Origin of the sequence: Shewanella sp. (genome assembly GCF_041630135.1) — a bacterium.
Classification (GTDB): domain Bacteria; phylum Pseudomonadota; class Gammaproteobacteria; order Enterobacterales; family Shewanellaceae; genus Shewanella.
On sequence record NZ_JBFKLW010000023.1, the window covers coordinates 1 to 55,609 of the forward strand.

The window sequence follows — 55,609 nt, forward strand, 5'->3', positions numbered from 1 at the left end:
AAGATAAATTGGGCGGAACTCATGATGCTGGCTTTTCAATTGCACCATCACTTCACGCATGGCGAAGTTTTGCAATTGCTCGAGCAACAATCGATACAACCAGTCGATCCCAAGCTCAGACACAGTGCCAGACTCGGGTTGTTTTTTCGCAGGGGTAATGGCATCCAGATCTATGGCTATCTGCACGCCGTCGAACAAGACATGTTCAACAAAGGCCTCACGACTTATCAGGGTCTGCCAGAAATCGAGCTTTACTTCCGTACGTTTGATGATCAGGGTAAAGGGAAGCCCTTCCTGCGGCGGTAACACCAGGTTGCTGACCATCAATGCCGGACCAAAAGCCTGCCATTCAGCGGCCAGTTGGGTCACCTGTACCTTGAGGCCATAATTATCCCAAAGGTAAGCAGTGACCTTGTCTTTGGCTTGATCCAGCTGTGGCAAAAGACTGCGGATAAGGCTTACTGCCAGCGCAAACAGCACCAGCAACATTGCCAAAGTCAATCCACAAACCCGGCCTACATTGGCCGGACGCCAGAATCCCGCCACTAGACCATTACCACATCGAACTTATTCTGGGCATACAGAGGCTCCATTTGCACCCGGATACGCTTACCAATATAGACTTCCAGTTCCGCCACATGGTGACTTTCGTCGCCACTCAAACCGGCATGCACCGCCGGGGCGCAATAAACCAGAAAGCCATCTGATTCGTAGGCTTTATTCAGGCGGATAATTTCGCGGAAGATTTCGTAAGAGACAGTTTCAACCGTTTTCATGGAGCCACTGCCACGACAGGCAGGGCATTCACCGCACAATACATGCTCCAGACTTTCGCGGGTGCGCTTGCGGGTCATTTCAACCAGACCCAGCCCCGAAAAGCCGCTGACATTGGTTTTAACCCTGTCGTTGGCCAGCGCTGAGTTCAGACTGGTCAACACCCGTGCTCTGTGGTCTTCGCTGAGCATATCGATAAAGTCGATGATGATGATGCCACCGAGGTTTCTAAGCCGCAGCTGACGGGCTATCGCCTGGGTGGCTTCGAGGTTGGTGTTGAAAATAGTTTCTTCCAGATTGCGGTGGCCAACAAAGGCACCGGTGTTAATGTCCACCGTGGTCATGGCTTCAGTCTGGTCGATGATAAGATAACCACCGGACTTAAGCTCAACTTTGCGGCCCAGCGCCCGTTGGATTTCGTTTTCCACATCGTAGAGGTCGAAGATAGGTACCGTGCCGCTGTACAGCTCAATTTTCTCTTCGAATTCAGGCATAAACTCCTGAGCAAACTGTTTAAGCTCTTCAAAAGTGCTGCGGGAATCCACCTGAATACGGTCAAGATCGGTGCCGACAAAGTCACGCACAATACGCACCGGCAAGGCCAAATCCTGATACAACAGGGTACAGCCCTTACGCTTGCGACGCTCGGTAACCTTGGCCCACACCCGGCGCAGGAAAGAGGCGTCCTGACGCAACTCATCTTCACCAGCGCCTTCAGCCGCTGTGCGAATAATGAAGCCACCATCTTCATCAACAAAAGGCTGAGTCACGTCTTTCAGACGAGTGCGTTCTTCCTCAGATTCAATGCGCTGAGACACGCCCACATGGCTTGAACCGGGCATAAATACCAGATAACGGGATGGCAAGGTGATGTCTGTGGTCAGACGGGCCCCCTTGGTGCCGAGGGGGTCTTTAACCACCTGCACCATGATATCCTGCCCCTGACGCACAAGCTCTGCGATGTCGCGCACCACGAAGTTGCCTTTTTCCACATCGGCCACACACTCTGTATGAGGCATGATATCGGAAGCGTGCAAAAAGGCCGCTTTATCGAGCCCTATGTCAACAAAGGCGGCCTGCATACCCGGCAACACCCGGCTGATCCGGCCTTTGTAAATATTGCCCACCAAACCGCGTTTCATGCGTCTTTCGATGTGCACTTCCTGCAATACACCGTGCTCAACCAAGGCCACCCTAGCTTCATTGGGCGTGACATTAATCAGCAGTTCAGAGCCGATTTTGCGGGGATTTTTCTGACTGGAATAACTTGGGCTGCTCACGGTTTCCCCCTCAGGGAGAGTCAGTTAAACGAATGTCGACGGCGCCGCCTTAAATCAGGGAAAACGCGGCCAGCAGCCGACGGGTCTCAACCAGGGGAAGTCCCACCACGGCGCTGTAGCTGCCGTTGATGGCTTTAACGAAAATACCGCCAAGCCCCTGAATACCATAAGCTCCGGCCTTGTCCATGGGCTCACCGCTGGCCACATAGGCCATAATATCGGCTTCGCCAAGACAAGCGAACTCCACCTTGGTGGTGACAGTGTCGCACAGAGTGCGCTTGCCGTCTGTGAGGGCAACGGCGGTCATGACTTCATGGTGTCGACCCGATAGCGCGGCTAACATGCCACAGGCATCGGCTTTATCAACAGGCTTACCAAGCAGCTGGCCATCGAGCACCACTATGGTGTCTGAACCCAGCACCACAGGGGAGTCAAATTCGGTACACATAGCCAGACCGGCCCTGGCTTTTTCGACCGCAAGCCGGGCGACATAGTTCGCGGGCAGTTCATCTGCCAGTGGGGTTTCATCAATATCGGGGTTAACCCGCTCAAAAGCAAAACCGGGCACACCCAGTCCGGCCTGAGCAAGCAACTCACGGCGACGAGGGGATTGGGAAGCCAAAACCAAACACATTGGACTTTATCTCACTTTGTAATGGCGACGCAGGCGGCGCAGGAACCAAAACACCCACGGCCAGAGAATCAAACTTGATAGCATTGGCCAGAACATGGCGTTGCTGTAACTTGCCTTGGTCAGCACATATTGCAACCAAAACACCACCAGATGAAATACCCCAACCAACACGGCAATCAGTAACGATTGCTGCAAAATCGTAAAGTTGCGCATCCGCTGAAAGTGCATGGCAACGACGTAGATAACCAGCGAGAATCCCAACGCCCGTATACCCAGGGTGGCACCGAGTAACACATCCAATACCACGCCCAACACCCAGGCGGTAAGAATGTTGTATCTGTGTGGCAACGCCATTGTCCAATATATCAGCACCAACAAAAGCCAATCAGGACGCCAGTCATCAACCACTGCAGGCAGTGGCATGATCTGAAACAACACACCTACAAACAGTGTCAGCCACACCACAATGCGGCCATTGGGAGCCTGCAAACTCATTGAACAGTCTCCTCTGGTGATTGGCTTTCGGCTTCTGCTGGCTGGGTGGTCTCTTGGGCAGGTTCACTGGGTGAGTTCCTGTTCATATCCGGCCAAATCAACAGCAAATAGCGGATTCTGTCGAGTGCCGCCAGCGGCTGCGCCATCACCCTGGCATAGGCTTGGGCATCATCACGGGATACTTCTGTCACCCTGGCAACCGGATAACCTTCCGGAAAACGTCTCCCCAACCCTGAAGTCACCAGCAGGTCGCCCACTTTCACATCCGTGCTCTTGGCGACGTGCCTTAACTCGACCTCATCCAACTCACCTGTACCATTGACTATCATACGTACGTCATTACGGGTGATACGCACTGGAATGGCATGGCTGGAATCGGACATCAGCAGTACCCGCGAGGTAATGGCGCTGACCTCAGTAACCTGACCAACAACGCCCTGAGAGTCCAACACAGGTTGCCCCACATAGACCCCGTTTTGGCTGCCTCGGTTAATCACAATATGTTGATGAAAGGGATCGCTGGCCACCTGCATCACTTCAGCAACCATCTTGCGGGCGTCCATGTGCAGCGGTGAGCCCAGCAAGGCTCGCAGACGTTCATTTTCCTGACGCAAATGTTCAAAACGTTGCAGGCGCTCACTCATCAACACTTGCTGACGCAGCATTTCGGCATTTTGGCGCTGGAGCATGTTTCGGGTAGCCAAGGTTTCAGCGACGCTGTCGAGCATGTCGCCGGGCACGTTGGCCAGATATTGCATAGGGCTGAGCAGGGTTGCCATGGATTGACGCACCGGTGCCAGGCGATCATTGGCCACAATAAGAAGCACCGACAAAGCAATTGCCAGTGTCAGTCGAAATTGATTGGAGACGCCACGAACAAAAATAGGCTTCATAAAATAAAGGAGGCGGTAGTCTCACCGCCTCTTTCGTCCCCGGAAATCAGTTTTCTTCGGAGAAGAGATCGCCACCGTGCATGTCGATCATCTCCAGCGCTTTACCACCACCGCGGGCAACGCAGGTCAGCGGATCTTCGGCCACCATCACCGGTATGCCGGTTTCCTGCATCAGCAGACGGTCCAGGTCACGCAGGAGCGCGCCACCACCAGTGAGCACCATGCCACGCTCGGAAATATCAGAGGCAAGCTCTGGTGGAGACTGCTCCAGCGCCACCATCACGGCGCTGACAATACCCGACAGCGGCTCTTGCAGGGCTTCGAGAATTTCGTTGCTGTTAAGGGTGAAGCTTCTTGGCACACCTTCGGCCAGATTACGGCCACGCACTTCAATTTCCAGCACTTCATCGCCTGGATAGGCAGTACCTATGGTGTGCTTGATGCGCTCGGCAGTGGCTTCACCAATCAGGCTGCCGTAATTACGGCGTACATAATTGATGATGGCGTCGTCAAACTTGTCGCCACCGATACGCACAGAAGAAGAATAAACCACGCCGTTCAGAGAGATAATAGCCACTTCAGTAGTACCGCCACCAATATCCACTACCATGGAACCTGTGGCTTCAGATACCGGCAAACCGGCACCAATGGCTGCCGCCATTGGCTCTTCAATCAGATACACTTCGCGGGCACCGGCGCCCATGGCTGATTCACGGATGGCTCGACGTTCAACCTGAGTGGCTCCCACAGGCACGCACACCAGCACACGTGGGCTGGGGCGGAAAAAACTGTTGTTGTGAACCTGCTTGATGAAGTGCTGCAGCATCTTCTCGGTCACATAAAAATCGGCAATTACACCATCTTTCATGGGGCGGATTGCCTGAATATTACCAGGTGTACGTCCGAGCATCAGCTTGGCTTCGGTACCCACAGCAGCGACGGACTTTTGCCCTGAGCTGTTGCGTTCGTTACGAATTGCCACCACCGAAGGTTCATTCAGTACGATACCTTCTTCGCGAACATAAATAAGGGTGTTGGCGGTACCCAGGTCGATCGAGAGATCATTGGAAAAAATGCCACGCAGCTTCTTGAACATGTAACCAGCCTGTTTTTCTGAGGAGCCAGGGAAAAGAAAAATCAGCTAACTTTATCAATGCCACCCTGATTCCACAAGACCGCCGAGGTTAACAAAGGCTAATGAAGTGATTTTTTTTGAACAGGAAGTAAGGCGGTGAAAAATGCGCCAGTTTTTGATGATTATTAACGCAGTTTTACCGCCTTGAAATACATTGATTGTAAGTTGAATGTCAAAACCGGTGAAGAAGCATGCATAACCAGTAGCCAGTTTGGTGTCCCTGGACACCAAACTCACCTTAATGCACTTCGCGCCAGAAAATAACCCGATCATCTCCCCTGAAGCGTCCAAAATAGGCGCTGGATCTGGGATCAAACAAGCCATTGGGTGAGCTGTTGTCCCAATTCCAATACCATTTCAGCCAATCGGGCGTGTTCAAAGGTGCGCTAACCTGGCCACGATACAAGGGGCTGCCCAGCGCCTGCCAGTATAAATCAAGCATACCGGCGCTGAACCGGGCGGGTGTTGCACTGCGCACTATGCTTTGTCCCGCGCTCAGATCCGGCTCGAAAACATAGCCCAGCGCAGAATCATCCATCTGCGGTGCTGGCAAAGCCGGATTAACCAGGGTGCAACTGTCATCGACCGACAAACCCCAGCCGCTGCCCTGCCAAATCTGGGTTCTGGCAGTCATTCGCAGGATTTCATTTTCCGGGCCGTAGGTGTTTTCCAGCACCAGACGGCCATGACGCATCTTGATGGTACCAAGGCGCTGGCCACTGCAGCTATTGGTCAGACTGCAGTCGCCAGCGGTATCCGGCTTCATATCCCGTGGCGAAATCTGAGTATTGTTGCTGTCGTTATCATCCACCCTGAGGCCGATATCCAACAATTCGAAGGGGCCGTCGGCATCCGGCGCTGCTGTGCGGGCAAATTGGAACTGATTGTCAATATCGAAGCCCATGACCCCCGCTTCCCATGCGCCGCCCAGCGCAGACAATCGCCCTGAAAGATCATGACCATCATCATAATGCTCGCCCAGCAGAACCGCGGTTCCCTTGGCAAAACTCCCCTGATAGTTCTGTGTCACCACAGCGCCAAGGTTGTGCGCCTCGATTGTCATGGCAAGCGGTGTTGGCTGATCCATATAGCTGAACCCGCCACAACCCGGGATCAGGGACACATCTTTTACGGCAAAGGTGGCAGGCACAAAACGCCCCAAAGGTGCTGACCAGGCTATGGGTATGGTGAAAGCCGTACTGCCCAAATAACTGCCGACAGCCCCGGTGCCGAAACGGAAAACACCCACCTCGCTGACACTCTGAGTAACCTGATTGGCCCCCGACTGCGGCTGATGGTTATATTGCGTTCTGCCCACATTACCCTGCACACCGGGAACAGGCGCAACCAATTGATGAATAAGCGGTAAGTCAGGCATGGCAAAGTTGGGGGTTGTCTGGGTATTGTCACAATAATCGCTGTCATTATCGGACATCCAGGCGTGGGCGCTGATATTCAGGTTGAACGCCTCACCGGCTTTTTTATATACATTGCAGCTGGCATCTCCGGCTGTGCAAACCGCAGTATCATCCTGCGGCTTGATGCATAACCCCGCCGGAAAACTGACAAAACTATCACTGCCATCGAGCTGCAGGTTACCTTCACTGGCATTACCAAGATATCTGGCATTCAATGCCACCCGCCCGGCATCCGGATAATTCAGGTTAAGGCTCGCACTGCCAGTGGCGTCAAAGTTCAGGGTTACCGCAGCAGCTGTGCTGAGCGAGGTGCCAATATCCCCGGAGTTGACACTGATTCGAGGCGCTCCAGTCACACTGGCTGGGTTGAGAAAGTCACTCCAGAACAGCACATTTTTGGCGGTACTTTGAAAAGTGGGCACACACTTCTGGGATTGCAGGTCTGTTCTGACGGCACTGATGGATACAGTAACAGGCTTGCCAGCCAGCTTGTCTGGCACATCAAATAGCAAACCGCTGTCAGCAAAAGACAGCGTACAGGCTGCAGCGGACGCTGCACCACTGCCGCGCTGGCACTGGGTTGGATTAGCAACAGCCACACTCGCCGAGGCAACACCTATGGTAATCGGTGAGGCGGCAAGGGTATGCCATAGATTTTTGATTGCCACGCCATTGGATAAACTGACCAGATTCCCCCCTTCCCAACCATTCACAGCATTGTTCGCAAACAATTCAGCTACGATGGAGGAAGTTTCCACTGTGCTGCATGACGCATCCTTACAGGCATAAACTGCCACCGGCTCAGCTTTGCAAGTGAGTGGGGAGTCACTGTACCTCAGTAAAAAATGATCAATGCCAGTCGTACCGCCAGGCTCACACATGCCACCAAAATCAGCGTCGCCCAGCACTCCCAAATCAATTATCGGCGTGAAATTGCCCCCGGAGGGCACACTCCCCTGCACTGCAACAGCACCAATGACAGTGGCATTACCACTCATCACTATGCTGCCTTCAACGTAAAGAATGCCGTTAAAGGTATTATGCCCGTTGATATAAAGATTACCGCGCACATACACAATCAAGTCGGCAGCATTGCCACCAATATTGATATCGGAATTTTTAAGGGTCAGAGAATCAAAATAGAGGCGGGTGCTGGCGCCATGGGTGCTGATATAACTGCCTTTATCAAAGCTGCCACTGGCGAAGTTGAAATCGCCGGGGCTAAAGGCGTCGCCCCGGTTACAAAAACTGTTTTTCCCTCTGGTGTTGCAGATAAAATTGCCTGATTTCGACGGTAAATCCGCAGGCGGCTGCATCCCCGGGTTATTCGGCCCCGTGGGTGGTTTGGTAAAAACATCACTGCACTGGGGCACGGCGCTGGCAAGTGGCAACCACAACAGCAATGTAAACAGCAGTGCAATTCTATTCCACATCACGGGCAGTGACCTCCACGGCTCGGCTTACACGCAAATCTCCACTTTGGCACACCGCATTGCTGACTATCCGGTATTGGATTTCGCCATCAACAGCATAGGCATTGCAACTCAGGGTGACTGCACAGCCATGAAAACCCACCACCGCCGGTGGCGTCCAGTTTGCTGAGGCGTTACAGCTGGCAGCACCGCCACCGAGCGGGAAAAGTTGCGCCATTGCCACATCGGCACCGCTGTTTGCTGCCGCAAGCGCCCGCGTGCCCCACACTTCCAGGGTCAGAGCCTCATCACCATCACTGCTGATGCGGATAAGCGCCGCCGCCAGCAGAAACATCACGGTAATAACAAAGATACCAACGATAAGTACGCTGCCCTTTTGCCGGCGATGGGCAGCCAAGCCTGAGCGATTAGGGAACATTGATAGTCTGCACCTGATGTTGATATTCAAAGGTTTGGCCATTAACCGCAAAGCCCATATCCATCTGCACCACGGCATTATTGATAAGAGTGGAGCCATGCAATGCCAAAGGCGCCGCTGATGTGAGGTTTTGCGCCATCAGTGCCGCACGGCCATTCCCTCTCATTACCGCCAAGTCTGGCTGCACTGCATTAAAGCCATAATTGTCATAACGCCACAGACCGATGCCACCACCAACCACTTGCACCACACAGTAACTCACAGGTTGGTTAGCAAAATACATCCGTTGCCTGGGCGACGCCTCTGCAAAACGCACCGCATTGGCAAATTCAAGTTCGATACTGTTTGCTGATGCTGTGACCTTCTGCAGTACAAAACGTTTGCCCAAATTGCCTGGAAAACTGCCGTATACATCGGTTTCTGTCAGCGGGTATACAAACGCCCACTGCCCCTCGGCTACGGCGCTGGCTGGGGCATCACGGAATACGGTTGCCGTTTTTGCTGCAGGCCCCGGCGCTAACCCAAGTGTCAGATAACTGCTGCTGGCGGCAATGGGTACCAGTTCAAGGCACTGCCAGCTTTCACTGCCGGCACTGCCACTTCCAAGCCTGAGGCTCCCTGGCAAAGCGCTGCGGATATCACGGGTCATGCGCTCGATGGCATAGCGGCTCTCACCAGTCGCCTGCTCCACCGCTGATGATTCAACAAAAATCCGGGTGCCGAAAATAATAAAGCTGCTGACGCCCACCGCCAGCACCCCAAGCACCAGGATCACAGTGACCATTTCCACCAGGGTAAAACCCCGTTTTTGACCTATTAGCCTGCGCATCAATAGTTACTCCTCAGCGCATGGTAAGTGATCACTTCGCCAGCCGGAGTAGTGACATTAATGGCAATAAGCTTGTCCACTGCACTGTTGGCGCTGGTTACCTCCACGGACAAACCATAGCCCGGATATCTGTCGCGGTAAGTTTCACTCGAGTTGAGTATTAAAGAGTCCTGAACCAAACCGTGGTAATCATCCACATCGTCAAAATCGTTACGCCCCTCCCCCGCTTCCGGGCCCATAACACTGCTGCAGGCTGGGGCGCCTGTGCTGCCACAGGCTGGAACACCACCATTGATATTGCTGTTGTCATCGTAGCGTTTACCCCAAATTTCATTGAGGATGGCATGGGCAAGCTCAGCACTTCGTACCCGCTGCAACGTCAGCCCGGCCCTGTCGGCCTGAGGAAACAGCATGCTGGAAATCATCACCAGCGCAATGGCCAGCACCAGCATACCCACCACCAGCTCTATCAGGGTAAAGCCTTTGGCTTGCTTGCACTGAACCACGGATGCGTTAAAGGGCATGGATATAACCCTCTGATTCCACTGCCAGCGTCAGGGTTTCATCGGCAATGACCGCGATACAGGCGCCATTACAGCCGGTGGCGGGAAGACGGCCAAGGGCATCAAAATCCAGCTGAAAACTGCCCGCACCCGCCATGCGTAAACGACTGCCCCCCTGAAAGGGTTGCCAGCTCAGCGTTAATGAGGCTGCGCCGCTGCAAAGGTTGCCAACTCTCGCAGGAAAGCGCAGTTGGCGGTAGCCGTTGGCAGGGTCCACTTCGATGCGGATACAGATATCGGTGTTATTCATTGCCAGCAGCTGCGCCTTACGCAGTTCAGCCATAAATTCATTCCTGAGACTGTAGGCGCTGTAGGAGGATGAAGGTATAAGTCGCGGAATAGCCACCACCGCCAGCACTCCTATCAGAATGATGGTGGTTACCAGCTCGACCAGGGTAAATCCCCCAGTGCGGCTGTGCATTGCATGAAACTTGAATCGCTGGCTGTGCATCCCGTGTCCACCGGCCTGGTGTCAGTCCTTCAAGTTTCCAACAACTTGGGCCACAAGGCAAATACACTGCGCCCAAGTATTTGCCGTTAAAGTAAAAAGGCCCGCTAAGCGGGCCTTTTTATCAATACTGTCAGCAACCAGTGGTAGTTACCGTAATGGTTGGCGTTCCACCTTGCGCCGCTTGAACGTATTCAAGCTTGCACGCTGCTGCTGGGGAGGCAACATCTGCCGGAGCACCGCGCTGCCAAATGGTTGCACCGTTTGCAGGCGTTCCAGCCAAGAATACCCACTCACCTGTACCAGCGGCTGTCGGTGAACTGCCAGCATCTAAATCAATGTCCATACCAGCTTCAAAGGCTGCCAAGGTTGGTGCCATATAACCATAAACAACTGCGACATCCGCAGTCCCCCCAATGTCGATATTCGCAGTTGCCTTGCGTTCATCGCCAGCCAGCGCAGCTTTAGAATACACCAGACTGTTTGCACCTTGTATGGCGCCCTTCAGGCCTTGGAGTGCTGATTCTCTTGCATCCGACTGCAGGTTGATAAACTTAGGTGCTGCCGTCACGGCCAGAATACCGAGGATGATGATTACCACCACCAACTCAATCAGGGTAAAGCCTTGTTGCTTTCTCATTAAATTCGCCTATTAACAATCGGTTACTGTCAAAACGTACGTAGGCAGAGTAGTGGAGGTGGCCGGTGTATAATTTAACCGGCACGAATCAGTACCTTTTTTACCTTTTGGCACAATGATAAAAGACGCATCACTTTCATGAATAACACCAAAATCACCAGTCGCAGCGGTTGCTGTACCGGTAATGGCTTCAAACGTCATGTCCATCGCTTTTTCAAGATTTGTTTTGACCGTAGCCGAATCGGTAGCACTATCCAAATACCCATAATCTGTCGTTACTGTAACGCCAGTATCAATAGTGACTGTGTCGCCAACCGTTTTATTCTTGCCAGCAATCGCGGCTTTGGAGTAAATCAGGGTATTGGCCCCCTGAAGTGCAGCCTTTACACCCTCTACCGTGGATTTGCGGGCATCCGATTGCAGGTTGATAAACTTAGGTGCTGCCGTCACTGCCAGAATACCTAAAATGATGATTACCACCACCAACTCAATCAGGGTAAAACCTTGTTGTTTTTTCATGAGAATCTACCTTCTTTTATAACTGAAACCTGATAGTCAGGGGTTGGTAAAGCTGAGCACCTTACCGGTACCCGGATTGTAAGTAATGCCTGAAGCCCCCGGGGTGGAAAGATCCGGTGCAGGATTGGCTATACCTGTGTTGGGGTCAAGCGCCAACGAAGAAACCTGATGATAAACACAGAGATCCAAACCGTTAACCGTTTGACCGGAGAGATCATTACTGCTGCCACCGGCACCGCCAATCACTCTGGTGGTATATCTCTGCTTACGGGCATCTTCTGTGTAAAGTACGTTACGCGGTGTACTTTGCAAAATCAGGTTGAAGACCTGCTGACAACTGCTATCAGTCATGTCCGTGGCCGAAAAATTGCTGTCGCCGGTGGGGTAACCAAAGCGCTTGTCGAGGCCAATCTGGGTACCATCCAGCAGCACATAACTATTGTTGCGACCATCGATTTCCCACTGGGCACGCACAAAACTTACCGCTGTGACCAGGCCACCTGCGACCGCATCAACACTGGCAGCTTCCGCTTCATCGGTGATATTAAGAAATCTCGGAATGGCTGTTGCCGCCAATAGTCCGAGGATCACAATCACAATCACCAGCTCTATCAGAGAGAAACCCTGCTGTTTAGCCTTCATAGATGCCCCCAAGAGTACATTTCTCCATTGTAGCAGCAAAAATCATCTTGAAAAGTCCCATATATTACAGTTAATTAGTCTGCGGTGACCGAGGTCACCTTTCCTGTGTGCGGGTCATAACTCAATCCACTGCCCGCATCGCCGAAATAGTCACAGGTGCTTTTTTTGTCATTGAAAAACACCACCACAGGCTTTAATCCCTCATAGCCCAACAATTGCTGCCACAAACGCAAACAGCCGTCATCTGTTGCAGCAGGTGGTTGAGGCCAACCTGTGTTACTCATGGTGACCAGCTCTGCCTGAGCCGGACTGTGTCGGCCAAGCATTTCCCACTCCAGCTTCAACACCTCACCACGGCCCTGTCCCAGCCACTTTGACCTCGCCATGGACACTATATTCAGCCAGCGAGTTTGCTCCAGCGCCATACGATTGGATGCAATGGAATCGAGGCTGCCGAAATAACGAAAGCCAACAATGGCAAGCAGTAGCATCAGCACTATCACAGCCAGAAGCAATCGGTATGTCCCTATCAGATCACTTTCTACATCACGCTGGGATGGCATTATCCCCCCTTGACCACATTGAGCATGTCCCACATGGGAAGGTAAATCCCCAGCGCCAGCACCAATACGATAGCCGCAACTATACCAATCAAAATCGGCTCCAACTTGGCTGTGAGATTTTTCAGGTCGTAGTCTACTTCGCCTTCATAAAAATCCGCCGCATCATTGAGCAATTGTTCAAGCTGGCCGGTTTCTTCACCTACTGCAACCATTTGCAGTACCAGTGGGGTAAAAAGCTTACTCTGGTTCGACACCCTCAGCATGGATTCACCGGATTCAATCCCCCGACGCATGGCAACAATCTTGTCATGCATATAGGCATTGTCCACCGCATCAGCCACCAGACTCAGCGCCTGGGTCATGGGGACGCCGGCGCCCATCATCATGGCGAAACTGCGACAATATCGGGACAGGGTTGAGCGCTCAAGAATCGAGCCTACTGCCGGCAAGTGCAGTTTCCATTTATCCCACTGCTGCTCACCTTTTTCGGTTCGGTGCCAATAATTAACGCCACCAATCACTGCCACCAACATCAACGCCAGTAACCACCAGTAGTTGACGAAAAAGTTGGACGTGCCAATCAGCAGTTTGGTTGCCCAGGGTAATTCAGCGCCAAACTTGGAGAACATGTCCGCAAATTTGGGGATAACCATGATGTTGAGGATCACCATGGCAAGACCGATGGCTATCAACACAAACACCGGATAGCGCATAGCTGACTTGATGCGACGACGGGTTTCCTGCTCCCGCTCAAGATACCCCGACAATTGAAGGAACACATCTTCCAGCTTGCCGGTGTTTTCCCCCACATGCACCATAGACACAAACAGCGCATCAAATACGTCAGGATGATGGTTCATTGCCGAGGACAATGGCCGCCCCGCAGTCAACTGTACCGAAATATCATCCAGGGCGTCCTTCATTTGTTGCGAATGGGTGGTTTCGCTCAGCCCGGCGATTGCCCTAAGGATCGGGATGCCGGAACGTGTCAGCGAGTACATCTGCCGTGTAAAAATTTGCAACTCTTCAAGGCTGACTTTGCGGCGAAACAGCGAGCTGAAATCCAGGGTGGCTGCGTCTTCTTTGGCTTGCACCAGTTCCAGTGGGATCACGGCCCTTTGCATCAACTGATCGGCAGCCGCATTTTCAGAGGCTGCATCCAGCTTACCGCTGACTTGTTGCCCCTGCGCATTACGCCCCCGGTACTGATACACAGGCATATTCAAACGTCTCCGGTTTCAAATTTCGCCACCTCTTCAGAAAGTGGCAAAGGCGTATCCGACATGTCTTCCACCAGCTTGGCCACCTCCTCGATAGTGGTCATACCCTTTTGCAGATAGTGCAGAGCCGAAACCGTTAGCGGGGTAAAGTTGGGACTGGCATGGGCTGCACGGGCAAAATCCTGCGGATTACCGGTACGCATGGCATCCACCATGGCGTCATCCAGTTCAAGCAGCTCAAAAATACCTATCCGGCCGCGATAACCGGTACCATTGCAGCTTTGGCAACCTGTACCAACACGGAAGCGGGCCGAGGTAAAATCATTGCCCTTACCGATGGTATTAAGCCAGGCACGCTCCTGCGGCACAGGCTGATAATCGACGGCGCAATTCTGACATACACGTCGAACAAGGCGCTGGGCAATGATCACCCTCAGCGCACTGGCAACCAAATAACTGGCCGCCCCCATATCGAGCAAACGCAGCGCAGAGGTTACCGCATCATTGGTGTGCAGTGTAGACAGCACAAAGTGACCGGTCAGCGCCCCCCTGAGGCCGATTTCCACCGTCTCGTGGTCGCGCATCTCACCCACCATGATGATATCGGGATCCTGACGCAAAGTGGTGCGAAGCACATTGGAAAAGTTCAAACCAATCTTATGGTTAACCTGCACCTGATTAATGCGCGGCAGCTGATATTCCACCGGGTCTTCCACCGTAATGATCTTTCTGTCGGCGGTATTAAGCTCACTCAAAATACCGTAAAGCGTGGTGGTTTTACCGCTACCCGTTGGCCCGGTAACCAGCAACATGCCATGGGGGCGTTTAATTTGTTTGCGAACCCGCTCAAGGATGTTCTGCGGCATCCCGGTTTCGTTGAGCGTCAGCAAACCGGCTGACTGATCCAAAAGACGCATCACCACCGACTCGCCGTGATAAATAGGCATGGTAGAAATACGCACATCTATCTTGTGGCCCTTGAGTTCCATATGAAAACGACCATCTTGGGGCAGACGTTTTTCAGAAATATCAAGTCCTGCCATCAGTTTAAGACGCAGTACCAGCGCAGCGGCAATGGTGACTTCATTAAGCACGGTTTCCTGCAAATGGCCATCGACCCGCTGGCGAATACGCAGCGATTTGTCACCGGGCTCTATATGAATATCCGAGGCTCGCATTTGTACTGCATCTTCAAAAATCGACTGCAACAATTTAACCACTGTGGTCTCGTTGTCACTGTCTCCGGCGGTTAACGCTGCAAGGTCGAAGGCTTCATCGGCCGCATATTCTTCTTCCAGCTGGCCGGCCATCTGTGCTATCTGTCCGGTACGTCTATACAGGTTATCGAACGCCTGCATTAACTGCGCTTCCGGTGCAACCGCCAACTCAATGCGCTTGGGCGCCAGCAATACTTCCAGATTATCCAGCGCCTGCAAATCAGCCGGGTCACTCATGGCAACCACCACGGCATCACCGTTGTCTTCAAGTACCAGAGCTCTGTAGCGGCGGGCCTGAACTTCAGGCAACAGATTTACAACCTCCGGCGGCACCGGGCGGCGACTGATGTCGATAAAGGGAATATTCAGCTGCTGAGACAGGAACTGCAGCAACTGGTCTTCACTGATATACCCCAAATCGATAAGTGTGCGCCCCAACTTGCGACCGGTTTTCTTTTGCTCCCCCAACGCTGTGATCAGCTGCTCTTCACCAATGATCTGCTCGGATACCAAGAGATCACCCAGACGCATCTTGAGTTTAGGTTTCATTGGTGCTCTCCCAACTGCATTAATCTGCTCTCCACAAAACGGCGGGCGTCTGCCGACAGCTCCTGCCCCCTGAGTGCCCGGCGATAATGTTCGCCAGCCTCAATAAAACGCCCCTGAGTATCCAGGGCATAGGCCAAACCCAAGCGCCAGGTCGAGCGCTCACTGTCACTTATAAGCAACTGCCGGTATGCCTGCTCAGCCAGTGGGTAATCTTGCGACTCTCTGGCAATATCTGCCTGCAACAGCCATTTATCGGCTGCCAGGGGTGAACCATCAGGAATATCACTGAGCAGGGTTAGCGATTGCTGCCGGTCGCCCTGCTCACGCCAGAGTTTTGCCAACAGCAAAGAAAATGAATATTCGTCGGGGAAACGGCTTTTGCCGGTTTCAAGCACCAGGATGGCGTCACTCATCCGGCCCTGACCATAACGCAGTGCCGCCAATTGCCTGCGAGCCTGATGACGTGCCGGTTCCAGCGACAAAGCTTCACCATAGTGTTCAGCCGCCTCTGTGAGCTTACCGGCATGCTCTGCATTCGCTGCCTTAATCATTGCCCGTTCAGCGCGCTCGGCGATAGACAGCCGCACTTCGGTCACAGCCATGTGACTCTGAGGCTTCGATTCTACAGTGGGCGATGAGCTTCTTACCGGCGATGACACTGCTGGCTCTTTGGTGGCGGCTCCTGTCAGTTGAGAGGTTTGCTCCGGTGCTGAATTGTTCACCGGATTTTGATTGTTACCTGCCGCGGGCACTGCAGAAACAGTGGAAGATACCTCTGGCAGAGGCGACTCCGGAGCCGCATCAGTCTCTATCTGCGGTGCGCTGGGCTTGTTAAGATTCTCATCCCCCGTGCCAAGGGAAATTGCTGCCGCCTCCGACACATTTGCCGGCGGAACACCAATCTGAGCCTGAGGGGCTGCGCCGGTTCCTGTGGGCTGCGCCTGCTGGAACTGCATGGCAATATAAGCAGCTGTGGCAATGAACACCAGCAACAGCAGCATCAGCCATACCAGCACAGAAGACCTCTGTCGCCCGGGCTGAACCGCAACAGCACGTGGCAGTTGCTGCACGCCATGCCCCTGCTGACGCTTATCCAAATCCTTAAGCATTTGATTGATAACGCTCACAACCCACCTCCGCGCCACCAAACACCCAGCGCCACCATACAGGCTACACTCGCCAGGGTTACAAAAGGCAGCCAGTAGGGCAACACAGAGCGGCTGGCATCTTCGGTGTCGGCAATGGCAGCCTTGACCTGGCGTCGACCTATGCGGGACATTCCTTCGCCATAGCCGAGCATCATAGCCTTGTGAGCAAGAATATTGATCAGTCGGGGGATCCCACGGGAAGCCCTTGCAAGGGTGGCAACCGAACCGCTGTCAAACAAGGACTCTCCAGAGTAACCTGCGACTCTGAGCCGGTGCGACAGATAAGCCTGGATTTCCTGTTTATCCAGCGGCCGCAACCTGTAGCTGAACGTGATGCGCTGGCGCAACTGACGCAAATGCGGCTCAGCAAGACGCTCATCCAGCTCAGGCTGACCAAAAAGCACTACCTGCAACAGCTTGCGGCTTTCGGTTTCAAGATTGGTAAACAGTCGCAAGGTCTCAAGACTGGCATCGGGCAATGCCTGAGCTTCGTCCAACACCAGCACCACACTGTGGCCATGAGCAGACAGCGCCAGTAGCTGCTGCTGGATAAGGCAGGTCAGTTGCTGCTGGTCGATATTGGCGGAATATTTAAGTCCCAACTCCAGCGCCAGTGCCCAACGCAGCTCATCCGGCGACAGGCAAGGGTTGGGTAAATAAGCACAACGCAGTGGTGCGGGCAATTCATTGATAAGCTTGCGTAAAATAAGGGTTTTACCCGTACCGACTTCACCGGTAACCTTGATAAAACCTTCACCTGTCTGCAATGCAGTTTGCAACACTTGCAGCGCCTCCACATGGGGCGCCAGCGCAAAAAAGAATCCGGTATTGGGCGTCAGCGCAAAGGGTGCCTCCGCCAAACCGAAGTGCTGCAGATACACGTTAGTTTTCCTCTGGATACCAGCGGTCCAGCAATTGCTTGGAGCGCTGCAGTTCCTTCTGCCAGGTACCGCTGACCACCACAGTAGGTTTGAGCAGGATCACCAGTTCTGTCTTGCGGGTCGCCTTACTGCGATTGGTAAATGCCTCACCCAACAACGGAATATCGCCCAGCAAAGGCACCTTGGACACCAGCTCAAGGTTTTCAGTCTTCATCAGGCCGCCAATCACCACTACATCACCGGAACTGGCTTTAATCACTGTGTCTGACTCACGAATTTCACTCTGGGCCAACGGCAGCTCAAGGTTGCTGTCACTGATCCTGATTTGCTTGGTTTGCTCTTTAACTTCAATCACCGAAGGGTGGACGTGCAGTAACACATTACCTTCAGCGTCAATCTGCGGTGTTACGTCCAGTGCAATCCCCGAGAAAAACGGCGTCAGTTCGACTTCAGGACTGGTGACCGGGGTAGTGCCAGCTACTGTTGTAGACGACACTTCTGTCACGAAGTATTCATCCTTACCTACTTTAATCACCGCCTTTTGATTGTTGGAGGCGGTAACGCGAGGGCTGGAAAGCACATCCACATCCCCTTGGGTATCAAGCAGGGTTATCATGGCACTGAAGTCAGAACCAGCGACTGACAAGGATGTCACACCGCCAAGTACGCCGGTAATCTGATCGGCAAAGTTGCCGCCGCTGGTCGAAAAGTTAAGTTTGGTATTACCGTCAGCCAAAGCACTGCCAGCAATTTCATTCCACTGGATCCCCTGCTGATAACCGTCTGACAACGTCACCTCAAGCACCTTGGCTTCCAGAATTACCTGCCTTTGCAGATGTGTTTCGGCGGTATTTAAAAACTCACGAACCTGACGCAATTCATTTGGCAAAGCTCTGACTGTGACCAATCCGGCCTGAGGAGTAACCACCACATTACGGCCACTGGCAGTTCCACCAATCAGCGTTTCCAGCGTTTCTTTCAACTCACCCCAAAAGTCGGTTTTGGTACGGGACTGGATGAAAGTGCCATTGGTGTTATTGCCATTATTGCCGTTGTTTGTGCCACCGTTATTGTTACCGTTATTGCCGATACCGCTGTTATTACCGTTGTTGTTGCCGTTATTACTGCCATTATTGGTGTTATTGTCCGAAATACGGCCTGACGTCACCGACGTCAGCGAGATCCCCATGCGCTCCATGTACAGATAGTTAAGCGGGAAAGTCTCGGTACGCATACCTGAGGGAAATACCCGCAAAACCTTACCTTCATGACTCACTTCGTATCCATAAAGGTCTTCAACTACCTGCAAAGCTTCGCTCAGGGTGACACCTTTAAGGGACAGCGAAATATTGCCCTGCACATCCGGATGTACTGCCATGCTGAATGGGGTGCCTTTCACCAGACTGGGGAAAAACACCCTTGCATCCACGTTGTTGGCGGCCACATCAAAGCGACGTTCAGGCGGCTGAACAGGCGCAAAAACCTGACTGCGACTATCGAGCTCCCGCGACACTGAGTCAGGCATTTTGGCAGGTGGCACAGTGGCATCAGCTTTAGCCGCGACCACCTCATTCAGGGCACCCTTTGACTCAACAGGCACGGGTCTGCCTGTGGTCTGGCAAGCCATCAGACACAATGCCAATACAGGAGTAAGGTACTTGAAACCGGAATTCACCATATCATTTATCTCTCTGTAATTGTCTGAAACAACTTGAGTGTTTTGCCATCCGACAGCCGGATAGAATCATTGCCGATGGCCACAATGCGAGCACTGCCAATGCTGTCTCCAATCGATAGAAGCTTGTCGCCCACCACGGCGTAATTGCCATTGGGGGATGTGATAATACTTTTTAACTGACTGCCGCCTCTGGCTGCAGCCGGCGCACTGTAATTTCCCGGTTGAGTAGGGTCCTTAAGCCCCTGCCCCGCCAACACTGGACCGACAAAAACACATAGCAGGCTAATGATTCGCCACACGGATAAAGTCCTCATTGATGCTTAAGGTATGCAACAACAGCTGCACTTCAGCCCGGGGATAAGCCTTGACCTGATAGTCAAGACGCTTCCAATAAAGTTGCTGCTCCATGCTCTCGACAGTCTGCACAAACCTGAGCACCGCAAAAAAATCCCCTTCCAGAGTCAAGGACATGCCATGGGAATAGAGATTCAATGTGGTTTGCTCCCCCAGGTCGAGCAGAGGTACAGGAGCAATGGACTCAAAAGAGGTCAGCTTAAGCCCCTGAGCCCCATCCAGCATTGTTGATAACACCGATGGCATCCTGTCTGCTGGCACCATGTCTACCATTTCATCACTCAATGCCTTATCAACTTTGGCATGTTCGGCCAACAACAGCTGCTTGCGCTGCAAATGGTCTCTGTTCGGGTCCTGTGCCAGCTGCTCGCGGTACATGCTGATTTGCTGACCGGACAGTTTGTTAGTCTGTGTGACATCCGCCAGCCGTTGCCTGGTAACGCCGGCCTCTTTCCATAAACTTTCAAGCGGGGTGGACAGCAATAAAAATAACCCCAGCAAACTTGCACCGAAAATAATGCCCCGTTCGCGGGAAGTCAGGGATTCATAGCGTGAGCCCAAAGCAGCAATCCGGCTCATGGGTTAACCTCCCTGAGTGCACCACTGGTAAGGACAAAGCCCAGCGGCCTATCCGGCTCCCGAGCCATGGTCATGGTGGCAAACTGTTTCCCTTTAAGGGTCTGCGTGGCATTCAGTCGCTCCACCCACAAAGGAATGCTTCTGGGATTGCTGGCATAGCCTTCGAAGCGCAACTCACCGTCAGCGACCAGGATCCGGCCAAGCCACACATTGCCATCGGCACTGCGCGCCAAATCGGTCAGCAAGGCGCCATAGCCATCACGGGTAAAGCGCTGCTGCTTGGCAATTTCACCCAACAGCAAGCGTTTGAGTTCCAAGCCGTCCTGCAGCTCTGTCACTTCCGCAACCAAGGCTGCATCAGGTTTATGACTGGCAATGCGCTGCTCCAGCTGCTGCTTCTCTGTATTGAGCTGTTGCTCCATGCTGCGGGCATCAGCCAATTCACTCAGTGCAGCCTGCAGCTGCCAATACACCAGTCCCATGCCAGACAGTATCAGTACCAACACCAGTGACACCGCCAGCTTTAATCTGGCAAAGCTTAACCTCAATCGGGCTGGTAATAAGGATTCATCGTAAAGGTTGATGTGGGTTCTGCTCATACGCGCTCCCCCATAAATTCACGGCAGGCCAGTTGGGCAAAAACATGACCAACGGGCAATGAGGATATTGCCGAAACAGGCTGGTTAAAATTCGCCCCGAGCAGACGAGCCAATGCAGCCACGGCACCTTCGGTAAGCACCTCGATACTGGCTACCGGAGGCTGCCGCAATTGACTTTCGAAGTAATCCATGGAGCGCTGCAGTTCAAGACTTAAGTTATCCGCAGCACCAAAAGCCAAATCCTGTTCATCAATCCGGTTTAGTTCTGCGAAACCACGCACCCGACGTTGCATCCACAGTTCACCACCTTTGACAACAGTCAGCAGCAATTCATTGCCAGGCACATGACTGACCACCATACGAGCCTGAGATTCTGCTTCAAATAAGCGCGCAGTCACCAGCTCTTCAATACCAATGCCCGCAACTTCACATTTTGCTTCGTCTACTGCGTGAACCAACTCTTCCAGAGCGCGGCGTGAAACACTGACCACTGTAATTTTGTTGCTGCTTGAATTGGGGGACTCAAAATAATCAATCTGAAGAGATGTGACAGGTTCAGAAACCATGTCCTTTACAGACCATTTTATGGCGTCCGACAAATCGGCTTCAGGGACCGATGGCTTATCGGTTAGCAGTAGTTGGTAACGACCTGCGCCGAGCACTATGGCCAACCTGCACGGGCCAAAATGACTTACAATGGTCGCCATTAAGTCAGACCAGCCATCACTGCGAAGCGGGATTTCCAGCACAGTTTCATCGCTGCTGTCTGCGGCAGTTACCCAACAGGTATCTGCCGACAGATATAGCCCCAATGCACGCAGTTCAGATTTTTTGTTAAAAAAAGAGAATCGGCCCATTGCACTCATATCCAATTGGTTATGCGGGTTGCCGTATGCCACTGCCATAAAAAGTTACATCAAGGGAAAGAAGCGGCGTTATTAAACTAATTATCTATTTTTAATAGTTATTATGCAGGGAATACATTGCATAAGATAGGCTTCAGCCCCGTGTTTCACAAGGGCTTTTATTACTTTTGCCACTCAGGTCTGCTGAGGATCACCGAAATAACTGCCCTGGGCGGCGCTCACCCCCAAAATTTGCAGGGTTTGCCATTCTTCAAATGACCCCACCCCCTCGGCAAACACCTGCACTTCTGTCCGATATAAGCTGCCGATTAAACTGCGAACAAACAGTTGATTTTCTGGCCGTAAATCAATTTGACGCACCACAGAACGATGCAGCTTAATAAAATGAAAGCCCAATTCACGAATATATTGAGTACTGACTACCTGTTGCCCCACATGGTCAACACAAATCCGCGCCCCCATTTTACGCAGCATATTCAACTGAGGCTCAAGTTGCGCTCTGTGCTTTATGACCACATCCTCAGTCACCTCAAACACTAACCTTGACGCCAGATGGCGATACTCCAGCAATGTGGTTTGCAGCCAGCGCACAAAAGCACGGCTGGTAAGCGAATCAAAACTCAGATTAATACTGTAGTGCTTGGTTTGGTTGGCGCTGTCTGACATCAACTCAAACAAAGTTCGCTCCACCACCTGACGCTCAATTTGTGGCATCAGGCCACATTTTACTGCCATGGGAATAAACAGGGTCGCCCTCACAAGACTGCCCATGGGGTCTTTTACCCGGGTAAAAATTTCGTAATGATGGCGAGTACCATCACCTTCAGATACCGGCTGGGCAAAGGCCACAAACCGACGCTGAACCAACGCATTTTCCAAAAACGCCCGCCAACGGACAGAGCCTTTGGCAAACTCCTGATCCACTGCACCTTTATCGTACATAAACCAACTACTGGTTCCCTGTAGTTGTGCTGCGCGCAAAGCCATATCGGCTTCGTCCAGAAGCTGTTCAGTGGCATCGCCCTCTTTAAAATATGCGCCGCCAAGGTGAAAGAAATTGTCGGCCTCTTCCACCTTGGGTAAAGGCTGAGCCAGACAAATCTTCAACAGTTTATCAGCCAGGGCATCGGCTTCTGCGAGGGAAATTTGCGGCACCACAATGGCCAGTTGATTGTGAGAACGGCGGGCAAAGATGCTATTGGCCTGGGTTTGCAACACCAGATTGATTGCATTGATAGTGCCGTGAAGCAGCTCCAACACAGGCTCATCACCCAGCTCCTGTTGCAGAATGTCCAGATCTTCCATTTCAAGCAGATAAAGCACCCCGGGAGCCATCATGCCCTGTTCGCCGGACAATGCGTTAAGACGATTCTGTAAAAACAGTCGGTTACCTATGCGGGTTTGGGGGTCTAAGAAAGTATTGGAGCGAATGAATTTATCGAACCTGGCCCGTTCTTTATGGGCATCGGCCAATTCGGCCAACAACCGGCTCAGGGCGCGGTTAATCATTCGGGGCTTACCGTTGCCCGGTGCCTTGGCCGCCTGTTCCAGCTTGCCATCGAGAATGAGTTTACTGCGCTGTGCCAGGGCCTCAATGCCTTCCAATTCAGCAGAAAACCACAGGTAACCAAAACGCACAAAACCGCCCACCGCAGAAACACCCACCAGCAGGATCATAATTTCCCGCCAACCAAGCTCATGGCTTGAAAAGGGTCTGGGCAGTTCCAGACGCATCTTCAGCGCCTCATGCTCTTTGAGTACCTGTTCATAGAGCACCTTTTGCTGCTCTAAACCTGTATTACCCTGATATTCAAATACCAGTTCATCATTTTCAGTCAGGCGGAAATTGATGGCGTTGTAAGCAAGCAGCAACGGAGGCAGCCAGGAATCCAGCTCCCATGTACTGCCATTCTGATAATGGTTGATGAGCATGGTTTCCAGCTCAGCGACTTTTTGCTGTTGGAATTTATAGGTAAGCTGTACAAAACTCATCAGCGAGCTGAGCAAAAAAACAAAGGCCACGGCTGCCAGCGACATCATCCAGAAGCTGATGAGTTTTTTGGTCAGCATGCGTGTAAGTTGCATGGGAAAAGCCGTCCTGATTGTCGTTATTATTGTGCGGCATGGTCGGGAACCATTCAAATTGTTAAAAATTATCAGGTACTGAATAACAAAAGGCAACCTTGAAGGTTGCCTTTTGTGGTCTTGTGACACTCTGAGCCAGATTACTCGAAGTAATGCTCCGGCAGTGTAGCTATGGCAGCCACACCTGAATCGATAGCAGCCTGGGCAACAGCACGTGCAACCCGCGGCAACAAACGTGGATCCATGGGTTTAGGCAACACGTATTCGGCACCAAAACTCAGGCTGGTCACCTTGGGATAAGCTGCAAGCACAGTCTCTGGAACAGGCTCTTTGGCCAGTTCGGCAATGGCATGCACGGCAGCAATTTTCATCTCATCGTTAATACGTGAGGCTCGAACATCCAATGCGCCACGGAAGATAAACGGGAAGCACAGTACGTTATTAACTTGGTTAGGGTAATCGCTGCGACCGGTTCCCATAATGATGTCCTTACGGATATCGTGAGCCAGCTCAGGCTTGATCTCCGGATCCGGATTGGAGCAAGCGAAGATCACCGGATTATCCGCCATCAACAGCACGTCCTCAGCACTCAGCACATCAGGACCGGAGAGCCCCAAAAACACATCGGCACCTTTAATCACATCCTGCAGTGTGCGCTTGTCAGTGTTGTTGGCGAACAGCGCCTTGTATTCGTTGAGATCTTCACGGCGGGTATGAATAACGCCCTTGCGATCGAGCATATAAACATTCTCACGCTGGGCACCACACTTCACCAACATGGTCATACAGGCGATAGCAGCGGCGCCGGCACCCATACATACGAATACCGCTTTCTCAATAGATTTACCCTGAATTTCCAACGCATTGATCATGCCTGCTGCGGTCACAATGGCGGTGCCGTGCTGATCATCGTGGAACACAGGAATGGCGCAGCGTTCAATCAGCTCACGCTCAATTTCAAAACACTCCGGTGCCTTGATGTCCTCAAGGTTAATACCACCAAAGGTATCGGCGATAGCTTCAACAGTATTGATAAACTCTTCGGTGGTCCGGTGCTTCACCTGAATGTCGGTGGCATCAATATTGGCAAAATGCTTAAAAAGCAGCGCCTTTCCTTCCATTACCGGTTTGGACGCCAACGGCCCCAGATTGCCCAAACCCAAAATCGCGGTACCGTTGGAAATCACCGCAACCGTGTTTCCCTTGGCGGTATAGCGGTAGGCGTCGGCAGGATTGGACGCAATTTCACGCACAGGCTCAGCCACGCCCGGGCTGTAAGCAAGAGCCAAGTCCATGCTGGTTTGAGCCGGTTTGGTAAGACATACGGCCATTTTCCCAGGGACAGGAAATTCGTGATAATCGAGTGCTTGTTGACGGAGGTCTGCCATTTTTTAATCCTGAACGACGTTTTTTTGTTGGAAGTGCCCGGGAAAAGGACCTGACTCAGGCCAGGTTCGGAGCCCCTTAACCGAGGTCATTTAGATTACGCGAATTACCAGGGCTTTGAAACCGACTATCAACAAATTTCACTGACTTGGCACGCCAAGAGAAACCAAACCGTCATTTTCACAAGTTAACTCAATAAAACATTCGCAAAACCTGCCATTAACTTTGTAGTTTAAATACCTAACCTTCTCAAAAAACAACAGCAGCAGAGCGGATTTACAGCACATTGTGTAGAAAAATTACCAAATTAAATTCCAGTTTGGCGTTATTGCCCGCAGTTATAGGTTAAGCAAAGGAAAAAATAGCTTTCAGCACCAACTGCTCTGACCTCAGCTGCTTTGATACATTTTCTTTTCATGGTGCCCGGAATTGCCGAATAAAACATTGTCCCCATAAACAAAGAGGGCACCCCGCAGGGTGCCCTCTTTTAGAAATTCATTGCTGTTGCAATTACTTCTTGCCAAGCATACCGAAACGCTTGTTGAACTTGTCGATACGACCGCCGGTATCAACTACTTTCTGGGTGCCGGTGTAGAATGGGTGACAAGCACCACACACGTCCAGGTGCAGGTCTTTACCTACAGTAGAGTTGATCTTGATAACGTTACCACAAGTACAGGTGGCAGTGATCTGGGCGTATTCAGGATGGATACCTGGTTTCATCTGGGATTACCTCAAAGTATAAGGCCATGTCGCTCTTCCAACCCGAAGTCGGACACCACATGCTGTTAATAACAAGTATGTTAGGGCGCAGAATAGTACAGGAAGTCACCACCACTGACAAGCTGAATGTCACGGTATACGCCGCCGCGGTTACTCTTCACTGGCTTCAAAAACCAGCTTGGCATCTGTGATGTCAGGATAACGGGCGAGCAGCGCTGGCGACGGGCAATCGAGCTTGGCGTTTTGCTTCAGCCCCCCTATTTTCCCTTTATTAAACGCCTTTGGATTGGCATCAAACAAGGCAAGCATGGTGGCATAAACATTGGTGTTCCAGCGCGGGGCGTAACGGCTGGCTATGCGCCACAAGGTTTCCCCTTGCTGATAGTCCACTGAGCAGCTTTCCTCAGGCTCATTATCCGTAACTGGAGCAGACTTAATCTGAGGTGTCTGCGTGTTGGAAGCTGATGCTGAAAGATTGCCCGAAACCGCTGCGACCTTGACTGGCACTTGTGCCTGAGGCCGAGGTTTGGGTGTCAATGGCACCAAGCCCTTAGCTTCGCTGAACAGGGGTATTACCTTAGCCTCTCGCCATTGATTAACCACATACTCGCGAACAACCAGCTGCGCAGCGCTGTCGGAGACATTTTCAACCCCGGTCAACAGCAACATAAAGTTATTCAGCGGTTCGACCATCAGCTTTTCTTCACCCTTGCTCTGACGCACTACAAATTCGAGTCGGGAGAAATCGCTGCGCTCGGAAACGATATTGACTCTGAGACGCGGATGTTCACCCAAAGTAAACTGGCTTTTATTTATGCTGACATGGGATAAGCGTGCCTCGGCCGACGGCAACAGGCCGCCAAGCAGCAATGCGAGGATAAGGAGTCTGATCATTATTATTCCTGCTCTGGATTACGGCTGGCTGAGTTTGGACGCTGCCGTTACACTAGGGGCAACTCAAGCCAGATGTTCCTGATTATGCCACAGTTTGTTGAAGTTGCCCTGCCCGTTCCCATGCGCAGGAGCTACAGCTATCGACTTTCGCCAGACCTGCCACCACCTCGCCCCGGTGTGCGGGTGCGGGTGCCCTTTGGCAGGCAGCAATTAATAGGACTGGTGACTGCGGTAACCGACAGTTGCAGTCTGGCAGAGAACCAACTCAAAGATATTATTGAGCTTATTGATACTGAGCCCGCCCTTCCCGAACCACTCTATAAACTGACACTGTGGGCCGCAAGGTATTATTTCTGTAGCCAGGGACAGATGCTGACCCAGGCACTGCCGGTAGCTCTGAGAAAAGGTGCCGACGCAGCTCCCAAAAGCCGGATGATGCTAAGTCTCACCGACAAGGCGCATGAGGCTGGATTACCGGCCCTGAAAAGGGCGCCAGCCCAGCAAAAACTGGCTGAAATGCTGCTTGCCGCTTCCATGAGTATGGATGAATTCAATGCCCAGGAGCTCAGCAAGGCCGCGCTAAAAGGACTGGAAGATAAAGGTTGGCTCAAACGTGAAGAAGTGGCAGTTGAGGTTAACCTTGGCTGGCGCGGGCAACTTGAACTCGGCGAAGCGCCACACAAACTCAATAAAGAACAGGCCATTGCCGTTGCCGCCATTAACGGCAGTAGCGGCTACAGCACTACACTGCTGGAAGGCATTACCGGCTCAGGCAAAACAGAGGTGTATCTTGCCGTGCTGGAAAAGGTGCTGGGCGAAGGCAAACAGGCGCTGATCCTGGTGCCAGAAATTGGCCTGACACCGCAAACCATCGACCGCTTTCGTCGCCGCTTTAAGGTAGAAGTGGCGGTGATTCATTCGAATCTCACCGACAACCAACGGCTCGACGCCTGGCGCGCCGGACGCAGCGGCGAGGCTGCCATCATCATTGGCACCCGCTCAGCACTCTTTACCCCCATGGCCTTCCCCGGGGTAATAATTCTCGACGAAGAGCACGACAGCTCATTCAAACAGCAGGAGGGTGTGGGCTATCACGCCCGGGATCTGGCAGTAATGCGCGGCCATTTGGAAGAGATCCCTGTGCTGCTGGGCTCGGCCACCCCGTCACTGGAATCGCTGCAAAATGCCCTGTCTGGCCGCTATCACCATCTGCATCTTGGGGAGCGCGCCGGTAACGCCAAAAAAGTGCGTCAGGGCATTATCGACATCCGCAATCAGCCCCTTAAAGCGGGCATGTCAGCGGCGCTGCTCAATGAAATGCGGCTGCATCTGGACGCTGGCAATCAGGTACTGCTGTTTTTGAACCGTCGTGGCTTCGCCCCAGCGCTATTGTGCCACGAGTGCGGCCACCTCCATGAATGCGATCGCTGCGATGCCTTCTTTACCGTGCATCAAAAGCTTGGCGAAATCCGCTGCCATCACTGCGGTAACCAATATGCCATTCCACGTCAGTGCCACAATTGTGGCTCTACCATGTTAATGGGTCAGGGCATAGGTACAGAGCAGCTCGAGCAAGTACTAAAAGAAGAGTTTCCCAAATACCCGGTGGTGCGCATCGACCGCGACACAACCCGCCTTAAGGGCTCACTGGAAAACCACTTAAAGGCCATTCATCGCGGCGACTATAAGATTCTGGTGGGCACCCAGATGCTGGCCAAAGGCCATCACTTTCCGGATGTGACTCTGGTGGGCCTGCTGGATGTGGACGGTGCCCTGTTCAGCGCCGATTTCCGCGCCCCGGAACGCTTTGGCCAGCTTTATACCCAGGTGGCAGGTCGCGCTGGCCGTGCCGCCAAGCCCGGCACTGTGCTGTTGCAAACCCACCAGAGCGATAACCCCATTCTCAGGGAACTGATGCACAAGGGCTATGGCGACTTTGCCCGTAACCAGCTTGAAGAGCGCAAGCAAGCTGCCCTGCCACCCGCCTGGCATATGGTGCTGGCCCGCGCCGAAGCCCACAGAGCAGAAGATGCAGAAGCCTTTTTGGGTGCCATTGCCGCCATGTTGCCAAGGGACAAAGGCTTTGAAGTGATAGGCCCCCTGCCCGCCCCCATGGACAGAAAGGCCGGCAAACACAGACGCCAGTTGATGTTTCAGGCCGAGCAGCGCCAGGGCTTGCAACAGGCGCTGGAAGCCATTTTGCCCGCTATCGACCTGCTGCCCGAAGCCAAGCGCTGCCGCTGGAGCCTCGACCGCGACCCTCAGGACTTACTGTAAAAAAACGCGGCCTTGGCCGCGTTTTTCAGTTGGTTCACTCAGCGAAACAGCGCCAGTTGGCCTGTATCAAGGTGCACCTGATTAGGGAACAAATCCACCAGCAGAAATGGGCTTAAACCAAACCAGCTCGCCAATTGGGCAAAGTATTGCTGAAACCGATTTTCAGGGAAGGCCATAGGTCTTTAATTGTTAGCGAGTCAGTTGTAGATATTGGCGACAGGTATTTGTACATATGATGACAGAAGCGTTTTGAAAACCATCAGAAAAACCACGAAAAACGGTCAAATCTGCCACTGAGACCGACCCTTCTAGCTTGTCATAAGCATTTGTTTTAAAAGCATTCAAAACTTTTCAAAAAGAATCACATCCAACTTTTGTTGGTCCTTCTTATGCTGTGCAATACCCAGTCCCCTGCCGGGACAACACGGAAGCTCATACATTAAGGACTCAATCATGGAAAACTCCCTCTTTAGTTACCGCGGACTCTTGTTGCCACTGGCACTGTGTCTGACTGCCTGCGGTGGCAGCAGCGATGACGACACCAGCCCGGAACCCACAACCCCGGCCCAGTTAGCCATCGGCGGCAGCATCAGTGGCCTTGGCAGCACTATAGGCCTGACCCTGACTGCAGGTTCCACCCAAACCCAAAACTTTACCGGGAACAGTTTTCAATTTTCCACCAGCGTGACCGAGGGCAGCAGTTTCAGCATCAGCATCAGCGCCCAACCCGACGGCCAGGTGTGCACTATCACAGGCGCCAGCGGCACTCTGAGCAACAGCAATGCCAACGCGGCCCAGATCAGCTGCGCCAGCGTGCAGGCGGGACTCTTTCTCGACAGCCCCGTGGCCGGCATTGGCTACCGCACCGAGACCCAAAGCGGCGTCACCGATGCCATGGGCCATTACCAGTATTTGCCGGGCGAAACCGTGGTGTTCTTTATTGGCGATCTGACCTTTCCTTCGGTTGCCGCCACTGGGCTGCTGACCCCCAATGATTTTGCCGAAGGTGACGCCACCACAGTGTCGAACATCGCCCGCATCCTGCAAACACTGGATGAGGACAAGGACCCCAGCAACGGCATTACCCTAACCCAAGCCAGCACCGATGCCTTTACCGGCACAGCGCTTGATATCGGCAGCACTGGCTTTGCCAACGCCGTTGCCCCAGTGCTCACCACCCTGGATAACCGCATCCTGGTGAGTGATGCCGACGCCAAGGCCCACGTTGAAACCTCGCTGCGGCAACAACTAATTGGCAGCTGGCTGTATACGGAAGGCGAAGGCATGCGCAACGTGCTTACCTTCGTAGATGACAGCCACTATGTGATCCTGCACGAGCACACTGATGATGGCGATCAGCAGGCAGGCAGCGCCGAGCTTGGCAGTTACGAGTGGAACCCCCAAACCGGGGACATCAGCCTGACCCTGATTGACGAGTCAGACAACAGCGGCGGCTTTTTCGATGGTGGCAGTCACGAAATCCAATCCATGACCCTCGGCGAATCCCTGACCCTCAGCTTCAGCGAAGGCGAAATTGCCCTTAGCCGTATCGATGACAGCAGCAGCCCGATTTCAGGCTCCTGGAAAGTATGGGAAGAAGAGGATGAAAACCTCACTGTGGTGGTATTTCTGTCCGCCACAGACTACGCGCTGGTGCACACCAACAATCTGGAGAGCTACGGCGAATCCACGCCTCAGGCGCTGTCCGGTGAGTTTGGCAAATACCAGTGGACTGACGCAGGTTTCAGTGTCACAGGCGTGACCGTGGACTCGGACGGTCCGGGCGGTCTTTTTGATGCCGACAGCAGTACCAGCGGCGACACCCTTACCCTGAAATCCTTTGGTGAGATCTGGTTTACTGACGCTGAAGATGGCCGCTTCAGCCTGCCAAAACTCGAGCGTTTCAGCGCCATGTTGCAAGACTACGGCAGCGACAAGCCTCTCGGGCAGGTCAGTCTGGTTCGCAGCAGCGAAGGCTTTAGTGATACAGATGTGCTATCACAGCAATTCAGTATGAATTTCAAACTGTTCGAAGGGGAAACTGGCACCTTCCACGTGTACTTCGGTGCCGATGGCGTGGGCAGTGTCTGGGAAGGTGACGAGCCCAGTCTGGCCATGAGCTGGCGCATCAATATGGCAGGCTCCATCGAGATAAACTACACAGACAGCAGCGAAACCCAGTTCGAGATGGTGCTGGCCCCCATCGAAGGCAAAGCCAATGCGGTGCTTATCTCGCTGACATCGTCAGAAGATGAAGACTCGCTGTGGCAAAGCCAAATGCTTGCCGAGTCCGTCAACTAAGCTCGCAGCAACGCCACAAAAACCGCAACACCACGAAAAATGCAGCCATTTGGCTGCATTTTTTCTTAATCGGCCAACAAAAAAATCGCGGCTAAAAAAGCCGCGCAAGCAGGGATGTCGATGATAACTGGGAAATCAGTGGTAAATGCTCGCCAGATAAGCAAACAGCAGCGCAAATCCTGTGAAGAAAATAAGCGCTACAGCAAATACATACGCCAGAGTGCTATCTTGTTCCGGTCGCTCATCCGCATCATAGACGATGGGAGAAACGAATCCCGCGAACAAACTCAGGATATCCAACATGTGTAACCTCCTTGTCCAACCAACCTTGGGCGACTATGCAACAACCATGATGAAACCAGTCTTTGCTGTGCGTGAAGACTTATTTATTCAGTGCCAGCCAGCACGGCAAGCAGTGTGAGTACATCAGATAAAAAAATCGCGGCTAAAAAGCCGCGCAAGGTGGGATGTCAATGATAAATGTTCGCCAGGTAAGCAAACAGGAGTGAGAAACAGGTTAAAAAAGTGAGGCCTCCGAGTACAAAATAAAGCAGGCTCTTGTCTCGCCTTACCGACTCGAGGAGGCCAGCTGGGTAGATCAGCGCCAGCAAGATCAATATGTGAATCAACACATCCAGCAGAATAAACATCCATGTCTAACGAACCATGGTCTTCACTATGCAACAGTGACCATGAACTCCCCCTTGGCCAGGCATGAATTAATGTTCATCTATCGCACGGCCACCCAAGCCTTGTGTTTTTGCTCAAAAACTTCTTTCTACCAATAGCCAGTGAAGACACCAACGGCTAGAATACGCGGTTACTCCGTTAAATCTTGCAGTCAACAGATACAGGCCGATGAAAGAACTCATTCAATCCTTGCTCGAACAAACCCTTGAATCCTTGAAAGCCCAGGGCATAGTGCCCGCCGACTTTGAAGCGCGCATTCAGGTCGACCGAACCAAGGACAAGAGCCATGGCGATCTGGCCACCAATCTGGCCATGATGCTGACCAAGGTCGCCGGTAAGCCGCCAAGGGTGTTGGCGCAGCTGATTATCGACAATCTGCCAGCCTCGGCGCAGGTAGCCAAGGTCGAGATTGCCGGCCCCGGTTTTATCAACTTCTTTATCGACGACAACGCTTTGGCCAACCAGCTCAAGGCCGCCATCGGCGATGCCATGCTGGGCGTAAAAGCAGCCGCCGCTCAAACCGTGGTGGTGGACTACTCCTCCCCCAATCTCGCCAAGGAAATGCACGTAGGTCACCTGCGTTCCACCATCATTGGTGACAGCGTGGTGCGCGCGCTGGAATTCCTCGGCCACAATGTCATCCGTCAAAACCACGTAGGTGACTGGGGTACCCAGTTCGGCATGCTGCTGGCCTACATGGAAGAGCTGCGCGCCCAGGGCGACGACAAGGCCAATCTGGAACTGTCAGATCTTGAAAGCTTCTACCGCGCGGCCAAGCTGCGCTTTGACGAATCCGACGACTTCGCCACCCGCGCCCGCCGCTTGGTGGTTGAGCTGCAAAGCGGCGATGAGTACTGCAACAAGCTGTGGCGCGAATTCAACGATATCTCCCTGAGCCACTGCCACGACGTATACGCCCGCCTGGGCGTGAGCCTGACCCGCAAAGACGTACACGGTGAGAGCGCCTACAACGCAGACCTCGCTCAGGTTGTGGCCGATCTGGATGCCAAAGGCCTGCTCGCCATCAGCGACGGCGCCAAGGTGGTATTCCAGGAAGAGTTCCGTAACAAAGACGGCGAGCCACTGCCGGTGATCATCCAGAAGGCCGATGGCGGCTTCCTGTATGCCACCACTGACATGGCCGCCATGCGCTACCGCTCAGGTGTGCTGAATGCCGACCGCGTGCTCTATTTTGTAGATTTGCGTCAGGCGCTGCACTTCCAGCAGGTGTTCAGCCTGGCCCGCACCGCCGGTTTCGTGCGTGACAACATGACCCTCGAACACATGGGCTTTGGCACCATGAATGGCGAAGACGGCCGTCCCTTCAAGACCCGCTCCGGCGGCGTGGTGAAGCTGGTTGACCTGCTCGATGAAGCCGTTGAGCGTGCTGAGCAGCTGGTTCGCAGCAAGAACCCGGATATGGATGAGGCTGAAGTCAAAGAAATCGCCCGCGTGGTTGGCATTGCCTCGGTGAAATACGCCGACCTGTCCAAGAACCGCAGCAGCGATTACATCTTCAGCTTCGAGCAGATGCTGAGCTTCGAAGGCAACACAGCTCCCTACCTGCTGTACGCCTACACCCGCGTTGCCGGTATCTTCAAGAAAGCCGAGGACATTGATTTGTCCGCCGCCGAGCTGGTGCTGGATCACGACAAAGAGAAAGAACTGGGTAACAAGCTGGCCCAGTTCGGCGAAATCCTTGCCCGTATGGTGGACAAGGGCCAGCCGCACATTCTCTGTGGTTACCTGTACGAACTTGCCGGCGCCTTCTCCAGCTTCTATGAGGCCTGCCCTGTGCTTAACGCCGACAGCGAAGCTGCCCGTGACAGCCGTCTGCTGCTGTCCCGTCTGACCGCCGACACCCTCAGGCAGGGCCTGTCACTGCTGGGCATAGAAACACTGGAGCGCATGTAATCCATGAGTCGCGATTACGCCAATCGAGCGCCACGGGGTAAAGGCCGTGGCGGCCGCAAGGGGGGGGCCGCGCCCCGGCGTATGCCTTGGGTTGCGCTGACTGTGGTACTGGCGCTGCTGCTGGGTTTCGGCTATTTCCTGTGGACCATCAAGGGCAGCGCCGACCGAGAAGAGCCCACAGCAGAAGCCAGAGCCGAAACCAAAACCAGCAAGCCCAAAAAAGATCCCAACGCCCTGCCGCCCAAGCCGCAGGAAGAGTGGACCTATCTGCAGGAGCTTGAAAACAAGCAGGTTGAAGTGGATGTACCGGCACAGGATACCCTGCGCGCCACCGGCCCATACCAGATGCAATGCGGCTCATTCCGCGAAGAATCCCAGGCCGAGAAGATGAAGGCAGTTATCGCCTTCCAGGGCATGGAAGCACAAATTCGCAAGTCACAGGGCAGCAATGGTGCCTGGTACAAGGTGGTAATTGGCCCCTATGAGCGCAAGCGCGATGCCGAGCGCGCCCGCCATAAATTGCAGGCCATCGGCATGAACACCTGCCAAATCTGGCTTTGGCAATAAGGGTTGTTGTAATCAACCGCTACGCTGTCACAAAAGCAAGGTCGCCTCGGGCGGCCTTTCTTTTTCGCCCCCGAAAACGCTTGCTCACTTGAAAAAAAAGGTCACGGCCCCATATAAGCTCTATCCGTCCCCGAAGGCCTATCCTTCGGACGCTAAAAGAGGATCCATTGTGACTACTATCGTATCCGTCCGCCGTAACAATCAGGTGGTCATCGCAGGTGATGGCCAGGTCTCCCTCGGCAATACCGTGATGAAGGGCAATGCCCGTAAGGTACGCCGCCTGTACCACGGCAAGGTATTGGCCGGATTTGCCGGTGGCACCGCCGATGCTTTCACCCTGTTCGAGCGCTTTGAAGCCAAGCTGGAAATGCACCAGGGCCATTTGATGCGCGCCGCGGTGGAGCTGGCAAAAGACTGGCGCACCGACCGCATGCTGAGAAAACTCGAGGCCCTGCTGGCCGTGGCCGATGCCGAAAGCTCACTCATCATTACCGGTAACGGCGACGTGGTGCAGCCCGAAAACGATCTGATTGCCATCGGCTCCGGCGGTAACTTCGCCCAGGCCGCCGCCACTGCACTCTTGGAAAACACCGACCTTGGCGCCCTCGAAATTGCCGAAAAGTCACTGACCATCGCCGGCGATATTTGCGTATTCACCAACCAGTTCAAGACCATCGAAGAACTGAGTTACTGAGGAATCATCATGTCTGAAATGACTCCCCGCGAGATTGTTCACGAGCTGGATGCCCATATCATTGGTCAACAGAAAGCCAAACGCAGCGTGGCCGTAGCCCTGCGTAACCGCTGGCGCCGCATGCAGCTGGACGCCGCCCTGCGTCACGAAGTGACCCCCAAGAATATCCTGATGATTGGCCCTACCGGTGTGGGGAAAACCGAAATTGCCCGCCGCCTGGCCAAGCTCGCCAACGCGCCCTTTATCAAGGTGGAAGCCACCAAGTTCACCGAAGTGGGCTATGTGGGTAAGGAAGTGGAGCAGATCATTCGCGATCTGACCGACACCGCCATTAAGCTCACCCGCGAAGTGGAAATGAAAAAATGCCGCACCCGCGCCGAAGAGGCCGCCGAGGAGCGGGTACTGGACGCGCTGTTGCCCCGCCCGAAAAACGATTGGGACAACAGTGGCGACGACAATTCTTCCAGCCGTCAAATCTTCCGCAAAAAGCTGCGTGAAGGTCAGCTGGACGATAAAGAAATCGAAATCGATATTGCAGGCCCGCAAATTGGTGTGGAAATCATGTCGCCACCCGGCATGGAGGAAATGACCAACCAGCTGCAGAGCCTGTTCCAGAACATGGGTCAGGCACCGGCCAAGCGCAAAAAGATGAAGATCAAAGATGCCCTCAAGCAACTGGTGGATGAAGAAGCTGCCAAGCTTGTGAATCAGGAAGATCTGAAAGAAAAGGCCATCGAACTGGTGGAGCAGCACGGTATCGTCTTTATCGATGAAATCGACAAAATCTGTAAGCGCGGCGAAACCTCAGGCCCCGATGTATCCCGCGAAGGGGTACAGCGCGACCTGCTGCCTCTGGTAGAAGGCTGCACAGTTAACACCAAGCACGGCATGGTGAAAACCGACCATATCCTGTTTATCGCGTCGGGCGCGTTCCAGATGTCCAAACCATCGGATCTTATTCCCGAGCTGCAGGGGCGTTTGCCAATTCGGGTTGAGCTGGATGCCCTCACCGCTTCCGACTTCAAGCGTATTCTCACCGAGCCCCATGCCTCGCTCACCGAGCAATATGTGGCGCTGATGGCCACCGAAGGCGTGACTATCGAGTTTACCGAGACCGGCATAGACCGTATCGCCCAGGCCGCCTGGCAGGTAAACGAGCGCACCGAAAACATCGGTGCCCGCCGTCTGCACACGGTAATGGAAAGGTTGATGGAAGATATTTCCTTCGAGGCCAGCGACAAGTCCGGCAGCAAGTTCACCATAGATGCCGAATACGTGAATGCGCACCTGGACAACCTGGTGCAGGATGAAGACTTAAGCCGCTTTATCCTCTAATTATCTCGATTTCCAATACCTAAAAACCGGGCGCTGGCCCGGTTTTTTAACATCAGCTCAAACGTATCTGACACCGCTCTGACGACAACTTCAGCCGCCGTCCCGCATCAGGGTGCGTAATCACATTTACAGAACAAAGCCTGATTGCTATAGTGCCCGCGCCTGAATTGGCATCACATAATAAATCAAGGAATATCAATGAAAAGGAACATCTCTGCACTGGCAATTGCCGCCCTGCTGTCCACCTCCGCCTTTGCCGACGAATCAACCGACAATGGCTTAAGCTACCGCCATGCCGGCATAGGTTACACTCAGCTTGAAGTCGATGGTTTCAACGAAGACTTCAGCGGTTTCAAAGGTCATCTGGTACAAAGCTTCGGCTCAAGCAACTTTTATGTCACGCTGAAGCACAGCTACACCAGTGCCACTGTTGACACCTGGATTGGCGATGTCGATGTTGATATGACTCTGGGTGATTATGGTGTGGGCTACGCGTTCAACCTTAACCCGAGTCTGGATCTGGGTATCGAGGCTGCACTGGTACGCATTAAAGGCGAAGTGGAAAACGCCTCCGCCAGCGATGATGGCTACCGTGTTGGTGCGCTGCTGCGCTATGCCACTACTCCGGCACTGGAACTCTATGCCGGACTCGATTATGTCGACCTGAGCGATGCAGACGACAGCGAAACCGCTTACCGTGTTGGCGCAAAATACGCGTTCACCAAGATGTTTGCAGTCACCGCCGAGCTGAACGAATTCGCCGATGCCAGCGCCTGGGTTGTTGGCGCCGAATTCCGCTGGTAATAAAGCTGGAATACCCCATAAAAGGAAGGCATTGCCTTCCTTTTATCTTTTTTGACTCACATTAAGCGTTGATATCTGAGGCGCTGCCAGCAGTATTATCCCTTTGCTGACCAGCAAGCGCTCCAGTCCCAGCATGAACAAGATGGCAGGTAACCCCAGCAGAACTCGCACAGGAAAATTTGCCAGCAAACTCAGTTCGCTATCTAAAACAGCGGGATACAAATCCGGCAGGGCCAAAAATGGCAACATGATCAAGCACCCAAGGCCAAACACCCAAAAGCCCGCGCGGGTTAGATGCCAGTTCCCACGCAGTTTAACTTGCGTTGCTTCCTCTTGTTTTGTCTTCAATTTTCTTCCCTGTTCTGTTTGGCTGAATAAAGGCAGCCACCAAGCCCAATGTAGCAAGGGCTCTGTTGTGCCACATGCACGCTGCGGCGCGGTGATTGTGATACACTGCCGCCACCCGTTTTAGTGTATGAAAGCCCAATAGTCCCCATGGTTTCAGAACTCTTTATCCTTCGTCACGGCCAAACCGAATTTAATGCCCAGCGGCGCTTGCAGGGGCACTGTAACTCACCTCTGACTGCGCAGGGTGAAGCCCAGGCACTGGCCTATGGCAACACCTTAAAGAGCCTTACCGGACAACTGAACACTGCCGAACTGAACGACTTTGCCATAGTATCCAGCCCCCTTGGCCGTGCCATGCAAACTGCTGCCATAGTGGCGGGCGCGCTTGGCCGCGAGCCTGGCTCTGTGATAGCCGATGACAGGGTTAAGGAAGCAGGGCTTGGGGAGTGGGAGCATGGCCATATTCCCGATATTCACGCCGCTAATCCCGGCCTTGCAGACAAGCCAGGCTGGTATCTGGATGGTCCGGGCGCTGAGTCGCTTGGTGCTATTCAGGCAAGACTGCAAGGCTGGCTCAGCGATCCGGCCACCCCTTCACGAGTGATTGTGGTTTCCCACGGCGTGACCGGCGTGGTTCTGCGCGGATTGCTGTTGGGGCTCGAAACCCAAGCCATGTGGGCTCAGGACAAACCTCAGGACGCCTTTTACTACTTTTCACAGGGCAGGCTCAGTCGCGTCCCCTGCATCTGACATATTTTTATACAAGTTAGTCTGAACTGAGGCGGATTTGACCTGGCTCGGCCGTTGTTCCCTCAGCGGGGCTGGGATATGCTCACAAGTCGTTTTAAGGCATTTTATACAATAACAATCAAAAGAGCGTCCCATGCACAAAACTCGTCCCCATGCGCCCGGGCAGCGTTTATCCCTGTTCAGCCTGTCGTTAATCACAGCCCTATCCCCCCTGTCTGCCCTTGCAGCCACTTATCTGAGCGCCGATGCGCTGCTGGATGTCAAAACCGGTAAACTGGTGGCAAATCCAGTGCTGAAAATTGAAGACGGCCGTATCCTCGAAGTTGGTACCCAGGGCACACTCGCCGTGCCAGAAGGCAGCGAGCTGATTGAACTCAAAGGTAAAACCCTGTTGCCGGGGCTGATGGACATGCACGTACACCTTGGCAGCGATGCCGAGGATAACTTCCTTGAGTCGATGAATTACTCGGTGCCACGGCAAACGGTGAAGGCGGTGAAAAACGCCAAAAAGACCCTCGAAGCAGGCTTCACCACGGTGCGGGATTTGGGGGATTCAGGCTACAGCACGATAGCGGTGCGTGATGGCATCAATGCAGGTGAAATCCCCGGTCCGCGCATCTGGAGTGCAGGCCACGCGCTGTCAATTACCGGCGGCCACTGCGACGATAACTTCAGCGCCCCCGAAATGCATTCGGTGGCAGGCGGGGTGGCCGATGGCCCGTGGGCGGTACGTGCCAAGGCACGGGAAAATATCAAATACGGCGCCAACACCTTAAAGATTTGCGCCACCGGCGGCGTGTTCTCCAAAGGCACCAAGGTGGGCGTGCAGCAGTACACAGAGGATGAACTCAAAGCCGCAGCCGAAGAGGCCCACCAGCGCGGACTGATTATTGCCGCTCATGCCCACGGCACCAGTGGCATCAAGGCGGCCATTCGCGCCGGTATCGACAGCATTGAACATTGCAGCTTCCTCGATGACGAAGCCATTAAGCTTGCACTGAAAAACGGCACCTATCTGAGCTGCGATATCTACAACACCGAATACACCCTCGCCTTCGGTGCCGCCAACGGGGTGCCGGAAGAAAACATCAACAAAGAGAAACAGGTATCCAAGGCTCAGCGCGAGAGTTTCCGCAAGGCCACCAAGGCTGGCGCAAAAATGGTGTTTGGCTCCGATGCCGCCATTTATCCCCATGGCGACAACGGCAAGCAGTTTGCCACCATGGTGGAATTTGGCATGACACCACTGCAAGCCATTCAGGCCGCCACCCTGACCAGTGCAGCGCTGCTCAAGCAGCCGGATCTCGGTGAACTTAAGTCAGGCTATCTTGCTGATATTATTGCTGTTGATGGCAATCCGCTGGACAATATCCGCCTGTTGGAAAACGTCAGCTTTGTGATGAAAGACGGTGCTGTGTTCAAGAATTAATATACGGCGCCAGAGCCACCACCTGCTGCCCCGAGGACAGGGTGTCAAAGTGATCAAGCATAGATGTGAGATAGCTACGGTCACGGGGCGGCAGCAACTCATGATGCAACACCTGCTTTAAGTCATCCACAAGGCGCCGGGCCAACGGCTCGGTGCATACCCCTTTCCACAATGCCAGCGCTGCCTGTTCAGGTGCCCGACCGTAGCGTTTGCGTTGTAAATACACAAAGGTGTCAGCACGCTGCCTGGGGGTTGCCAACACTGAAATAATCGACCAATTCATGATGTTATCTCCCGAAATCCGTTTCAGTCCGACAAAATGATTTTGTTCCTGCCTTCCCGCTTGGCGCGGTAGAGCGCAGTATCGGCTCCCTGTAACATGGCATCGGCAGTGCGGAACTGGCCACAGGTTTCGCTGGCTATGCCCTGACTCACGGTCAACAGCGCCCCAGCGGGCAAGCCCATGGCGGCAACATCTATGGCGGCAATGGCCTGTGATACCTGCTGCGCAATCAGCTCAGCCATGGCAGCATTAAAGCCCGGCAGTATCAGCACAAACTCTTCACCGCCAAACCGCGCGGCCAGACACTGGGGAGAGGGTAAGACCGACGCCAGCGCAGCGGCTATCAGCTTTAAGCATTCATCCCCCTTAAGATGACCATAAAGATCGTTGAATTGCTTGAAAAAATCCACATCCACCAGCACCACACTCACCGGATGCCTGCGGGCAACACACAACTGCCACTGCTTTTCCAGGGTTTCCATCAGGGTGCGGCGATTGGCAAGGCCGGTTAAATAGTCGGTTGCAGCCAGGGATGCCAAACGGCGCACCTCGGCTTTGTGCGGCGACAAGTCTTCTATCCCTACCAGAAACAGCGGCAGCAAACCCTGCACAAAAGAGAGTGTCAGCTTCACCGACAAGAGTGCACCATCTACCCTCCTGAGCTGCATTTCCCTGGCCTGGTGCTGCAGCGGCCGGCATTCACCAAGCACATTCTCAAACATTTGTTGATACTGCGGCAGATAGCCGCTCTCCAGCCAACTGGGCCAGTGCTCACCCACAAAGGTTTCCGGCTCATCACCCAGTAAACCGGCGGCGGCCTGATTGACACACAGCACCTTGCCATTGCCATCGGCCAGCACCATCGGCTGATTCAGACAGTGGATAACCTCGGCAACGGCTTCAAAATCGCAGTAACTTTCACGGATGGCGTACATGGCTGGCTCCTGACGGTGTGTCCTGTGCCAACTACTTTAGAATGTGTCGTCAACTTTAACCTTCCCACAAGCTTACGACGCAAAGCATTGATATTAAGAAATAAAAAACACACCTTACGAAGGATGATTTCCACTGTGTAGCTATTTTTTACCACCAAAACGTCCAAGCCTGTTTTTCTACCCGTCGTTACAGCAGCCTAAAACAAACACACCCGGCACTGGGCCGGGTGTGTTTGCGTACCAAATTACTTCACGTCTTTATTGATGACCTGAGGGTCGGAGCTGCAAAGCTGCAGCGTACTGCCGGCAATGTTGAACACCAGCCTGAAACCAGTCTCGCCAACAATCGCATCCGTGTCATACAGAGCCAGGGTGGTTTTATTCAATAACTCAACCGCATCTATGACCTGATCGAACGGGGTTACAAAGGCCGCACCGGCAAAACTCAAGCCTTTGCCGGTGTTGTCCTGCAGCGAATAAATAATCTGGGTGCCTGGTTCAGTCACCAAAACAGGCCCTGTGGGCACATAGTTAAAAACCGGGCTGTTATTGGTATCGAGAGATACTGTGACCTGAATATTCTGTACTGACATGGGTTCTCCTTTATTTTCTGTCCATGTGCCCCCACCATGGGAGCCGCCAGCGCCATACTAACAAATTTGCCGGATGGCACCTTTCGACAAACTTGCGAAGTAATTAATTGATTTTATTTAAAGTCTTCGCTAAAAGGGTCGAAACTTAACGCCCTGAGCGGAAAGCGGGCCTTTGAGAGAATCTGCTGCATCCGTCTGCCCCAGACATTCCAATGCCATTACATAGGGACGCACAAAGTGTGGTGCCCGTGACACAGCGATAACAGGGTCGAGGCGTGTTCTCACCGACTGGCACATAGCCAACCTTGCCTCACCTTTGCCTTGCGCCGACCGGCTCTGCGCCAACAGTAACTCGGCATCCGCCATACGGGCCTTATCTTCCCAGTCATCGGACTCCTGCGCAGCCCCTGCCGACAGCACAGTGATTGCCTGCTCGGCCATGACTTCAGCGGCAGCAAAATGCCCAAGTTGCAACAGCCTTCTGCCAGCCGCGAGCGGATACAGCTCGGCAAATTTTTGCTGGCGCTGGGCCGACAGGGACTCAGCCTCGGCGCTAAGTGCCTGCTTTCGGGCATCCAGTTCGGTTTCCGAGCTGGATGCTATGCCGAGTTCAATCTCGTGCAGGCCGATAATCAGCAAATCAAAGCGCCAGGATTGATTACCCGGATCTTTAGCCAGGGTCTGCTCGCGAATGGCCTTAGCCCTGAGGATGGCGTCCCTGGCAGCATCGTTATTGCCAAGCCACTCGTACAAACGGGCAAGATTGGCCTGACTGTGGGATAGACGGTCGAGGGCATAAGCCTCATTGGTACGGCCAAGCACAGAGGCGATATCCTCATGCAGTGCCAGCGCTTTTTTCACATCGCCCTGTGCCAGCGCTGAGCTGGCAAGCCAGGATTGGGTATCGGCCACATCGGCCAGCAACTGCCCATCGGTGGGGTTTGCCACCAAAAGCCGCTGCTTGAGCAGCAGTGACGCCTCAAACATAGCCATGGCGCGCGGATAATCCTGCAGTTTCATCGCCAGGCTGCCGAGGGAGTTTTCGGCGTAAGAGAGTTCCAATAAAGCATCAAAATCATCTGGTGCCAAAGAAACCATGGCTTCGCTGTGCTCCAGGTAGGCACTGAACCAGATTTTTACCTCTTGCCAGTTACTATTGTCGTACTCAATCTGCCCCAGCCAGAATGCGTTGGCACCCAGGGTTTTGTACAATTCGAGCTGTGGCACATCACGCCCCCGCAGCGGCAATAGCTTATCCCGCGCTGCCAGCAGCGCCGCCCGCGCCTCATCGGGCTTCTCACGGCTATAGGCTACCTCACCCATGGCCTCCAGGGTTTGTCCGTGGCGAAACAGGGCTGCGACCGACAAACTGACGTCTGGGGCGCTGAAATAATCCAGCGCCTTGTTGCTGACGCCGTCGAGCAAATCCATACGGCCGATGCTGCGAAGCCGGTCGGCAAACTGGCCCACCATAAAACCGAGTAAATCTTCGGCCGCAAGACGCCGCTCGGTGGCCTGACGCTCGGCCTGCATGCTTTTAATTCCCATCACCACAGAGACAAAAGTAAGTAAGGCCAGCAGCGCCACTGTGCCGCGTTTTATCCAACCCCGGCGTACGTCCCGCGCCAACGAGGCCTGAATATAATCGCGGCTTTGCTCATCCAGCATCAGCTGGTTATCGGCCAGTAACTGGCGCGCCTCCAGCACGGGCTTGCCAGAGCCCAGCAGATAATCCCGCTCGCGGCCCGAGCGCTGCCAGCGCAGCGCCTGATGGAATACCCGGGCTTTGAGCGCCAGCAAGCGGCGGTGTTCTTCAATCCAGCTGGCGGCCCGGCGCCAACGCCGCAGCAAGGCTTCGTGGGCGACGCTGAAGCTGGGCTCGGCGCCGTCGAGGTGGGAGACAAACAGTCGACTGTCCACCAGCGCCTGCACCAGTTGCCGCTCGGCATCGGTTGCAAGCTCGCGGTAACGGGCACTGCGGCTGGTCACCGAAAGTTCGTCTTCCTTGAGGGTGACCAGCCGTGCCAGCACCCCGGGCAGCGCCTCGCGGGTGGAAGCGCTGAGCTCGGCAATGGCCTCATCGGCGGCGCGGCCAATGGCACCTTCAATGCCACCAAGGCGTTGATACACTTCAAGTTTGAGCTGATCATCATCCCGGGCAAGGTAAAGTGCCTGCAGCAGGTATTGCAGCATCGGCAGCGCATCTGGGCTGGCCGCCGCTTCGCGGCAGAGAATTTCATCGAGGCCGAGGGCGCTGTCGCTATCAAACTCCCAGCTAAGACCGGCAGCCGCCGCTGGCAGACGGATCATCTGCAGCAGCGCCTGGCGGCTGGGGGGCTCAAGGTCGAAGTGGGCACCATTGCCCTTGCCCGCCATCAGCACATTGCGGCTGACCACCTGCGGGTAAAAGTCGTTTCGACAGGCGCACAGTACCAGTACCGCCCCACTGCGGGACAGGGTATCGAGCAGCGCCAGAAACTGGCTACGGTCGGCTTCATCAAACGCCGGGGAAGACAACAACACTTCCAGTCTGTCCACCACCAGCGCAAAACGGGGCTTTTCCCAGCGGCCGCCCGGCAGCGCCGTTTGCAGTGTCAGAACAATAGCGCCGGCCCCCTCAGCCAGTCTCGCAGCCAGAGTCTCAGCACTGTCGCCATCGAACACGGGTTTATCGTCACTCTCCCAATCGAGCATGGCCGACGCCAGCTCCAGCAGCAAAGCGCCGGGTGCCACATCGGCCATATCCATGGCGGCACTGGACACCACACCAATGCCATGCATCCCCTGGGGCGTGCTGAGATTGGGCAGAATACCGGCGTGGATTAACGAGGTTTTGCCGCTGCCACTGGGGCCAAGCAGCAAACACAGGCCACGGCCGCTGCGCACCTGCCGCTGGATATTGTCAAGGACGCCATTGATTTGTTCACGGCGACCAAAGAAGACCCCGGCATCTTTGGCGCTGAAGGGGCGCAGCCCCGGAAAAGGCGAGCCGGACTGCCACACCACCTCGTCCACGCTCTGTTCATCCCCCGAGGGAAAACTGACCTGGGCCAGGGTGCGGTAGCCGCGGCGGCGAATGGTTTCGATAAATTGCGGCGCGGTGGCACTGTCGTCCAATGCGCGGCGCAGCTGGGCGATGGTTTTGTGCAGCGGATTGTCGCCGGTTTCCAGCCCCTGCCAGCAGGCATCGAGCAGGTCGTCACTGCTGACCACATCCCCAGGGCGATGGCACAGATACAGCAACACCTCCATGGCCTTGGGTTCGAGTTGGCGGCTGATACTGCCGCGACTCAGGCGATTACTTTGGGGCGAGACCTGCCATTCGCCGAAGAAAAAAATTGTATCTGTCATTCCCTGCCGTACCTTTTGTGGCCTTGGCTGTATCAGCCTCACCTTTTTCCATTTACGGGGTTCACAAGCACAGCAAAGCAAGCGACCATGTCCGGGTTATTTCACTTTCAGGAGTTCCCATGAGCCATCCCCAGGTTGTATCCCTTAAGCTGAAACGCAAATCACGGCTATTGGAAATTGGCTTTGATGACGGCAGCCAGTACCAACTGAGCTGTGAGTTCCTGCGGGTGTATTCCCCCTCGGCAGAGGTGCACGGCCATGGCAACCCGGTCCTGGTTACCAATAAGAAAGCCGTGAACATCACTGCAATTGAACCTGTAGGTAACTACGCGGTTAAATTGGTGTTTGATGATGGCCATGATACCGGACTTTATTCCTGGCAGGTATTGCACCAACTGGCAACCAACCAATTAAGCTTATGGGAGCAGTATCTGGCGCGACTGCGTGCCGAAAAGGGCTCCAGAGAAGCCGTCATCCCCATGAATATCCGTTATAGCTAACAAATGACTATCCGGCTGACTTTCAGCAATTTATTCCGAATTCTGACCAGACATCGGGATTGAGTACTGGTCTGATAACCCATAATAGTGCATTAGTTTGATTGCTCATAAATTAACAATTTAATAACATAAGTCTTTCCTGGGTTTGTCGCTTTTTAAAAGCATGAACCCGATTCATGTAGTTGTGCGCCATCGTATGGCCAGCGCCTGCGATGGACTGATGGTAGTGCTTTGCGGCAGCCACGCCGCCAGACCACAAGGACAAGTCACTTATGCGCAAGCAACAACTTTCACTGTTATTTATCGCCATTTCCGCAACCCTGGGGACATCAGCTTACGCCGCCAACATAGTGGACGTGGAGCAAAAACGCCAGGCTGCTTCCGGCAGCATCGCCAGTGTGCTGCAACTGACCCCCGGCCATGAGTTCCGTACCGCCAAACAACTCAATCTGGGCAAGGGCCTGAAAAAAGAGCGACTGCAGCAATACTTCCACGGTGTGCCAGTTTATGGCTTTACCGTTGCCGCTGACCGCTCTGAAATGGGCTTCTACAGCAACCTTAAAGGTCAAATGCTGGCCAACATAGACAAGGATGCAACCTTTACCAAACCGACGCTGAGCAAGCCACAGGCACTGAACATCGCCAAGGCTGCCAAAAGTGGTCATGGCCTCAAGGCAGGTAAGACCCGGAATGACAACGCCGATATCTGGATTATCCTCCATGGCAAAGCCCGGGAGCCACGCCTGGTGTATATCACCTCTTACGTGGTTGATGGCGATGCCCCAAGCCGTCCATTCACCATAGTAGACGCTCATTCAGGTGAAGTACTGCAACGCTGGGAAGGCTTAAACCATGCCGATATAGGTACAGGTGCCGGTGGTAACATCAAGACAGGTCAATACGAGTACGGGACTGACTACGGTAATTTGGATGTGGCTGTAAGCGGTGACACCTGCACCATGAACAATGCCAACGTGAAAACCGTGAACCTGAACCACGGCACCAGCGGCAACACCGCCTTCAGCTACGCCTGCCCGCGCAATACAGTGAAAGAAATCAACGGTGCTTACTCTCCGCTGAACGATGCGCACTACTTCGGCGGCGTTGTGTACGACATGTACGATCAGTGGTATGGCACGGCGCCGCTGAGCTTTCAGCTGACCATGCGGGTTCACTACAGTAACAACTACGAAAACGCCTTCTGGGACGGTAGCGCCATGACCTTCGGTGATGGTCAGAACTACTTCTACCCGCTGGTGTCTCTGGACGTTTCTGCCCACGAAGTAAGCCACGGATTCACCGAGCAGAACTCAGGTCTTGTGTATGCCAACCAGTCTGGCGGTATGAACGAAGCCTTCTCTGATATGGCCGGTGAAGCCGCCGAATTCTTTATGAAAGGCAGCAATGACTGGCTGGTCGGCGCGGATATCTTCAAAGGCAGTGGTGCCCTGCGTTACATGGCCGACCCGACCCAGGACGGCAAGTCCATCGGCCACATCGACGACTACTATGACGGTCTGGATGTACACTACAGCTCTGGAGTATTCAACAAGGCTTTCTATACCCTGGCCACAACCGCAGGCTGGGACACCCGCAAAGCCTTCGAAGTGTTCGTGATTGCCAACCAAATCTACTGGACACCCAACAGCCTGATGCATGAAGGAGCCTGCGGCGTCAGGAACGCCGCCACAGATAAGGGCTACAGCACTGCAGACGTAGAAGCCGCTTTCGCGGCCGTCGGCATCACCCCTTGTGAAGTTCCACCACCACCACCGCCGCCAGAAGCAGACGTGCTGCAAAACGGCGTGGCCGTGACTGACATCAGCGGCGGCTCAGGCAGTAATCAGTACTGGACACTGGAAGTACCCGCCGGTGCGAGCAATCTGGTGTTCAGCCTGTCAGGTGGCTCAGGCGATGCGGATCTCTACGTTAAATTTGGCAGTGCCCCAACCAGCACTGACTACAACTGCCGCCCCTATGCCGCAGGAAACAATGAAAACTGCGCCATGGAACCTGCTCAGGAAGGCACCTATTGGGTGATGCTGAACGGCTACAGTGCATACAGCGGCACCACGCTGAAAGGCAGTTTTGACGGTGGAACTCCGGTACCTAATCAAGCTCCGGTTGCAAGCTTTACCGCAGCAAATACCGACGCCATGTACAACTTCAGCAGCACTTCTACCGATGCCGACGGCAGTGTAGTGGCCTGGAGCTGGGACTTCGGTGATGGCGATACCGGCAGCGGCGAAAGTGCCAGCCATCAGTATCTGATGAGCGGCAGTTACACCGTGACCCTGACCGTAACCGACGATGACGGCGCCACCAGCTCAGTGTCTCAGGTATACGATGTGGAAGTACCAACAGTGCAAATGGAGCTGACGGTGACCAAGGTTAACCGGTCACGCCGCGGCAGCGCCCGGGTGAGTCTGGAATGGACCGGTAACAGCAGCTCCTATACGGTACTGCGTGATGGCGCTCAGGTTGGCTCCACGTCTGCCAACAGCTTCGTTGACCGTTTCAGCACCCCAACCGGCGTAAGCTACAGCTATCAGGTATGTAACGCTGACGGTGGCTGCTCTGACATAGAAACCGTAAGCTTCTGATAAGCAATACGGTTTAAACTGAAAACGCCGTCCAGTGGACGGCGTTTTTTTATTTACTCTCGCTTGCAGGCGCCAGCGGCATATAGCGTTGGGTCGTCCAGTCGAAACTGTATCTTTGCCCCTGCCATTCATACTGCGGCTTACCATCCACCATAATAACCCGCGCGTTTTGCGGTAACGCTGACAGGCCTTCAACCTTCTCTTCGCTGCGGCTGACCATGGCTGGCGGCACCACCCTTGGCTGGGTCAGCAACCGCTGGCGCTCACGCTCGGCACGCTCTTCCCGCCGTGCCTGACGTTCCCGCTCCCAGACCCTTTGTTGCCAATACCAGCTGTCGTTATAGCGCCAGAAGGGATCCCGGTAAAAGGGATCGCGCCAGCCCCAACCGATGCCTGTGTTCCAATAAGCCCCCGGATAGCGCCAGTGACCATAGCCACCGCTGGAATAACTCACCCCCAGACCATTGTGGTTCCCCAGCCATACCGAGGTGCTGAGGTTGCCGTCAGCCTGCGCCGTCGACATACCGCCAAGCAGAGCCGCGCTAAGCAGCGCCGCCAAATGCCAATGTGTTGCCATACCCCCTCCTGCTGCAGGCGCTTTTAATTCCGCCCAAGGGCCAATAGTGGTATAGTGCGCGCCACGACGGATGTTTGCAAACCGAGGCATTTCCATATGAGTTTTAAGGATTTACGCAGCTTTATCAGCCACCTCGAAGAGTGCGGCGAGCTTAAGCGCGTCGACTATCCGGTTGATCCTTATCTTGAAATGACAGAAATCGCTGACCGCGTACTGCGCGCGGGCGGCCCGGCGCTGCTGTTTGAAAACCCCAAGGGGCACAGCATGCCGGTACTGGCAAACCTGTTTGGTACGCCTAAACGCGTGGCCATGGCACTGGGTAAAGAAGATCCGCTGGCACTGCGGGATGTGGGCGAGCTGCTGGCGTTTCTCAAAGAGCCTGAGCCACCACGCGGCTTTAAAGATGCCATCGCCAAAATCCCCATGTTCAAACAGGCCCTGAATATGCCGCCCAAGACAGTGAGCCGCGCGCCCTGTCAGGAAGTGGTAATGACGGGGGATGATGTTGACCTGACCAAGCTGCCCATTCAACACTGCTGGCCCGGCGATGTAGCACCGCTGGTGACCTGGGGCCTGACCATCACCAAGGGGCCACGCCAGAAGCGTCAGAACCTCGGCATCTACCGTCAGCAGTTATTGGGCAAGAACAAGCTGATTATGCGCTGGCTGTCCCACCGCGGCGGCGCGCTGGATTTCCGCGATTTTCAGGAAAAACACCCCGGCGAGAACTATCCGGTTGTTGTGGCGCTGGGCTCAGATCCCGTGACCATTCTTGGCGCAGTAACCCCTGTGCCTGACTCCATGAGCGAGTACGCCTTTGCCGGCCTCTTGCGCGGTGAGCGCACCGAAGTGGTCAAAGCGCTGTCCTGCGATCTTGAAGTGCCGGCCACCAGCGAAATCATCCTCGAGGGTTATATCGCCCCCGGTGAAATGGCCGAAGAAGGCCCTTATGGCGACCATACCGGTTATTACAACGAAACCGACAGCTTCCCTGTGTTTACCGTGACTCACATAACCCACAGGAAAGATGCCATCTACCACAGCACCTACACCGGCCGTCCACCGGATGAGCCTGCGATGCTGGGGGTGGCATTGAACGAAGTGTTCGTGCCGATTTTGCGCAAGCAATACCCTGAAATTGTTGATTTTTATCTGCCGCCCGAAGGCTGTTCCTATCGGATGGCGGTGATCTCCATCCGCAAACAGTACCCCGGCCACGCCAAACGGGTGATGATGGGTGCCTGGTCGTTCCTGCGCCAGTTTATGTACACCAAGTTTATTGTGGTGGTGGATGAAGACGTTAACTGCCGCGACTGGCAGGACGTGATTTGGGCCATCACCACCCGCATGGATCCGACCCGCGATACCGTGATGATAGACAACACCCCCATCGACTATCTCGACTTCGCCTCGCCAGTGGCAGGGTTGGGCTCCAAGATGGGTCTGGATGCCACCAACAAGTGGGAAGGGGAAACCAGCCGCGAATGGGGTACGCCCATAGTGATGGACGAAGCGGTTAAACAAAAGGTAGACAGCATCTGGGACGAGCTTGGCATAGATCAGGCCCCCACGCTGTAACCATAAGCAAAGCGGGTTCAGCACAAGCCCGCCGGCCGCACTTGCCCTTCAGGGTATGGCGGCAATACTTAATAACATTGAAAGCAACCCTTCAGCAGAAAGGGATCCTAAAAGCACAGAGGTTTTAAAGAACATCGATGAACAACATCCGCTGTAAGGTTCTCAGTATCCAGCCGTTTAACGACGCCGTGTATCAGGTCAAGCTGGCCCCGGAAACCCCATTCGAGTTTCAGGCCGGCCAATACCTGTGCGTGGTGATGGGCGAGAAAGACAAGCGCCCCTTCTCCATCGCATCGGCTCCCGGCAGTGAGATTATCGAGCTGCACATAGGTGCTGCGGTCAGTGAAAGCTACCCGATGCAGGTGGTTGAACGTCTGAAAACCGAGACCCATATCGATATCGAAGCACCCGGTGGCGACGCCTTTCTGCGTGCAGACAGCCACAGACCACGACTGCTGATTGCAGGTGGCACCGGCTTTTCTTACATAAAAAGCATAGTCGAGCAGCAAATTGCCCTTGGTCAGCAAGTGGAAACCAGCCTCTACTGGGGCTGCCGCACCCAGGACGCCATGTATTACGAATCCATCGCCCACCAGTGGCACGATACTCACCCCTGGCTGCACTTTGTGCCTGTGGTGGAAGAAGCGCCCGCAGGCTGGACTGGCAAGACCAACAACCTGCTGGAGCAAATCAAGGCTGACTTTATCAGTCTGGTGGGCTACGACATCTACATCGCCGGTCGCTTCAACATGGTGGGTGCAGCCCGGGAAGTGTTCCGTGAAATGGGTGTGGATGAGCCTCATTTGTATGGTGATGCTTTTGCCTTTATCAAGTAATAACGGTTGAATCATATAAAAGCCCGGCTCCTGCCGGGCTTTTTTTTACCCCAGTCCACAGGACTACTACACTGAAAAGACACCCATCCCTGAGGGTTAAGCCATGACAGTTGCCACCAGAATATCACGGCGGATCCTGTTGATATTGGCAGTGCTTGCAACAGCCTGTCCCGTGAGTGCTGCGGAGCAACTCAGTGAACTGCATGTAATGACAGAGGAATACCCTCCATTTAATTTCACCCGCAATGGCCAGTTACAGGGCTTGGCGGTGGATCTGCTATTAAAGGCGTCCGCTCAAAGTGGATCGAGCATCAAATCAGCCGATATAAGGGTGTTCCCCTGGACCCGAGCCTATACGCTCGCCCTGCATGGCAAAAATAATGTCCTGTTTTCCACTACCCGCACACCGGAGCGAGAACAGCTGTTTCACTGGGTAGGGCCAATCTCTCCAATCCGGCTGGTACTCATTGCCCGCAAAGAGAGTGGTATTCGCATCGAACAGGCTTCCCAGCTGCCATCGTACCGAATAGGCGTAGTGAGAGATGATATAGGGGAAGTGACTCTGACCAGCATGGGACTGGAGGATAAACTGCAAAGCAACGCCAGTACCGATCTGCTGCTGAAAATGATGACACGGGGTCGCATAGATTTGTGGGCCTACGAAGAAACCGTTGCCCGCTGGCTGATAAAAGAAGCCGGTATGAATTTTGATGACTTTGAAGTGGTGTACGTGCTTAAAGAAGCTGAGCTTTACTACGCCTTCAGCCGAGATGTGTCTGACAGCATTATAAAAAGGCTTCAGCAGTCTATAGATGACATTAAAACTGAGGACAGTGCCGGTAACAGCCGGTGGAACAGCATCCGCAGTCGCTATCTCAACTGATTGATATGCTTAGCCAACGCCAATCAGGCGTTGGCAATCTATTACCGAAATCCACACGCCAACATCGACTGCCGGGCCCATCAAAGGTGTCCATAACGCCGCTTTCGCAGTTCTGTGTAATCCCACCATGGCCTGGGGTCATCCCCCTCACTGAAAGCCACCAACGACATAAACACATCAAGTACACAAGGGTCGTGCCTTTGCCCTGTGAGATCGCAAAGCCGCCAATAGAGTGCCAGCGGATCCTGTCCCTTGAGGCCATCAACATGGGTAATCCCAAGTAATACAAGGTCTTTGGCCGTGGCTGGCCCCACATTGGGTAAATCAGTGAGCTTATTAAGCTTGTTACGGTCGACCTTGGCGGGATGCATTCGGACTCCTTGGGTTGAATGGTTTTTGCCTCCGGCGAGGCAATTCTTTATTATCCCGAGTCTCACGTAATTTGCGCAACAAGGCGAGCCATGAAACTGACCATGCTGACACCGGCACTCTATGAAAAACTGTACCGGGACATTCACGAATTCCGTACCACCTTCGATTTACCGGTGGAAGACGCCGCCAGCCTGGATGACAAAGCCGACACCCTGCATTCTTCGCTGATTATCGAAGAGCTGACCGAGCTTGCCGAAGCTGACTGCAAGGTCGAGCAGGCCGATGCCATTGTGGACAGTGTTTATGTACTCATGGGCCGTGCGGTGCATCTGGGTGCCAAAGACGCCAATGCCCATGTAGAAATCAGCTACTTTATCGATGTGTTGCTGCACGTGGCCGCAAACCGTGGCATTAACTTCGAAGTCTGCTGGGATGAAGTGCACTCGAGCAATATGAGCAAGGTGTGCCGCACAGAGGCAGAGCTTAACGACACCATAGCCCACTATGCCAAGCAAGGTGTGGAGATTGTCGGCAGCCGTCAGGGCGATTTTTTAATTGCCAAGTGTGCCAAAGATGTTGAGCTGGAAGGTAAAACCGTGCGCCAGGGCAAGGTGCTCAAATCTGTGTATTACCGTCCGGCCAACCTGGCCGCGCTGGTGTAATTACCAGTCGGTTATCTGCATTAAAAAAGCAGGCCTTGGCCTGCTTTTTTGTCTTTTAAGTTCAGTCTCAGAACTTCACCAGAGTGCCTTTAAGCGCCACGCCCGCCATAATGGCACCGGCACCACATTCGTACTCGGTATTACTGGCAAAATCGCGTTTTTTGTACCAGGACTGAATATTCACCACCGCATCCATGCCTTCACGCTGGGCTCGCTCCTGCAGGGCTTTAAGCGCACTCAACATCACCCACTCACAGGCTTCCTCATCAGACTTGCCAAAGGCATTGGTTTTCTTGTTGGAGACCACCTCACCGAAGCTGGACTTCACTTCAGGATGGGGTTGGCTGCCAAAATACAGTGGCACATCCAACAATGCCTCTTTCGCCTTACTGCTGGCAAGTAAAGCCTCTATCGGGTATTGGTCAATAGTGTCCCTGGCCTGAGCGGCCCCCATACATCCCATGCCAAGCAGTGCCAATAAAATCACTTTCTTCATCTTAATTTCCCTATTTCAGACGGGTAAACCCTGTGTTTAATTAAAACCACATCATAATAACGTCAGTATGCTTTGTGGCAATATTCGGGTATTAAAACAACCTTTTGCCTGATATTTGTGTGCTGACGGCTTCTACCCGGTACTCAAAGCCACCCCTGCCACGCAGGAGAGTTACAGCGCAGATATTCCGTAATCTGCACCCAGCGCCAAAAACAGAGTAAGTCCGGCATAGTTGTTGTTCAAAAACGCCTTGAAGCAATCGGCACGATCGCGACCATGGATAAGCCGCTGCTGGTACACCGAAAAGCCGATAAAGGTGGCAATGCCCAGGGCATAGAGCAGGCCACGTTCGGCACTCCAGCCCGCCGCGATAAAGCAGCCCAGCGCCGCAAGCTGAAATAAGCCAATGATTTCTCTGTCAAACCGGCCGAACAAAATCGCCGTCGACTTGATACCAACCTTAAGGTCATCATCCCTGTCGACCATGGCGTACATGGTGTCGTAGGCGACAGTCCAGAACCAGTTGGCGGCAAAAAGCCACCAGGCGCTGGCGGGCACTTCACCGGTTTGAGCGGCATAAGCCATGGGGATAGACCAGCTCCAGACCACACCGAGGAACATCTGCGGCATATTGGTCCAGCGCTTGGTAAAGGGATAGATGATGGTGAGAATAATGCCCACCACCGACAGCTTCACCACCAGCGGATTGAGCATCAGCACCAGAGTAAAGGCAAACAGTCCCAGCACTACAAACAGGGTGAGAGCCTCGCGCACCGACACTTCGCCGCTGGCCAGCGGACGGCTCTTGGTGCGGGCCACATGACCATCGAGATCCCGGTCGGCATAGTCGTTGATAATGCAGCCGCAGGCACGCATCACCACCACACCGACAATAAACACCAGTAGCACCTTGATGTCGGGCATGCCACCGGCCGCAAGCAGCAGTGCCATCAGGCAAGGCCACAGCAGCAGCAGAGTGCCGATCGGGCGGTCGAGCCGCATCAGGCGGGAGTATGCGTCCCATTTTCGTGCAAGTTTGCTCATGTGACTTCCTTTTGGGGTTCGCGACCGATTATGCCAAAGGCCGTGATGACCTTAAATCAGATATTTTCCAGCTTGGCATAACTGACCACCAGCCATTTGCTGCCGAAGTCATCGAAATGCACCTGCACCCGCGCCTGAGGACCGCTGCCCTCGTAGTTGGTGACTGTGCCTTCCCCAAACTTGAAGTGCATGACCCGGCCGCCAACCCTATAGCCAGAATCGTTAAATGACTGCTGGGCATGGGCAAAACGGTTGGCCGCCATCGGCGCCGATACCTGCGCCTTGAGGCGAATTTCCTCCACGTACTGTGGCGGGATTTCGCGGATAAAGCGCGAAGGGCGGGCATAGTCTTCACGGCCATAGATGCGGCGCGACTCGGCATAGGTAATGTAGAGTTTTTCCATGGCGCGGGTCATGCCCACGTAACACAGGCGGCGCTCTTCTTCGAGCCTGTCGCCTTCTTCCAGCGCCAGCTTGCTTGGGAAAATCCCCTCTTCCACCCCGGCCATAAACACCAGCGGGAACTCGAGGCCCTTGGCAGAGTGCAGGGTCATCAGCTGCACCGCATCCGTGTGGGCATCGGCCTGGCCTTCACCTGCTTCCAGCGCCGCATGCGACAGGAAGGCGTCCAGCTCTGGCATGTCATCCAGCTCTTCGGGCATCTCAAAACTGCGGGCAGCAGTGACCAATTCTTCAAGGTTTTCTACCCGCGCCTGAGCATTTTCACCCTTTTCAGCCTCGTACATGGCCTTAAGGCCCGAGTGCTGAATAACATGGTCGGCTACCCGGTACAGTGGCAGCTCGTCGGTGTCACTTCGCAGCTGCACTATCAAATCCAAAAAGCCCTTCACCGCATTGGCGGCGCGGCCTGACAGTACCTTTTCTTCCATCAGTCGCAGACTGGTCTGCCACAGGGTCAGCTGT

Annotated in this window: 55 protein-coding genes and 1 pseudogene; 15 read left to right on the plus strand and 41 right to left on the minus strand. The window is 53.9% G+C overall.

The genetic code is table 11. The features are described from left to right. The 29 genes and pseudogenes from ABYK60_RS08245 to ABYK60_RS08385 form a co-directional block, all read right to left on the minus strand. Nucleotides 1–495, minus strand: a pseudogene (locus ABYK60_RS08245) (DUF3971 domain-containing protein); the annotation flags it as partial. 50 nt (nt 496–545) lie between these two features. Continuing rightward, nucleotides 546–2,012, minus strand: coding sequence for a ribonuclease G (gene rng / locus ABYK60_RS08250; protein WP_372871560.1), 1,467 nt, complete (start codon nt 2,010–2,012; stop codon nt 546–548). A 91-nt stretch (nt 2,013–2,103) separates the two neighbouring features. Then, nucleotides 2,104–2,688, minus strand: coding sequence for a nucleoside triphosphate pyrophosphatase (locus ABYK60_RS08255; RefSeq protein WP_372871506.1), 585 nt, complete (start codon nt 2,686–2,688; stop codon nt 2,104–2,106). A gap of 6 nt (nt 2,689–2,694) precedes the next feature. Continuing rightward, nucleotides 2,695–3,183: a rod shape-determining protein MreD gene (mreD, locus tag ABYK60_RS08260; RefSeq protein WP_372871508.1), complete on the minus strand. Its 489-nt coding sequence runs from the start codon at nt 3,181–3,183 to the stop codon at nt 2,695–2,697. Then, nucleotides 3,180–4,076, minus strand: coding sequence for a rod shape-determining protein MreC (gene mreC, locus ABYK60_RS08265; protein ID WP_372871509.1), 897 nt, complete (start codon nt 4,074–4,076; stop codon nt 3,180–3,182). Before mreC ends, mreD begins: the two co-directional genes overlap by 4 nt. A gap of 46 nt (nt 4,077–4,122) precedes the next feature. After that, a complete protein-coding gene (locus tag ABYK60_RS08270; RefSeq protein WP_011758587.1) occupies nt 4,123–5,172 on the minus strand; it encodes a rod shape-determining protein in 1,050 nt (349 codons plus the stop codon). Between the two features lie 54 nt (nt 5,173–5,226). After that, nucleotides 5,227–5,439 (minus strand): hypothetical protein, encoded by a 213-nt coding sequence (locus ABYK60_RS08275; RefSeq protein WP_372871510.1) that lies wholly within the window; start codon nt 5,437–5,439, stop codon nt 5,227–5,229. 10 nt (nt 5,440–5,449) lie between these two features. Continuing rightward, complete coding sequence (locus tag ABYK60_RS08280; protein ID WP_372871511.1) at nt 5,450–8,062, minus strand: DUF6701 domain-containing protein; 2,613 nt, start codon at nt 8,060–8,062, stop codon at nt 5,450–5,452. Continuing rightward, nucleotides 8,052–8,480 (minus strand): MSHA biogenesis protein MshP, encoded by a 429-nt coding sequence (locus ABYK60_RS08285; protein WP_372871513.1) that lies wholly within the window; start codon nt 8,478–8,480, stop codon nt 8,052–8,054. The genes ABYK60_RS08280 and ABYK60_RS08285 overlap by 11 nt, the downstream gene beginning before the upstream one ends. Beyond that, nucleotides 8,470–9,309 (minus strand): PilW family protein, encoded by an 840-nt coding sequence (locus ABYK60_RS08290; protein ID WP_372871514.1) that lies wholly within the window; start codon nt 9,307–9,309, stop codon nt 8,470–8,472. The genes ABYK60_RS08285 and ABYK60_RS08290 overlap by 11 nt, the downstream gene beginning before the upstream one ends. Continuing rightward, nucleotides 9,309–9,833 carry a prepilin-type N-terminal cleavage/methylation domain-containing protein gene (locus ABYK60_RS08295; RefSeq protein WP_372871515.1) on the minus strand — a complete coding sequence of 175 codons (525 nt, stop codon included), beginning with the start codon at nt 9,831–9,833 and terminating at the stop codon, nt 9,309–9,311. The genes ABYK60_RS08290 and ABYK60_RS08295 overlap by 1 nt, the downstream gene beginning before the upstream one ends. Beyond that, complete coding sequence (locus tag ABYK60_RS08300) at nt 9,823–10,323, minus strand: Tfp pilus assembly protein FimT/FimU (protein ID WP_372871516.1); 501 nt, start codon at nt 10,321–10,323, stop codon at nt 9,823–9,825. Before ABYK60_RS08300 ends, ABYK60_RS08295 begins: the two co-directional genes overlap by 11 nt. Before the next feature lie 130 nt (nt 10,324–10,453). Continuing rightward, nucleotides 10,454–10,960: a type II secretion system protein gene (locus ABYK60_RS08305; RefSeq protein WP_372871517.1), complete on the minus strand. Its 507-nt coding sequence runs from the start codon at nt 10,958–10,960 to the stop codon at nt 10,454–10,456. A 12-nt stretch (nt 10,961–10,972) separates the two neighbouring features. Further along, on the minus strand, nt 10,973–11,479 hold the full coding sequence (locus tag ABYK60_RS08310) for a type II secretion system protein (protein ID WP_372871518.1): 507 nt from the start codon (nt 11,477–11,479) through the stop codon (nt 10,973–10,975). A 36-nt stretch (nt 11,480–11,515) separates the two neighbouring features. Beyond that, on the minus strand, nt 11,516–12,121 hold the full coding sequence (locus ABYK60_RS08315; RefSeq protein ID WP_372871520.1) for a prepilin-type N-terminal cleavage/methylation domain-containing protein: 606 nt from the start codon (nt 12,119–12,121) through the stop codon (nt 11,516–11,518). 74 nt (nt 12,122–12,195) lie between these two features. After that, entirely contained in the window at nt 12,196–12,684 is a 489-nt protein-coding gene (locus ABYK60_RS08320) for a hypothetical protein (protein WP_372871521.1), read from the minus strand. Then, a complete protein-coding gene (locus ABYK60_RS08325; protein ID WP_372871522.1) occupies nt 12,684–13,904 on the minus strand; it encodes a type II secretion system F family protein in 1,221 nt (406 codons plus the stop codon). Before ABYK60_RS08325 ends, ABYK60_RS08320 begins: the two co-directional genes overlap by 1 nt. A 2-nt stretch (nt 13,905–13,906) precedes the next feature. Next, nucleotides 13,907–15,670, minus strand: a complete 1,764-nt coding sequence (locus tag ABYK60_RS08330; RefSeq protein WP_372871523.1) for a GspE/PulE family protein — start codon at nt 15,668–15,670, stop codon at nt 13,907–13,909. Next, nucleotides 15,667–16,797, minus strand: a complete 1,131-nt coding sequence (locus ABYK60_RS08335; protein ID WP_372871524.1) for a tetratricopeptide repeat protein — start codon at nt 16,795–16,797, stop codon at nt 15,667–15,669. The genes ABYK60_RS08330 and ABYK60_RS08335 overlap by 4 nt, the downstream gene beginning before the upstream one ends. Beyond that, the gene (locus tag ABYK60_RS08340) at nt 16,794–17,699 is read right to left on the minus strand and encodes an ExeA family protein (RefSeq protein WP_372871525.1); all 906 of its coding nucleotides are present in this window, start codon (nt 17,697–17,699) and stop codon (nt 16,794–16,796) included. Before ABYK60_RS08340 ends, ABYK60_RS08335 begins: the two co-directional genes overlap by 4 nt. A 1-nt stretch (nt 17,700) precedes the next feature. Next, complete coding sequence (mshL, locus tag ABYK60_RS08345) at nt 17,701–19,377, minus strand: pilus (MSHA type) biogenesis protein MshL (protein ID WP_372871526.1); 1,677 nt, start codon at nt 19,375–19,377, stop codon at nt 17,701–17,703. Nucleotides 19,378–19,382: 5 nt separating this feature from the next. After that, a complete protein-coding gene (locus ABYK60_RS08350) occupies nt 19,383–19,676 on the minus strand; it encodes an MSHA biogenesis protein MshK (RefSeq protein WP_372871527.1) in 294 nt (97 codons plus the stop codon). After that, nucleotides 19,660–20,310: an MSHA biogenesis protein MshJ gene (locus ABYK60_RS08355; protein ID WP_372871528.1), complete on the minus strand. Its 651-nt coding sequence runs from the start codon at nt 20,308–20,310 to the stop codon at nt 19,660–19,662. Before ABYK60_RS08355 ends, ABYK60_RS08350 begins: the two co-directional genes overlap by 17 nt. Continuing rightward, nucleotides 20,307–20,909 carry a PilN domain-containing protein gene (locus ABYK60_RS08360; protein ID WP_372871529.1) on the minus strand — a complete coding sequence of 201 codons (603 nt, stop codon included), beginning with the start codon at nt 20,907–20,909 and terminating at the stop codon, nt 20,307–20,309. The genes ABYK60_RS08355 and ABYK60_RS08360 overlap by 4 nt, the downstream gene beginning before the upstream one ends. After that, nucleotides 20,906–21,814, minus strand: coding sequence for an MSHA biogenesis protein MshI (locus ABYK60_RS08365; RefSeq protein ID WP_372871530.1), 909 nt, complete (start codon nt 21,812–21,814; stop codon nt 20,906–20,908). Before ABYK60_RS08365 ends, ABYK60_RS08360 begins: the two co-directional genes overlap by 4 nt. A 135-nt stretch (nt 21,815–21,949) precedes the next feature. Then, nucleotides 21,950–23,860, minus strand: coding sequence for an RNase E specificity factor CsrD (gene csrD / locus ABYK60_RS08370; RefSeq protein WP_372871531.1), 1,911 nt, complete (start codon nt 23,858–23,860; stop codon nt 21,950–21,952). Between the two features lie 140 nt (nt 23,861–24,000). Then, nucleotides 24,001–25,248 (minus strand): malic enzyme-like NAD(P)-binding protein, encoded by a 1,248-nt coding sequence (locus tag ABYK60_RS08375; RefSeq protein WP_372871532.1) that lies wholly within the window; start codon nt 25,246–25,248, stop codon nt 24,001–24,003. Between the two features lie 508 nt (nt 25,249–25,756). Continuing rightward, the gene (gene rpmE / locus ABYK60_RS08380) at nt 25,757–25,969 is read right to left on the minus strand and encodes a 50S ribosomal protein L31 (protein WP_011758567.1); all 213 of its coding nucleotides are present in this window, start codon (nt 25,967–25,969) and stop codon (nt 25,757–25,759) included. 150 nt (nt 25,970–26,119) lie between these two features. After that, nucleotides 26,120–26,863, minus strand: a complete 744-nt coding sequence (locus ABYK60_RS08385; RefSeq protein ID WP_372871533.1) for a FimV/HubP family polar landmark protein — start codon at nt 26,861–26,863, stop codon at nt 26,120–26,122. An 84-nt stretch (nt 26,864–26,947) separates the two neighbouring features. Between ABYK60_RS08385 and priA the strand changes: the two genes are divergently transcribed. Then, the gene (priA, locus tag ABYK60_RS08390; protein WP_372871561.1) at nt 26,948–29,140 is read left to right on the plus strand and encodes a primosomal protein N'; all 2,193 of its coding nucleotides are present in this window, start codon (nt 26,948–26,950) and stop codon (nt 29,138–29,140) included. 38 nt (nt 29,141–29,178) lie between these two features. On the opposite strand, the gene ABYK60_RS08395 is transcribed toward priA, so the two are convergent. After that, nucleotides 29,179–29,316 carry a hypothetical protein gene (locus ABYK60_RS08395; protein WP_372871534.1) on the minus strand — a complete coding sequence of 46 codons (138 nt, stop codon included), beginning with the start codon at nt 29,314–29,316 and terminating at the stop codon, nt 29,179–29,181. Between the two features lie 277 nt (nt 29,317–29,593). Between ABYK60_RS08395 and ABYK60_RS08400 the strand changes: the two genes are divergently transcribed. Next, entirely contained in the window at nt 29,594–31,441 is a 1,848-nt protein-coding gene (locus ABYK60_RS08400; RefSeq protein WP_372871535.1) for a hypothetical protein, read from the plus strand. Between the two features lie 135 nt (nt 31,442–31,576). On the opposite strand, the gene ABYK60_RS08405 is transcribed toward ABYK60_RS08400, so the two are convergent. Then, complete coding sequence (locus tag ABYK60_RS08405; RefSeq protein WP_372871536.1) at nt 31,577–31,744, minus strand: hypothetical protein; 168 nt, start codon at nt 31,742–31,744, stop codon at nt 31,577–31,579. A 555-nt stretch (nt 31,745–32,299) separates the two neighbouring features. On the opposite strand from ABYK60_RS08405, the gene argS reads away from it, so the two are divergent. The 5 genes from argS to ABYK60_RS08430 all read left to right on the plus strand — a co-directional run bounded on the left by argS (nt 32,300) and on the right by ABYK60_RS08430 (nt 37,445). Continuing rightward, nucleotides 32,300–34,045: an arginine--tRNA ligase gene (argS, locus tag ABYK60_RS08410; protein ID WP_372871537.1), complete on the plus strand. Its 1,746-nt coding sequence runs from the start codon at nt 32,300–32,302 to the stop codon at nt 34,043–34,045. 3 nt (nt 34,046–34,048) lie between these two features. After that, nucleotides 34,049–34,612: an SPOR domain-containing protein gene (locus tag ABYK60_RS08415; RefSeq protein ID WP_372871538.1), complete on the plus strand. Its 564-nt coding sequence runs from the start codon at nt 34,049–34,051 to the stop codon at nt 34,610–34,612. Between the two features lie 169 nt (nt 34,613–34,781). Continuing rightward, nucleotides 34,782–35,306 carry an ATP-dependent protease subunit HslV gene (hslV, locus tag ABYK60_RS08420; RefSeq protein WP_011758561.1) on the plus strand — a complete coding sequence of 175 codons (525 nt, stop codon included), beginning with the start codon at nt 34,782–34,784 and terminating at the stop codon, nt 35,304–35,306. Between the two features lie 9 nt (nt 35,307–35,315). Then, complete coding sequence (gene hslU, locus ABYK60_RS08425) at nt 35,316–36,641, plus strand: HslU--HslV peptidase ATPase subunit (RefSeq protein ID WP_372871539.1); 1,326 nt, start codon at nt 35,316–35,318, stop codon at nt 36,639–36,641. A gap of 198 nt (nt 36,642–36,839) precedes the next feature. Then, nucleotides 36,840–37,445, plus strand: a complete 606-nt coding sequence (locus ABYK60_RS08430) for a porin (protein ID WP_372871541.1) — start codon at nt 36,840–36,842, stop codon at nt 37,443–37,445. 42 nt (nt 37,446–37,487) lie between these two features. Here the strand turns inward: ABYK60_RS08430 and ABYK60_RS08435 are convergent, their stop codons facing one another. Continuing rightward, on the minus strand, nt 37,488–37,793 hold the full coding sequence (locus tag ABYK60_RS08435) for a hypothetical protein (protein WP_372871542.1): 306 nt from the start codon (nt 37,791–37,793) through the stop codon (nt 37,488–37,490). Between the two features lie 147 nt (nt 37,794–37,940). Between ABYK60_RS08435 and ABYK60_RS08440 the strand changes: the two genes are divergently transcribed. Next, a complete protein-coding gene (locus ABYK60_RS08440; protein WP_372871543.1) occupies nt 37,941–38,543 on the plus strand; it encodes a histidine phosphatase family protein in 603 nt (200 codons plus the stop codon). Between the two features lie 133 nt (nt 38,544–38,676). Then, complete coding sequence (locus ABYK60_RS08445) at nt 38,677–39,972, plus strand: amidohydrolase family protein (protein WP_372871544.1); 1,296 nt, start codon at nt 38,677–38,679, stop codon at nt 39,970–39,972. Here ABYK60_RS08445 and ABYK60_RS08450 read toward each other — a convergent pair. The 4 genes from ABYK60_RS08450 to ABYK60_RS08465 all read right to left on the minus strand — a co-directional run bounded on the left by ABYK60_RS08450 (nt 39,962) and on the right by ABYK60_RS08465 (nt 45,134). Beyond that, entirely contained in the window at nt 39,962–40,255 is a 294-nt protein-coding gene (locus ABYK60_RS08450; protein ID WP_372871545.1) for a hypothetical protein, read from the minus strand. The two genes, ABYK60_RS08445 and ABYK60_RS08450, sit on opposite strands and share 11 nt — an antisense overlap. A 23-nt stretch (nt 40,256–40,278) precedes the next feature. Further along, a complete protein-coding gene (locus ABYK60_RS08455) occupies nt 40,279–41,190 on the minus strand; it encodes a diguanylate cyclase (RefSeq protein WP_372871546.1) in 912 nt (303 codons plus the stop codon). A gap of 245 nt (nt 41,191–41,435) precedes the next feature. Next, nucleotides 41,436–41,783: a DP-EP family protein gene (locus ABYK60_RS08460; protein ID WP_372871547.1), complete on the minus strand. Its 348-nt coding sequence runs from the start codon at nt 41,781–41,783 to the stop codon at nt 41,436–41,438. A 129-nt stretch (nt 41,784–41,912) separates the two neighbouring features. Then, nucleotides 41,913–45,134 carry a winged helix-turn-helix domain-containing protein gene (locus ABYK60_RS08465; protein WP_372871548.1) on the minus strand — a complete coding sequence of 1,074 codons (3,222 nt, stop codon included), beginning with the start codon at nt 45,132–45,134 and terminating at the stop codon, nt 41,913–41,915. A gap of 119 nt (nt 45,135–45,253) precedes the next feature. Between ABYK60_RS08465 and ABYK60_RS08470 the strand changes: the two genes are divergently transcribed. Together ABYK60_RS08470 and ABYK60_RS08475 are read left to right on the plus strand one after the other, a co-directional pair. Then, entirely contained in the window at nt 45,254–45,634 is a 381-nt protein-coding gene (locus ABYK60_RS08470) for a gamma-butyrobetaine hydroxylase-like domain-containing protein (RefSeq protein WP_372871549.1), read from the plus strand. A 272-nt stretch (nt 45,635–45,906) separates the two neighbouring features. Beyond that, nucleotides 45,907–48,237 carry a M4 family metallopeptidase gene (locus tag ABYK60_RS08475; protein WP_372871550.1) on the plus strand — a complete coding sequence of 777 codons (2,331 nt, stop codon included), beginning with the start codon at nt 45,907–45,909 and terminating at the stop codon, nt 48,235–48,237. Nucleotides 48,238–48,286: 49 nt separating this feature from the next. On the opposite strand, the gene ABYK60_RS08480 is transcribed toward ABYK60_RS08475, so the two are convergent. Beyond that, nucleotides 48,287–48,814 carry a hypothetical protein gene (locus tag ABYK60_RS08480; protein WP_372871551.1) on the minus strand — a complete coding sequence of 176 codons (528 nt, stop codon included), beginning with the start codon at nt 48,812–48,814 and terminating at the stop codon, nt 48,287–48,289. A gap of 96 nt (nt 48,815–48,910) precedes the next feature. Between ABYK60_RS08480 and ubiD the strand changes: the two genes are divergently transcribed. From ubiD to ABYK60_RS08495, 3 genes are all read left to right on the plus strand, one after another. Then, nucleotides 48,911–50,392, plus strand: a complete 1,482-nt coding sequence (ubiD, locus tag ABYK60_RS08485) for a 4-hydroxy-3-polyprenylbenzoate decarboxylase (protein ID WP_372871552.1) — start codon at nt 48,911–48,913, stop codon at nt 50,390–50,392. Nucleotides 50,393–50,529: 137 nt separating this feature from the next. Next, nucleotides 50,530–51,228, plus strand: a complete 699-nt coding sequence (gene fre / locus ABYK60_RS08490; RefSeq protein WP_372871553.1) for an NAD(P)H-flavin reductase — start codon at nt 50,530–50,532, stop codon at nt 51,226–51,228. 103 nt (nt 51,229–51,331) lie between these two features. After that, on the plus strand, nt 51,332–52,111 hold the full coding sequence (locus ABYK60_RS08495) for a substrate-binding periplasmic protein (protein ID WP_372871554.1): 780 nt from the start codon (nt 51,332–51,334) through the stop codon (nt 52,109–52,111). An 80-nt stretch (nt 52,112–52,191) separates the two neighbouring features. Here the strand turns inward: ABYK60_RS08495 and ABYK60_RS08500 are convergent, their stop codons facing one another. Next, a complete protein-coding gene (locus ABYK60_RS08500) occupies nt 52,192–52,482 on the minus strand; it encodes a helix-hairpin-helix domain-containing protein (RefSeq protein WP_372871555.1) in 291 nt (96 codons plus the stop codon). 90 nt (nt 52,483–52,572) lie between these two features. Here ABYK60_RS08500 and ABYK60_RS08505 point away from each other — a divergent pair, with 90 nt between their 5' ends. After that, on the plus strand, nt 52,573–53,145 hold the full coding sequence (locus tag ABYK60_RS08505) for a nucleoside triphosphate pyrophosphohydrolase family protein (protein ID WP_372871556.1): 573 nt from the start codon (nt 52,573–52,575) through the stop codon (nt 53,143–53,145). Nucleotides 53,146–53,212: 67 nt separating this feature from the next. Here ABYK60_RS08505 and ABYK60_RS08510 read toward each other — a convergent pair whose 3' ends face one another. The 3 genes from ABYK60_RS08510 to ABYK60_RS08520 form a co-directional block, all read right to left on the minus strand. Next, a complete protein-coding gene (locus tag ABYK60_RS08510) occupies nt 53,213–53,641 on the minus strand; it encodes an excinuclease ABC subunit A (RefSeq protein ID WP_372871557.1) in 429 nt (142 codons plus the stop codon). A gap of 171 nt (nt 53,642–53,812) precedes the next feature. Further along, a complete protein-coding gene (gene ubiA, locus ABYK60_RS08515) occupies nt 53,813–54,685 on the minus strand; it encodes a 4-hydroxybenzoate octaprenyltransferase (RefSeq protein ID WP_372871558.1) in 873 nt (290 codons plus the stop codon). 56 nt (nt 54,686–54,741) lie between these two features. After that, on the minus strand, nt 54,742–55,609 hold an 868-nt coding region (locus tag ABYK60_RS08520), incomplete at its 5' end, for a 3'-5' exonuclease (RefSeq protein WP_372871559.1).

Coding starts and splice junctions, on each gene's coding strand:
- ABYK60_RS08445 (WP_372871544.1), top strand. CDS start 38,677: ATGCACAAAACTCGTCCCCATGCGCCCGGGCAGCGTTTATCCCTGTTC.
- ABYK60_RS08440 (WP_372871543.1), top strand. CDS start 37,941: ATGGTTTCAGAACTCTTTATCCTTCGTCACGGCCAAACCGAATTTAAT.
- ABYK60_RS08465 (WP_372871548.1), bottom strand. CDS start 45,134: ATGACAGATACAATTTTTTTCTTCGGCGAATGGCAGGTCTCGCCCCAA.
- ABYK60_RS08470 (WP_372871549.1), top strand. CDS start 45,254: ATGAGCCATCCCCAGGTTGTATCCCTTAAGCTGAAACGCAAATCACGG.
- ABYK60_RS08255 (WP_372871506.1), bottom strand. CDS start 2,688: ATGTGTTTGGTTTTGGCTTCCCAATCCCCTCGTCGCCGTGAGTTGCTT.
- ABYK60_RS08280 (WP_372871511.1), bottom strand. CDS start 8,062: ATGTGGAATAGAATTGCACTGCTGTTTACATTGCTGTTGTGGTTGCCA.
- mreD (WP_372871508.1), bottom strand. CDS start 3,183: ATGAGTTTGCAGGCTCCCAATGGCCGCATTGTGGTGTGGCTGACACTG.
- ABYK60_RS08405 (WP_372871536.1), bottom strand. CDS start 31,744: ATGTTGGATATCCTGAGTTTGTTCGCGGGATTCGTTTCTCCCATCGTC.
- ABYK60_RS08330 (WP_372871523.1), bottom strand. CDS start 15,670: ATGAAACCTAAACTCAAGATGCGTCTGGGTGATCTCTTGGTATCCGAG.
- ABYK60_RS08290 (WP_372871514.1), bottom strand. CDS start 9,309: ATGCGCAGGCTAATAGGTCAAAAACGGGGTTTTACCCTGGTGGAAATG.
- ABYK60_RS08505 (WP_372871556.1), top strand. CDS start 52,573: ATGAAACTGACCATGCTGACACCGGCACTCTATGAAAAACTGTACCGG.
- ABYK60_RS08375 (WP_372871532.1), bottom strand. CDS start 25,248: ATGGCAGACCTCCGTCAACAAGCACTCGATTATCACGAATTTCCTGTC.
- ABYK60_RS08310 (WP_372871518.1), bottom strand. CDS start 11,479: ATGAAAAAACAACAAGGTTTTACCCTGATTGAGTTGGTGGTGGTAATC.
- fre (WP_372871553.1), top strand. CDS start 50,530: ATGAACAACATCCGCTGTAAGGTTCTCAGTATCCAGCCGTTTAACGAC.
- ABYK60_RS08510 (WP_372871557.1), bottom strand. CDS start 53,641: ATGAAGAAAGTGATTTTATTGGCACTGCTTGGCATGGGATGTATGGGG.
- ABYK60_RS08295 (WP_372871515.1), bottom strand. CDS start 9,833: ATGCCCTTTAACGCATCCGTGGTTCAGTGCAAGCAAGCCAAAGGCTTT.
- priA (WP_372871561.1), top strand. CDS start 26,948: ATGCCACAGTTTGTTGAAGTTGCCCTGCCCGTTCCCATGCGCAGGAGC.
- ABYK60_RS08495 (WP_372871554.1), top strand. CDS start 51,332: ATGACAGTTGCCACCAGAATATCACGGCGGATCCTGTTGATATTGGCA.
- ABYK60_RS08365 (WP_372871530.1), bottom strand. CDS start 21,814: ATGGCAGTGGCATACGGCAACCCGCATAACCAATTGGATATGAGTGCA.
- ABYK60_RS08325 (WP_372871522.1), bottom strand. CDS start 13,904: ATGCCTGTGTATCAGTACCGGGGGCGTAATGCGCAGGGGCAACAAGTC.
- ABYK60_RS08305 (WP_372871517.1), bottom strand. CDS start 10,960: ATGAGAAAGCAACAAGGCTTTACCCTGATTGAGTTGGTGGTGGTAATC.
- ABYK60_RS08450 (WP_372871545.1), bottom strand. CDS start 40,255: ATGAATTGGTCGATTATTTCAGTGTTGGCAACCCCCAGGCAGCGTGCT.
- mreC (WP_372871509.1), bottom strand. CDS start 4,076: ATGAAGCCTATTTTTGTTCGTGGCGTCTCCAATCAATTTCGACTGACA.
- ABYK60_RS08300 (WP_372871516.1), bottom strand. CDS start 10,323: ATGCACAGCCAGCGATTCAAGTTTCATGCAATGCACAGCCGCACTGGG.
- ABYK60_RS08395 (WP_372871534.1), bottom strand. CDS start 29,316: ATGGCCTTCCCTGAAAATCGGTTTCAGCAATACTTTGCCCAATTGGCG.
- ABYK60_RS08285 (WP_372871513.1), bottom strand. CDS start 8,480: ATGTTCCCTAATCGCTCAGGCTTGGCTGCCCATCGCCGGCAAAAGGGC.
- ABYK60_RS08360 (WP_372871529.1), bottom strand. CDS start 20,909: ATGAGCAGAACCCACATCAACCTTTACGATGAATCCTTATTACCAGCC.
- ABYK60_RS08315 (WP_372871520.1), bottom strand. CDS start 12,121: ATGAAGGCTAAACAGCAGGGTTTCTCTCTGATAGAGCTGGTGATTGTG.
- ABYK60_RS08500 (WP_372871555.1), bottom strand. CDS start 52,482: ATGCATCCCGCCAAGGTCGACCGTAACAAGCTTAATAAGCTCACTGAT.
- ABYK60_RS08480 (WP_372871551.1), bottom strand. CDS start 48,814: ATGGCAACACATTGGCATTTGGCGGCGCTGCTTAGCGCGGCTCTGCTT.
- ABYK60_RS08475 (WP_372871550.1), top strand. CDS start 45,907: ATGCGCAAGCAACAACTTTCACTGTTATTTATCGCCATTTCCGCAACC.
- ubiA (WP_372871558.1), bottom strand. CDS start 54,685: ATGAGCAAACTTGCACGAAAATGGGACGCATACTCCCGCCTGATGCGG.
- ABYK60_RS08400 (WP_372871535.1), top strand. CDS start 29,594: ATGGAAAACTCCCTCTTTAGTTACCGCGGACTCTTGTTGCCACTGGCA.
- ABYK60_RS08460 (WP_372871547.1), bottom strand. CDS start 41,783: ATGTCAGTACAGAATATTCAGGTCACAGTATCTCTCGATACCAATAAC.
- mshL (WP_372871526.1), bottom strand. CDS start 19,377: ATGGTGAATTCCGGTTTCAAGTACCTTACTCCTGTATTGGCATTGTGT.
- ABYK60_RS08455 (WP_372871546.1), bottom strand. CDS start 41,190: ATGTACGCCATCCGTGAAAGTTACTGCGATTTTGAAGCCGTTGCCGAG.
- ABYK60_RS08385 (WP_372871533.1), bottom strand. CDS start 26,863: ATGATCAGACTCCTTATCCTCGCATTGCTGCTTGGCGGCCTGTTGCCG.
- hslU (WP_372871539.1), top strand. CDS start 35,316: ATGTCTGAAATGACTCCCCGCGAGATTGTTCACGAGCTGGATGCCCAT.
- ABYK60_RS08320 (WP_372871521.1), bottom strand. CDS start 12,684: ATGCCATCCCAGCGTGATGTAGAAAGTGATCTGATAGGGACATACCGA.
- ABYK60_RS08270 (WP_011758587.1), bottom strand. CDS start 5,172: ATGTTCAAGAAGCTGCGTGGCATTTTTTCCAATGATCTCTCGATCGAC.
- ABYK60_RS08355 (WP_372871528.1), bottom strand. CDS start 20,310: ATGAGCCGGATTGCTGCTTTGGGCTCACGCTATGAATCCCTGACTTCC.
- rpmE (WP_011758567.1), bottom strand. CDS start 25,969: ATGAAACCAGGTATCCATCCTGAATACGCCCAGATCACTGCCACCTGT.
- ABYK60_RS08430 (WP_372871541.1), top strand. CDS start 36,840: ATGAAAAGGAACATCTCTGCACTGGCAATTGCCGCCCTGCTGTCCACC.
- ubiD (WP_372871552.1), top strand. CDS start 48,911: ATGAGTTTTAAGGATTTACGCAGCTTTATCAGCCACCTCGAAGAGTGC.
- argS (WP_372871537.1), top strand. CDS start 32,300: ATGAAAGAACTCATTCAATCCTTGCTCGAACAAACCCTTGAATCCTTG.
- csrD (WP_372871531.1), bottom strand. CDS start 23,860: ATGCAACTTACACGCATGCTGACCAAAAAACTCATCAGCTTCTGGATG.
- ABYK60_RS08415 (WP_372871538.1), top strand. CDS start 34,049: ATGAGTCGCGATTACGCCAATCGAGCGCCACGGGGTAAAGGCCGTGGC.